Raw genomic sequence first — 56,769 nt, 5'->3', positions numbered from 1 at the left:
GCGGCCCGCGGCGACTGGGTCGCGGTGATGGACGCCGACGACCTGATCAGCCCCGATCGGCTGGAGCGCTTGCTGGCCCGCGCCGGCGCGGACGCAGCGCGGATCGTCGCCGACAACCAGGAACTGTTCTGGGAGGACCCGCCGAAGCGCAGCCTTTACCTGACGGCCGAGGCCGTGCCCGCACCGGCATGGATCGACCTGCGCGACTTCATCGCCTGCGAGGCGGGCGGCGTGAAGCTGCCGCCGCTGGGCTACCTCAAGCCGCTGATCGATCGTGCGCTGATCGAGGCGGCCGGCCTGCGTTACGACCCACGCCTGCCCATCGGCGAGGACTACGACTTCCTGGCGCGGTTGCTGGCCGGGGGGGAACGGCTGCGCCTCGATCCGGCGGCGATGTACCAGTATCGAAGGCACGCCGGTTCGATCTCGCATCGCGCGCCGCAGGAGGCGCTGACTGCGCTGCTGGCCGCAGACGACCGGTTCCGCGCCGACCATGCACAACTCTCGGCGTCTGTGGTGCGCGCGCTGACTGCGCGCCGCGCATCCTTGGCTACGCTGCTCGCCTGGGAGCGGTTCGCCGCGCATCTGAAGCGCCGTGAGGTCGGGGCGGCGCTGGCGGTGCTGGCGGGCCGCCCGGCGTTGATGTCGAAATTCGCCGAACCGCTGGCGGCGCGGTTGAGCCGGTTGCGGGCGCGCGCCTAGCCGACGAGGCCACGCAAGCGATCGAGCCGGCGCATCGCCCTGGCCGGCATGGTCGACATCGGTCCGAGCGGCAGCGCCTCGGCCATCCGGCAGACCAGATATTCGGCCGCCCGGAACAGGGTGGCGGCGGACGGCAGGCCGACATAGCCCTCGGCGATGGAGCGGCGGACATTGGAGAAGCTCTCCTTGAACCGGTAAGCCCCCGGACCCAGGTCGATCTCGCGGTAGCCGGCCTCCGGCGCCCATCGCAGCATCTCGTCGAGCAGCACCAGGCCGGGCGAATAGCGGCCGAAGTCCGGGTGGTGACTGATCATCCACGAGTGCAGCACGTCCCGCCCATGCAGCGCGTACTGCGCCGCCACCAGCCGGCCGCCGGCGTGCAAGGTGAACAACGCCCCGCCGAAGTCTGCGCCATCGGCGGCGAAGGTGGCCTCCATCAGCTCCTGGGCCCATGGGGTCTGGAACAGGTCCGTCTGGTGCGTGGCCACCAGCTGCGCCCGCTTCCAGTCGAACAGCTGTTCGAAGGCGGCCCGATCGACGGAGCGGGCTGCAAACACCACCTCGCCATGCTCGCGCTGCAGCTTGCGGCGCTTCTTGGCGCAGTCCTGCAGGATGTCGGTGCCCGCCGCGCGGCGCTCGGCGGCGAACGCCGGATAGCCCGCCGCCACATCGATGACCCAGGAGTCCTCCCGCAGGCGATGATGGCGGGCGAAGGCGGTCTGCGCGCCGAGCGCATTGTGCAGATCCAGCCGTGAGACGCCGAGCGCGGCGACGATGCGGCGGGCGTCCACCGCCAGGTCCGGCGCCGCCACCAGGCCCTGGTAGTCGCAGAACGGGCTGCCCACCGGCATGGCGGTGGAGCGTGTGACGCGCACCGGCAGGAACCCGACCGCCTCGTCCCCGCGCCGCAGCACTGCGATGCGAGCGCCGCGCCGGTCCGGCCCGTCGATCGAGGCCATGGTCAGCACCCACTGGGGCGACAGGAACGGGCTCGCGAGTTCCGGATAGGCGCTCTGCAGGTCGCGCCACGCCGCGAGGTCGGCGGAGGAAAGCTCGTGCGGTGCGACGATATCGATGCGCGTCACCGCGCCGGTCGCGCGCTCAAGCCGCATGTGGCGCCTCGACGCGCTCGAGCCAGCTCTCGCGCCAATAGAGCGGATTGCTGCGCGGGCAGTTCTTGACGCAGATGCCCTGGCAGACGAGGTCGCGCAGCGCGACGGTGTGGGTCAGCGGCGACATCACGCCGGTCTCTTCCTGGATGATCCGATCGACCAGGAACTCGACCTGGAACACCCCGCCGGCGTAGCGCTTCATCTCGGGTTCGAACGCGAGGCCGAGGTTTTTGCCGTTGGCGTCGAGGGTCGCCTGGATCTGTTCGACGGGTTTGATCCGCACCCATTCGCCGGCTTGCAGGTTCAGTCGGCCACGGCGCCGTTCGGTGCCGGGACCCTTGACCGCGTCGATCTCGTCCATGCCCAGCTTGCGGCGCGCCAGGTTCAGCAGCGTGCGCGAAACCACGTTGGCCAACCGCGGCGGCGTGATCTCGCCCCGGCGCAGGTCGGTGGCCAAATGGCCCAGGCTCCACTTGGACATCGAGGCGGTGGCCTCGCCCAGCGCGGTGGACTGGCAGACATAGAGTTCGCCGTCGCGGGTCTTCAACTCGCCAGGCCAGTGCTGTTCGGGCCCGGCGACCGGCGTCGGCGCGTCCGCGTGGACTGGCCTGAGCCAGGCTTCCTTCCAGAACATCATGCAGCGGCGTGCACATCCGTCGTGCGCCGCGCCGTCGCAGCGTGCGCCTTCCAGCAGCACCGTCCCGCCCATCCGCCGCAGGCCCAGGCCCTCGACGCAGGTCTTCTCGGCGTGGCGATGGATGCGCAGGCGCATGCCGCAGAACCGCGCCATCTCCGGCATGAACGGCAGGCCGTCCAAGCGGCCGTCGGCGTCGAGCGTGGCGGCGATCTCGGCGGCGCTGAGCACTACGACCCATTGACCGCGATGGTCATGGCCACCCTCCGCGACGGGCCTGGTTCCTATTGCGGCATCGTCCATGGCTACGCCCCCGCGTCCCAAACTGCTTCGACGGCGCCCCGTCTCTTCCGTCGGAGCAAATATCGCGCCGCTGACATGTGGCGACCAAGCAGGCCGCCTAGGCAAGCGCAGGTCGCCCAACAGGCGAAATCCCCGGCCTGGGATTTCGCCTGTTGCTCGGGATTCAGGCGGGTCGGGGCCGCCCGGGTTCGCCCAGGCCACATTCCAGCGCAGCGCGGTCCCATTGCCCGGCGTCGGCCGCGGCGGCGTAGGTGCTTTCCAGAAACGCCATCAGCGCGGCGTTTGGGTCGGCGGCGGTGCGCACCGCTTCGTAGGGCAGGATGAACTCGCTCAGGCCGATGTCGTATCGCGTTGCGGCCGGCGACGTCTTGGCTGTGCGAAAGCCGCTCGGCTCGGGATAGGCGTAGGCATAGAAGGCCGCTTCCTGGCCAGGCCCGCCGGGCCAGAACCCGGCGCTGCTGACTTCGTGGGAATAGGCCTCGCGCGCCACCGCGTCCGGCAGGTTCGGCACGCCGCCAGGGTGCGGCGGAGCCTTGCGTCCGGAGAACCGCGTCGCCGCGAGGTCGAAGCTGCCCCAGAAGAAGTGCACGGGGCTGGCCTTGCCGAGGAAGCCGGTGCGGAAGTGCTTCAGCACGCGGTCGGCCTGCAGCAACACGCGGTGGAAACGACGCGCCTGATCGGCGTCGAAGGCGCGGGCCGCATGGTCCTGGGCGAACGGCGTCGCTTCAGGAAGCTCGTTGGGCGCGCCGTGGATGGCGACCGGCGTTCCGAGCGCGTCGAGCGCCTCCATCACCTGCGCGTAGAAGGCCGCCACCGACCGAGGCCGCAGAGCCACGTCCGTCTGCGAGAACTCGGTGCGGATCCGTAGCACGGCGTCGACGAAATCGAACTCCAGGTCGAGCGCGCGGGCGCCGTGCGGGACCAGCCCCGTCGAGAGGCCGCGGGCGGTGACGTAGAGCGGCGTCTGCCACGAATGGTTCAGCCACGGCGAGCGGGCGAGCCTGACCTTGCCGACGATCTGACTCCACAGGTGAAGCGTGGTGCAGGTCTCCCGCCATTCGGCGTAGGGCAGGGGCGGCCAGGCGTCGTGCGCGGTCGGTTCGGTCATGCGGCCTCCTGATGCGCCGTTCGGCGCGATTTCAACCTGCCTGGCGAGGCCTCGCCCGGCGCATGGCCATCCGCACGAGGACGCCCACCACAGGCCAGCAATCCGCCGGCCACCACCGCCGACTGGCCCTCCACCGCCGCGCTTAGGAAGACGCCGAGCGCTCCGTACTGTGAGATCAGGTGATCCATCAGCCTCGGGGTCGCATAGCATATGCGACGACGCGCGAGCCCTTCTCACGTCATCGCGACGTCCCCACAAATCGCTTTCTTCGTTTGCCTTCAATCAGGCGTAGCCAAAGGCGGCTGAGGCGCTAGATTGCCGCCACATCCACAAAGATCCCGGGCCTGTACCGGGGCCGACCCTTCAGGAGGACTTCACATGGCGGAACAATCTGCTGCGCCCGCGCGCGGCCTGACCGACGAAAACATCATCAATATCCCGGGCTTGGCGAGCCGGTGGGTCCGCCTGCCGGACGGTCGCAGGGCCCACTACGTCACCGCTGGCGACAGCGGTCCCGCGGTCGTGCTGCTGCATGGCGGCATCGAGGGCTCTTCCGGCACCGCCGGCTGGCGCTTCATGGCCCCGGTGCTGGCCGCCGCGGGTTTCCGCGTCTACTGCCCCGACCGCCCGGGCTACGGCCTGTCGGACACCAGCAGCGAGCGCTACCTGCCGCACGATCAAAAGGCTCAGGTGGACTTCCTCAACATGTTCGTCGACGCCCTGTGCCTCGACAAGTTCCACCTCAGCGGCAATTCGGCCGGCTGCATGATCAGCTGCGACTATGTGGTCACGCACCCCGAGAAGGTGTTGAGCGTGATGTTCATCGCTGGCTTCCTGGGCGACATCTGCGACGTGCCGCGCATCCCGCCGGCGCAGGGCAAGTTCACGCCCAACCCGGGCTATGTGATGAAGCCCTGGGACGGCACGCCGGAAGGCATGCAGCACCTGATGGACGGCATCATCTACGCCAAGGGCGCGGTGTGGCCTGAGCTGGTGCAGATGCGCACGCTCGCGGGCAACAATCAGCGCGCGGCGCTCAAGGCCGCCGGCCGGACCTGGAACCCCTTCGGCGAAGTCGATCCGAACATGGCCCAGATCTTCTCGACCAAGGGCCGCCTCGACAAGCTGACGATCCCGATGATCTATCTCTACGGCATGCAGGACGTGCTGCTGCCGGTCGAGAACGGCTTCGCCCAGGAAGACGCGGTGCCCAACATCCAGTTCTTCTATCCGGAACAGACGGGACACCAGGGCCAGACCGACCGCCCCGAGACCTTCAACAAGGTCGCGGTGGAATTCTTCAAGACCGGCAAGGTGAGCTGGCCGCTCGCGGTCGAAGCCGGCGTGTCGCTGCGCCGTCCGATCGACCCGCGCTATGTCCAGGAACCCAAGGGCGGCTTCCCGAAGCCCAACCCCGGCGCCTACACCGACCTGAAGACCCTTGAGCAGGGCCTGAAGGTGCTGGAGTCCGTGCCCGCCTAGGCACGGCGTCGCGATAGACGAGACAGAGCCCGGCGCCTCATCGGCGTCGGGCTTTTTCGTGCAGGCTCAATTGCGGAGCACAGGAGCCGGACGCTGGGCCAGTGCGTGGGCCGCCGCCAGCAGCCCGCCGATCGCCGTGACACTGGCCGACCCGGCAAGGAGCGCCACCACGCCTGTCCAGTCGACGCTCCAGCTCGCCTTGAACACCTGGGTGACCACGGGCCAGGCGGCCGCCGCGCCCAGCGCCACACCGGCCGCGCCGGCCACTGCGCCCACCAGGCCGTATTCGACCAGATAGGCGCTGAGCACCTGGGCGCGGGACCCGCCGAGGATCTTCAAGGTGGCGGCCTCCCAGGCGCGGGCCCGCGCGCCGGCGGCGATCGCGCCGGCCAGCACCAGCAGGCCGGCCAGGATCGCCACCCCCGCCGCCGCGCGGATCGCCAGGGCGACGCGGCCGAACAGTTCGGCCGCCGACTGCAACTGTTCGCGCACGCTGATCACATTCACCTGAGGAAAGTCGCGGCCCAGCGCGCCGGTGACCGCCGCCTCCTGGGCGGGCGTCGCCTTGGCGATGGCGATGTTGCGCGGATTGGCGCCGGCGATCGCGCCTGTGTTCAGCGTCACCGCGAAGTTGGAGCCGAAGCCGCCCCACTCGATGCGGCGCAGCACGGCGATCCGCGCGTCGATCTCGCGGCCCAGCACCGCGACAGTGATCTGGTCGCCGACCTTCAGGCCCGCGCCCTTGGCGGCGTCCTGCTCCAGGGCCACAAGCGGAGGCCCGGCATAGCCCTGCGGCCACCAGCGGCCCTGGCTCACGCCGCCTTGCTCGGGCGCGCCGTCCAGGGTCGACATGGTCAGGTCGTTGTCGAACGCCCAGCGCTCGCCCTGGGCGATGCGCTTCAGGTCCACCGGGGCGCCGTTGAGCCGCACGATGCGCCCAGTGATCATCGGCGCACGCAGATAGCGGTCGGGGCCGGGGCGATCCAGGTTGGCGGCGATCGTCGCGTCGAAGGCGGCGGCCTGGGCGCCGGGGATCTCGGTGAACACCAGGGCCGGCGCGGTGCGCGGGGCGATCTCGGTGACTTCGGCCAGCAGGCTCGATTGGATCAGCACGACGGCGGCCAGCAGGGCGACGCCCAGGCCAATGGCGGGCGAGGCGGTGCGCGCCGCCGAGCCTGGTCCGGCGAGGTTGGCGAGCCCCAGGCGCACGGGCCCACGCGCAGCCCGGCGCAGTCGCCCGGCGCTCCACGCCGCGCCGAGCCCCAGCGCCCAGAGCAGGGCGAAAGCCGCCGCCGCCCCGCCGATCAGTCCAGCGGCGGCCATGCGCGTCGGCGCGGTGATCACCGCGAGGCCCGCGAGACCCAATGCTGCGAGCGCCGCGCCGATGGTCTCGGGCCCGAGCTTCAGCCGGCCGCTCAATTCACGGCGGAACAGCGCCGATGGCGGCGTCAATCGCGCCCGGGCCAGCGGCGCCAGCGAAAACGCGGCGGCGGCCAGCACCCCGAACACCGCCGCCTTGACCAGGGGTTCTGGATAGACCGCGAACAGGGCCGGCACGGGCAAGTCTCCAGCCAGCGCGCCGATGGCGAAGGGGGCCGCCGCGCCGATCGCCAGCCCGATGGCGATGCCGAGCATGGCCAGCACGCCGATCTGGATCAGGTAGATATTGCGGATCAGCGCGCCCTCGCCGCCTAGCGCCTTGAGCGTCGCAATCGAGGGTTTGCGTCCTTCGAGGTAGGCGGACACCGCGCCCGCCACGCCAAGGCCGCCTGCCGCCAGCGAAGCCAGGCCGATGAAGCCCAGGAAGTACTCCAGCCGGTCGATCAGCCTCCCGGCGCCGGCCGCCGCCTGCGAACGGTCGCGGGCCTCGAAGGTCGCCTTGGGCAGGGTTTTGCGGACCGCGGCGATGACAGCCTTGGGATCGGCGCTTGCCGGCAAGGCGACGCGCACCGCCTCGCCGAACAGACCGCCCGGCGCCAGCTGGCCGGCCTTTTCGACAGCCTCGACGCGGGTGAGCACGCGAGGCCCGAGCGCGAAGCCTCGTCCCAGTCGGTCGGGCTCTGAAACCAGGACGGCGCGGATCACGAAGGTCGCCGGGCCGACGCTGAACCGGTCGCCGGTCCTCAGCCCCATGCGCTCCAGCAGCGCCGGCTCCGCAGCCGCCCCGAACGCCCCGTCCTTCGAAAGCAGCGCGGCGGCGAGATCGGGCGCGCCCTGCAGCTCCACGCGCCCGAGCAGGGGGTAACCCGCGCCGACGCCGCGCAGGTCGATCAGCCGCCGTGCGCCCGAGGCGGTCTCGGCCATGGCGTTGGCGCGCACGGCGTAGGCGGTCGGGCCCAGGCGGTCGAAGGCGGCGCGTTCGCGCGGGCTGAACCGGCGCTGCTGGACGCTGAACACCACGTCGCCGCCGAGGATCTCCCGAGACTGGCTGGCGAGGCCCTGACGGAACGCCTCGGCGGTGGAGCCGGCGGCGGCGATCGCCGCCACGCCGAGGGCCAGGCACGCGAGGAAGATGCGGAAGCCCGCGACGCCGGACCGCAGCTCGCGCCAGGCGAAACGCAGGGCAAGGCTCACTCGGCGGCCCTCGCGAGCGACATGTCGATACGGCCGGCCTGCATGCGCACGGTGCGGTCGGCGCGCGCCGCCAGCCGCTCGTCATGGGTCACCAGCACCAGCGCCGCGCCCGCCTCGCGCACCAGGTCGAACAGCAGGTCGGCGACCATGGCGCCGTTCTCGCTGTCCAGGTTGCCGGTGGGTTCGTCGGCGAACAGCAGGACAGGACGGACGGCCAACGCCCGGGCCAGCGCCACGCGCTGCTGCTCCCCGCCGGAAAGCTGATGCGGATAGTGGCCGAGGCGAGCGCCCAGGCCCAGACGCTCCATCCAGAGCCGCGCCTCGCCGCCCGCGCCGCGCCGTCGGGCCAGCTCCAGCGGAGCCGCGACATTCTCCTCGGCGGTCATGTTGGGCAGCAGGTGAAAGCTCTGGAACACCAGCGCAGCGCGGCCGCGCCGAAGCCGGGCGCGGCCGTCCTCGTCGAGGCGCGCCAGATCCGTGTCGAACAGCAGGACGCGCCCGCCGCTCGGCGTCTCCAATCCCGCGGCCACTGAGATCAGCGAGGACTTGCCCGAGCCCGACGGCCCGACCACCGCCAAGGCCTCGCCCGCTGCCACGGTGAGGTCGACGCCGCGAAGGATCGCCACAGGTCCGGCGCTGGACGGCAGGGTCAGGGTCACGTCCTGGAGAACCAGGGGGGCGGCGGCCATTCGACGACTCCGGTCGCGGCGTATGATTGAGACGGCGGGGGTGCGCCCTATATAGGTCGCCGACCCCATGAACGCATCCGAACCTCATTTCGCCCGCCGCGCCGTCCTGATCGGAGCCGCGGCGGCTTTGCTCGCCGCCTGCGGACCAGCGGGAAAGAGCGAGCCTGTGGACGCCGCGGCCGCGCCGTCGCCACCTGTCGCGCCCGCCGCGCCGGTGGTGACCGTGTTGGGAGATTCGATCACCGCCGGCTATGGCCTGGCCGCGGCCGACGCCCTGCCGGCTCAGCTCGAGGCGGCGTTGGCCGGCGAGGGGGTCAACGTTCAGGTGCGTGGTGCCGGCGTCTCGGGAGACACCACGGCGGGCGGGCTGGCGCGGGTCGACTTCAGCGTCCAGGACGACAGCGCGGTCTGCGTCGTGGCGCTGGGCGGCAACGACATGCTGCAGGGTGTCGCGCCGTCGCAGGTGCGCGCCAACCTCGACGCCATCGTCGGCAAGCTGCAGGCCCGCGGCGTCGGCGTGGTGTTGGCCGGCATGCGGGCGCCCCCGCAGTACGGTGGCTACGCAGCCGACTTCGATAAGGTGTTCGTGGAGGTGGCGAAGACCCGCAAGATCGCCCTGTATCCCTTCCTGCTGGACGGCGTGGCGCTGGACCATCGCTTCAACCAGGACGACGGCATCCATCCGAACCCGCAGGGCGTGCGGTTGATCGCCGAGCGGCTCGCTCCCGTGGTCGCCGAGGCCCTGCGCAAGGCGCGGCCTTGACCCAAGAACCCGACGTGGTGTCCGAGGCGGACGCCAGGCGAGCGCGGGACTTCGCCCGCATGCGCGCCGTCGCCACGGGCCTGCTGGGCTTGATGGCCGTGGTGTTCGTCGCCGCCAGCCTGGCGCGCGTGCGCTGGCCACACCTGGCCCCGGCGCTGGGCTATGTGCGCGCCTTCGCCGAAGCCGGCATGGTCGGCGCCTGCGCCGACTGGTTCGCGGTGACCGCCCTGTTCCGCCGCCCGTTCGGCCTGCCGATCCCGCACACCGGCATCATCCCGCGCAACAAGGCCCGCATCGGCGAGGCCCTGGGCGGGTTCATCGCCGACAACTTTCTCACCGAGCGGGTGCTGGAGGAGAAGCTGCGCCAGCTCGAGGTCGCCCGCTGGGGCGGCGACTGGCTGGCTCGACCCGCCAACGCCCGACGCCTGGCCCGCCGGCTGGCGGCGATCCTGCCGCAGGTGATCGCGGCCTTGCCGCCGGGGGCTTTGCGAGAGGTCGCAAGTTCCGCTGCGTTTGCTGCGGCCCGCACCACGCCTGCCGGACCGCTGGCGTCGCGGGCGCTGGCGGCGATATGGAACGATGGTCGCGCCCAGGTGATGCTGGACCTGGGCATCGAGCGCCTCGGCGGTTACCTGGCCGAACATCAGGAGACGATCCGCGCCAAGGTTTCCCAGCACTCGTATCGGTGGCTGCCCAAGTGGGTGGACCGGATGATCGCCGACAAGGTCACCGACGGCCTGCTGCAGATGCTGCAGGAGATGCACGACCCCGATCACCCTTGGCGCCTGGAGCTGCGCGACATCATCGAGCGCTACATCGCGCGCCTGGCGTCCGATCCCGAACTGCAGGCCCGCGCCGAAGCGTTCAAGATGCGGATGCTGGCCGACCCAGGCCTGCGAGCCCAGGCCGACGAGCTGTGGACAGGGCTTGAAGGGAAGCTCGCCGAAGAGCTGGCCGCCGACGCGCGCGGCGTCGCCGACCGGCTGGAGCGCGCCCTTCTGGCGCTGGGCGCGTGGCTGGCCGGCGACCTGGCGGCCCAGGCGCGGCTGAACGAGTGGGCGCGACTGCTGGTGCGTCGTGGCATCGCGCCCCGTCGCCGCGAGATCGGCATGTTCGTGGCCCAGGTGGTGGCGAGCTGGGACGCCCGCAGCATCGTCGACAAGCTGGAGCTGCAGGTCGGCAAGGACCTGCAGTACATCCGTGTCAACGGCACTCTCGTGGGCGGTCTTGTCGGCCTGGCGATCTACGCGACAGCGCGCGCCTTCGGTCTCGACTGAAGCCGATCAGGGCAGCGTCAGGCGGAAGATCGCCGCCTCGCCCGCCAGCACGCCCCCGATTGTCGCCTCGCCTGGCCGCGCCGTGTCCGTCGCCTCGACGAACACGTGCGATCCCGCATCCAGCATGACCGGCGCGGACGCATGACCCTGTGGCGACAGGATGAAGACCATGCCGCTGACGCTCATCTGCGCATCCTTCATCAGGTCCCAGCCGTTGCTGACGTCGCGGCGTTGGAAGTCGACGACGCTGTGCTTGTTGGCGGCGACCACGACCGCTCCGCCCGGCGTCGTTCCCATGGCGCGGACCTCCGACGACCCCATCGAGATGTCCTGAAACATCGTCTCGACAGACATGGCCGCGTCGAGCGTCGCGATGGCGGCCTGGGCCTCGGTCGTGCAGGACGCCGTGAACGATCCGCCCAGCAGCGCGCCGCCGGCCCGCGGCGTAACGGCGGCCACCACCCAGCCGGGCATGACCTTCGAGGCCAGCAAGGCGCCGTTGGCCGGGTCGCGCAACTCCACCCAGGTGATCGGCGGGGTCAGGCAGATCGGGGAATCGAAGTCGTCCTCGCCTGCGGATGGCGGTGGTTCGCCGCGCGGGAAGCGCTCCGTGTAGGTGACCAGCAAACCGGCCTTCACCGGCGTCAAGGTGACCTGATCGAGACTCGCCGCCTGCGGTGCGACAGCGAACAACGGGCGTGGGGCGCCTTCGCCCGCGATGGCGAACACCCGCAGCTTCGGGCCCGTCGCCACCGGGTCGCCACGGAGGTTCAGGTCCACCACGGCGAACAGGGCGCGATCCTGGCTCAGCCGGGTTCCCACCGCCAAGCGTGTGTCCATTCCTGCCGGCGCGTCTCCACTCCAGCGTTCCCTCACCCGGCCCGAACCCGCGTCTAGTCGCTCGACGATGGGGACGTAGCGTCCCTCGGCGCCAAGCGTCTGGCCGCCCGCCAGTACGATCGATCCGAGCTGCGTCAGGAACCGCGCGGCCTGGACGTCGGCGACGTCTTGCCGCCAGATCTGGGCGCCCGAATCCTCGACCATCCGGGTCGCCGAGCCCCGCGCTTTCGCCGTCGGTGCGGTCATGAAGCGCACGGCCAGCCGGTCGCCGGCGCGGGCCAGCGCCGTCACCTCTCCGCCGCCTCGGGACAGCACCTCGACCGAGGTGCGGCCCGCCGGGGCCACATGTTCCGCGCCGGAATCGCCAAGCACGATGAACGGCGCCCAGAACCGCGGATGCAGCCAAGCCTTGCCCGGTGGATTGGCGAGGAACGCGCGTTGGGCCATGACCAACGCCACGGCGGGGTCCTGGTCGGGCGCCGCCTGCAAGCGCGCGAACACTGCGGCGACCACCTGCTTGCTGGTCTCGGAGTCGACGGGCCACAGGGTCGCCAGGGTGGACGGGACGCCGGCGATGGCGAAGGCCGTGGCCAGCGCCGGCAACTCGGCGGCCATTAGCGACAGGTCGAAGTTGGCGGTGTTGCAGGCTGAGAGCGCCACGAAGCGCGCGGCCAGGTTCAGGTCGGCGATTTCCGAGGCGGTCAGCAGGCCGTCGTCGAGCGCGTCGCTGGCCGAAACCGGCGTCAGCGCCAGCGCGGGCTCGGGCAGGCCGGGCAGCTCATCGCGCAACAGGCCGTGGGTGGCGAACGACAGGTATCGGTAGGATCCAATCAGCTGCCCGCGCACGCCGCCCTCGGTCGCGGCGTCGCCCAGCAGCAGCCTGGGGTCTCGAAAGCCCTTCGCCGAGCGCTCGAGCTCGTCGCGGGTCTCCGGCAAAGGCGCGAGCGCGGCAAGGCCTGGGCCGCTCCGCGCGCCGCGAGCGACCACGCCGGCGCGGTTCTCGCCGCTGGCCGTGACGCCGGTAAGCAGCGGGTCGCCGACGCCCAGGAACTCCATCCCGGCGCCGGGACGGAGCGCCTGGGTGCGCGCCGCGATCACCGCGCTGGCCGAACCGGCGAAGGTCACCGCGTGGTCGCGCACCAGCCACGGCGCGGCGGCGAGGTCGTAGCCGCCAGCGATCTTCGGCGGCGCGTGCTCCAGCAGCACCGACAGCGGCAACGAGGTCAGAGAAGCGTGCGGCAGCCACAGGATGCGGTCGCCGGCGCGCAGGCATCCGTCGAAGGGGCGGATCAACGCATCGTACAGGCGCCGCGACGCCTCGACCGGGAACTGAGCGTCCAGCGCCTCGGACGGGGCGTGGTCCGCAGTCAACGCGGCCTGCACAAGGCGGGCGTCGAGGGCGATCTTCTGCGCGTCGGTCGCCATGGTGCGGCGCATGATCGTGTTGCGGCGGATGCACATGTAGGCCGCGCCGCCGAGCGTCGGCGCCAACACCAGCGCCGCTTCATCCGGCCTGAGCGTCGCCTGAAAGCGCTTCAGCGGCGCCAGGTTGGTCCCGGATGTGGCGATCCCCTGCTTGGACAGCTCGGCGGCCGCCTGGTCGATGCGGTCGCTGAAGTCACGGAACAGGGCGCGCTTGGGGATGTCCCGGGTCAGCCACGCGCCGGTGGCTGCGGCGGGCGCGACCAGGCTCGCAACGCGCTGCAACTCCGCCCGCTCCAGTCGATCGCGCCGGGCGCGCAGGCGCAGCGCCTGGTGGATCGACCGCCTCTGCAGCTCGTTCTTCGCCTGGCCGAGGACGGTGAGCGCGTCGGCGTCGACGGACGCGCCGCGTCGTCCCTGAAGTTGCAGCAGGGCGAAGGCGACCTCGGGGTCAAGGCGCTCAACCTCGGCCAGGGACATTCCGATCAACAGGTCGTCGATGGCGTTGAGGTGACGCCAGGCGCCGAAGGGCGCAGGCGGCGCCTGCCTGGCGACCTCGACCATCAGCCGTCCGGCCTCGACCATCCCATCCTGCCGCGCGCGTCCGGCGGGTGAGGCGAGGGCGGCGCCGGCCACCCGATACACCTCCAGCCGGCGGCGCGCGCCGGGATCCATGGCGAAGGCTATGGGCGCGTTCAGCGCCTGGGCGGCGACCGGATCGTCCGTGCCATCGACCGCCGCAGCCAGCGCACGCGCGGCGAGATAGACCACCTCATGCAGGTTCGCCGGCGCACGTCCGGGCCGAGCGTAAAACGCTGCGGAGGGGTGGGCGGCCAGCGCCCTGTGGGCGCATTCTCCTTGCCGGCGGGCGGCGCAGGCGACGGCGACCAGGACCGTTGCGTCGCTGAGCATGTCATCGCGCGCGCGTGGGTCGAGTTCGATCCGCCCGAGCGTCACGAACGCCGCGTCCGCGGCGCGACCGGCGGCTTGCAGGTCTCCGCGCTGCTCCAGCAACTGGGCTTCGATCAGCTTGAAGCGCGCGGCCTCCACGCTCAGCGGCGGCAGAGACCGGGTGATCATCTCGCGGGTCGCCGCGTGGATCCCATAGGCCCGGTCGACGTCGCCGATCGCCAGCAGCCGAGCGATGCTCTCGGAGAGCGCGCGGGCGACGACGAAGGGGTCCGCTTGCGGATTGGTCAGAGACGCGGTGAGCGACAGGACCTTGTCGAGGCGACGCCCGGCCTCCAGCGGCCTGCCCTGGGAGATCAGGATGTCGGCGGCCAGCAGCTGGCGGCGGATGTAGAGGTCGGCGTTGGACGCGTTCTCGTGCGACCAGGCGCCGCCGTCGAGAATCTTCGCGACGACCGCGGGCGAGCCGCCGGAGAACCGCGCATAGCTCAGATAGTAGTCGGCGTAGCGCAGGCCTTCGCGCTGCTGGATCGCATTGCCGGTGACCGCGGTGGTCGTGGCTTGGGCGTATTTCGGCGCGTAGTCCTGCACGCAGTCCAAGGCGAAGCTCTGGATGCAGATGTCCAGAAGGGCGCCGATGTCGTCGAGCTGACGTTTCGATTCGCGCCCCGGAACGGCGATGCGCGCCTCCAGCATCGAACGCGCCGCCTGACCCTTGCCCTGGAAGTACAGCGCCCAGGGAGACGCCATCGCGTCCTGCGCCAATGCAACCCCAGGCAGAACCAGACTTGCGGCCAGGGCGAAGGCCGCTAGGCTTGGCCGTAGGGACACTTTTCGAGGACGAAAAGCCATGGGGCGGCTCCAGCGCACAGCGGCGGTGTTGGTTTTGATAGCTTCACCATCATACGCATCGGCGGCGTCGCCGGAAGCTTGGCTGGGCGCCGCGCCGCCCTCGGTCGAGGGGGCGGCGAAGTCTGGGAACACCACCCTGCCGCGCATCCGACGCGGGCCTTCCGCCGCACGCCTGGGCGCGACGCTGGCGAGACTGCAGCCGGATGCGCGCTCCACCACGCGCGGGGGCGCGGAGGTGCGCGTCTATCAGGAGGCGTCCCCTTCCGTGGTCCTGGTGATCACCGACGAGTCGCTGGGCTCCGGCGCGTTGATCAGCGCCGACGGCAAGATCATCACCAACCTGCATGTGGTGGGCGATGCGGAGGAGGTCGGCGTGATCTTCAAGCCCAAGACCGAGGGCGACAAGGTCGGCGACGCCGACGTGCGAACCGCCAAGGTGATCCGCCGCGACGCGGTCACCGACTTGGCCCTGCTGAAGGTCGCCGAAGTGCCGGCCGGCGTGAAGCCGCTGGTGGTCGGCGGCGCGGCCGACGTCCAGATCGGCTCCGACGTCCACGCCATCGGCCACCCGACGGGCCAGACCTGGACCTACACCCGCGGCATCGTCAGCCAGATCCGCAAGGACGAGACCTGGTCAGTCGAGGACAAGATCGAACACCGGGCGACGCTGATCCAGACCCAGACGCCGATCAATCCTGGCAACTCCGGCGGACCGCTGCTGGACGACAAGCTGGAGATCATCGGCATCAACAGCTTCGTCAGCGACGGCGAGGGCCTGAACTTCGCGGTGTCGGGCGACGACGTGAAGGTCTTCCTGACGCGGACGAGCGATCGGCTGTCTGCGCCGGTCGCCGTGGATCCGAACTGCAAGATGACCGTCCTGCTCAGCGAGCGGACCACCGACCCCGCGGGAGTCAAGGAGCTGGTCGACCAGGACTGCGACGGCGACAGTGACTTCGTCTTCCTGCTGCCCGACAACAAGCGCGATCCGATGATGGCGCTGTTCGACACCGACGCCGACGGCAAGGTCGACAAGGTTGTCGTCGATGAGAACGGCGACGGGAAGCTGGACTACGCCCTGCTGGACACTGACGGAGACGGCAAGCCAGACATGCGCGGCGCCATCCGCAAGGGCGAGAGCGAGCCCTCGCGATACGAGAAAATCGAGGACTAAGCTCGCCTACGCCGCCGCGCGCGGCATACGGTTCCAGGCGTCCAGTGCGGCCACCTTGTAGGCCTCGGCCAGCGTCGGATAGTTGAAGGTGTTCTCCACGAAGTAGTCGAGCCCGCCGTTCAGGTTCACCACCGCCTGGCCGATGTGGATCAGCTCGGTCGCGCCTTCGCCGACGATGTGGACGCCCAGCAGCCGGCGGGTGTCGCGGGCGAAGATCATCTTCATGAAGCCGGTGGAGATGCCCATGATGTGCCCGCGCGAGGTCTCGCGGAACCGCGCCACGCCGCACTCGTAGGAGATCGCCTCGGCGCGCACCTGTTCCTCGGTCATGCCGACGGTAGAGATCTCCGGCACCGAATAGATGCCATAGGGGAAGAACTCCGGCGGGGCGTGGGCCGGCTCGCCGAACGCGTGGCAGGCGGCGATGCGGCCCTGCTCCATGGAGGTCGAAGCGAGGCTCGGGAAGCCGACGATGTCGCCGGCCGCGTAGATGTGCGGGACATCAGTCTGGAACGTCGCCTTGTCGGCGACCAGCCGGCCGCGGGCGTCGCATTCAAGTCCGCAGGCCTCGAGGCCGAGATCGCCCACAGCGCCCTCGCGGCCCGCCGAGAACAGCACCATGTCGGCGCGTAGCTCGCGCCCGTCGTCCAGCGCCACCAGGCAGTTCTGCGGGCCGTCGGCCACCGCCGAGACGACCTTGCAGCCCAGCCGCATGACCACGCCGCGGTCGCGCAGGTCGTGGACGAACTCCTCGGCCAGCTCCCGATCCAGGAACGGCAGGAGGTTCGGATTGGGCTCGACCATCGTCACCTTGACGTCCAGCGCGCTGAAGATGCTGGCGTACTCCACGCCGACGACGCTGGCGCCGACCACCACCAGCTGGCGGGGGATGCGCTGCAGGCCGAGGATCTCGTCGCTGTCGAGGATGCTCTCGCCGTCGAAGCCGATGTGCGCGGGCCGGTAGGGCCGTGTGCCGACCGCGATCAGGAAGCGTCGCCCAGCGTAGGTCTCGCTGACGCCTTCGCCCGTCACGGTGATGGTGTGCGGGCCGACGAAGCGCGCGGCGCCGCGCACGGTCTCGACATTGTTGCGGGCGAACTGATGCTCCAGCACCTCGACCTCGTGATCGAGGGTCATATGCAAGCGTTTGCGCAGGTCGTCGGCGCTGATGTTCTGGCGCGCCCGGTAGGCGCGACCATAGAAGCCGCGCTCGCGCCAGCCCGACAGGTTGAGCACCGTCTCGCGCAGGGTCTTGCTGGGGATGGTGCCGGTGTGCACCGAGACGCCGCCGACCCTGCGACCGCGCTCCACCACCAGCACCCGCTTGTTGAACTTGGCGGCCTGGATCGCCGCGCGGCGCCCGGCCGGACCGCTGCCGATCACGATCAGATCGTACGGCTCGCCGGAGATTTGCGGTTGCGTCACGGCTGGCGCCTCGTGGTGGACTTGCGACTAAGGCAGCCTAGGCGACACGCCCTAAGATTTTGCGACGCACAACATCGTTCGGCAGGGAGCCGGTGGATTGCGAGCCCAGTGTGATCCGTCGCATGATATCTCGGCGCCGAACGCCTCGGCCGCACGCTTGTCCCCACCTCGAAGGACCGACCGATGGCCGAGAGCCTCTACGACATCCCCCTGACCAGCATCGACGGCGCGCCCACCAAGCTCGGCGACCACGCCGGCAAGGTGCTGCTGGTGGTCAACGTCGCGTCGAAGTGCGGCCTGTCCCCTCAGTACGGCGCGCTGCAGGCGCTCTATGCGGCCAAGCGCGACGAAGGCCTCGTAGTGCTGGGGTTTCCCGCCAACAACTTCCGCGACCAGGAGCCGGGGACGGAGAACGAGATCGCCGAGTTCTGCAGCACCACCTACGGCGTCGACTTCCCCATGTTCGAAAAGATCTCGGTCGCCGGATCCGACAAGCACCCGCTGTACAAGGCGTTGACCGTGGCCGCCCCGGTGACCCAGCGCGACGCTGGAATGCGCAAGCGGCTGGAGGGCTTCGGAATCGAGACCGGCCCTCCCGGGGAGGTGCTCTGGAACTTCGAGAAGTTCGTGGTCGGCCGCGACGGCGCCGTGGTGGCCCGCTTCTCGCCTGATGTGACCCCCGACGACGCCGAGCTCGCTGCGACCCTCGACAAGGCGCTCGCCGCGCCGGCATGAGCTTCACCGAGCCGTACATGACCGAGGAACGGCGGATGATCCGCGCCAGCGCGCGCGCATTCACCGAGCGCGAGGTCACGCCGATCGCCAACCGGCTGGACCCCATTCAGGGGGACATTCCGCTCGAGCTGATCGAGAAGATCGCCGAGGCCGGCTACTTCGGCATCCTGATCCCGGAGGAATACGGCGGCCTTGGCCTGGGCGTGTTCGAGTACTGCCTGATCGCCGAGGAACTGGCGCGCGGCTGGATGAGCGTCGCCAGCCTGCTCGCCCGCGGCAACAGCATGCCCGGCACCCACCTGATGAGCGAAGCGCAGCGACAGGAGATCTTGCCTCAGGTTGCGAGCGGTCGGCTGCTGGGCGCGCTGGCGATGTCGGAGCCCGACACCGGCTCGGACCTCTCTGGCATCAAGTGCAAGGCGGTGCTGGACGGCGACGAATGGGTCATCACCGGCCAGAAGTACTGGTGCACCTTCGCCGACGGCGCCGACTATCTGGTGGTGGTGGCGCGCACCGAGCCGGACATGGCGCTGCGCCACCGCGGCCTCAGCGCATTCCGGGTCGACAAACCGCGCGGCGAGCTGCCGAACGGCGTCTCTGGCTCGCCGATCCCCAAGATCGGCTACTTCGGCTGGAAGACCTGGGACCTTTCGTTCGACGGTTGCCGCATCCCTGAGGACGCGCTGATCGGCAAGCGCGGCGAGGGCTTCTACGTCATCAGCAAATGGCTGGAGTCTGCGCGCGCCCACACCGCCGCCCGTGCTTTGGGCCTGGCGTCAGCCGCGCTGGACGAGGCGACCGCCTATGCGCAGACCCGCGTCCAGTTCGAGCGCCCGATCTCGGAGTTCCAGGCGATCCGCTTCAAGATCGCCCAGATGGCCACCGAGATCGCCGCCGCCCGACACCTGACCCAGCATCTGTGCGTGACCCTGGACCAGGGCGTGCGCAGCGACATGGAGGCCGGCATGGCCAAGCTATTCGCCACCGAGATGGCCGAGCGGGTGACCAGCGAGGCGATGCAGATCCTGGGCGGCGCCGGCTACACGACTCTGTTTGCGGTGTCGCGGCACTGGCGCGACGCCCGCCTGACCAAGATCTTCGAAGGCACTTCGGAGATCCAGTTGCGGATCATCTCCGACAACATCCTGGGCAAGGAGAAGGGCCGGTGAGCGCGCGGCCGGACCGGCTGCGGCGCTGTCAGCTTTCCGTCCCCGGCAGCAACGCGCGGATGATGGAGAAGGCCGCGGGCCTGGACGTGGACCATGTGTTCCTCGACCTGGAGGACGCGGTCGCGCCAGCGGAGAAGGCGGCGGCCCGCAGCAAGGTGGTGCATGCGCTGAACACCCTCGACTGGGGCCGCAAGACCCGTTGCGTGCGGGTCAACGACATTACCTCGCCCTGGGTGCTGGACGACGTGCTGGCGGTGTTCGAGGGCGCCGGCGACAACCTCGACACCCTGATGCTGCCGAAGATCCGCACCGCCGCCGACATGGCCTTCTTCGACCTGCTGCTGACCCATCTTGAGTCGAGGGCTGGGCGAACCAGGCGCATCGGGCTGGAGATCCTCATCGAGGAGGTCGAGGGCATGCACAACCTCGACGCCATCGTTGCCGCAACCGATCGGCTCGAGGCGATCGTGCTGGGCATGGTCGACTATTCGGCGTCGCAGAACATGGACCCGCTGGGCGCGGTGGGGCGCAGCGCCTATCCAGGCGACCTTTGGCACTACGCGCGCAACCGGATGATCGTCGCCGCCCGCGCCAACGGCCTGGACATGGTCGACGGACCGTTCTCGGACATCGGCAATCGGGAAACTTTCGAGGAGGAATGCCGCCGCGCCCTGGCGCTGGGCTGCGTCGGCAAATGGGCGCTGCATCCCGATCAGGTGGAAGTCGCGCAACGCTGCTTCTCTCCCGACCCTGCGGCGGTCGAACGCTCGCGGCGCATGCAGTCGGCCTACGACGAGGCGCTGAAGGCCGGCGTCGGCGCCATCCGCTTCGAAGGCGAGATGGTCGACGTCGCCACTGTGCGCACCGCACGGCGCGTCACCGACGCGGCCGACCGGATCGCCCGGCTGGCGGGTTAGCGCGCCTCATCCCGACGCCGGCAGGGTCACCGTGGCGCGCAGGCCGTTCTCGCCGTTCGACAGGGTGATGTCGCCGCCGTGCGCCCGCGCCGTGGAGCGCGCGATCGCCAGGCTCAGGCCGATGCCGCCGGTGTCCAGATTGCGCGAGGCGTCGGCGCGGTAGAACGGCTGGAACACCCGCTCCAGGTCTTCCTCCGACAGTCCCTCGCCGCGGTCGGACACGACCACCACGGCGTTGTCGCCCTCGCGGCCGACATCGATGCGCGCCTGAGCGCCGTAGCGCACGGCGTTCTCCACCAGGTTGACGAACAACCGCTGCAGGGCGGCTGCGTCGCCGTCGACCATCACCGGACGCCCGCTGGCGATCTCCACGTCGGCGCCGACCATGGCCGCATCGTCGACGACGCATTCGACCACCGACAGCAGGTCGAGCGGCTCGTGCCGCTGGGGTTCGCCTTCGTTGCGGATGAAGGCCAGCACGCCGCCGATCATGTGCTCCATCTGGGCGACGTCGGACAGCACCTGGGCGCGCAGGTCGCCCGGCGCGGACTCGACCCTGAAGCGGATGCGCGCCAGCGGCGTGCGCAGGTCATGCGAGATCGCGCCAACCATCGCCGTGCGGTCGTCGATGTAGCGCTTGAGCCTCGCCTGCATGCCATTGAACGCCTCGGCCGCCACGCCGATCTCGGCGGGGCCGGTCAGGGTCATCTGCGGTCCCTGCGGATTGCGTCCGAGCTGCTCGGCGGCCTGTGAGAAGCGCTTCAGCGGGGCGGTGATCCGGCGCGCGAACAGGTAGGCCGAGAGGCCCACCACCGCCAGGCTCGCCAGCAGCCACATCAGCCCGCGCTTCTGCCACTCGGTCGGGAACGGCTCGGGACTGGATCGCACTACCGTCCAGCCGCCGCCGGGGCGCTGCACCGCGGCGATGAAGTCTCCGAAGATCGGCGCCTCGCCGCCCATGCGCATGCCGCGCATGGCCCGCGGAGGCCGCATGTGCCCGTCGGGTGGCGGGCCGAACATCCTGTGCGGATCAGGGGGGCGTCCGAAGCGGCCCACCTCGAACGGCGCGCGCGTACTCAGGCGCACCTCACCGCGCGGCCGTCCCAGTGCGAGGGCCAGGGCTCCTGCGCCAGGCCTGGCGCCGCGTCCGTGGGCGAATTCCTCCGGCAAGGCGGCACTCTCGCTGCGGACCATCGGGCGGCCGTAGCGCGCCGACAGCGACCCGCCCTCCAGCGCTGCGGCGACCTCGTCCACCCGGTACATCGGCGGATGCGGAGGCGGCGTCAGCAGGATGACGGCGAAGCTGACAAGGTGCGCGATGACCAGCACCGCGATCAACAGGCCGGTCAGTTGCAGGCCGATCGGCGCGCCCAGCCGGCCGGGCCGGCCGTTGATCATCCGCGGGTGACCTTGGCGTCGAACATGTAGCCGGCGCCGCGCACGGTCTTGATGATCTCTTCGTCGGCGCAGGCATGGAGCTTGCGGCGCAGCCGGCTGATCTGCACGTCCACCGCGCGGTCGAACACATCGACCTCGTGGCCGCGGGCGATGTCCAGCAACTGGTCCCGCGACAGGATGCGCTGTGGGTGCTCGAGGAAAGCGCTGAGCAGCGAATACTCGCCGGAGGTCAGCAGGATGGCCGCGCCGTTCGGGGCGCGGAGCTGGCGGCGCTGGGCGTCGACCACGAAGCCCTGGAACTGGTAGGCCTTGCCGCGCTTGGGCGCGCCGCCGCGCACCTCGTCCAGTCGCCGGAACACCGCGCGCACCCGGGCCAGCAGCTCCCGTGGGCTGCAGGGCTTGGCGAGATAGTCGTCGGCGCCCAGCTCCAGGCCCAGCACGCGGTCAACCTCCTCGCCCATGGCGCTGAGCATGATGATCGCCGGCCCACCTTCGGACGATAACCGCCGGCAGATCGACAACCCGTCTTCTCCGGGCAGCATCAGGTCGAGGATCACCAGGTCGATCGGCGAGGCGCTCAGCACCTGCTCCATGGCGCGCGCGTCCGCTGCGGCGTGGAGTTGATAGCCATAGTCCCCCAGGTAGCTGGCGATCTGCTCGCGCAACTGGTTGTCGTCGTCGACCACCAGGATGTGGCGCGCGGGGAGCACCGGCGGGGCGGGGATCATGGAGACTCCTCTGTCGAGGAACTGTGGCGCGGTCATAGCGACTTCGCCAAATTCTCCTTGCGCGGCGGCGATGCTCATCGTGGCGGGTCGCCGTGGCTCATGTGGCCGCCGTCCGGGCCACCCATCATCGCGCGCCCGCCATGCATGCCGCCGCCCATGCCGCCTTCTGGGCCGTGCAGGCGCATCAGCGCGTCGAACACCTGCTTCTGATCAGCGCTGAGCGTGGCGTAGAACGTGGTCAAGGCGCGGCGCGCACCTTCGGCCCGCTGACTGCGCTCCGCGTCACGTTTGCCCATGCGGTCGATCCGTTCCGGCGTCGTCAACGGCCCGGGCTCGCCCATTCGCCGGCGCATATCCATCCGTTCGCCCGGCGTCGGGCGGTCGTGGGCGGCCATCAGCGGGGACAGCGCAGCTTCTTGGTCGGGGCGCAGGCGAAGGACGGTCTTCAGGTCCTGGGCGCGTTGACGTTCGCGCGCGTCGTGCATCGCCTGCATGGCGGCGGGCGTGCGGTCGGGCCGGGGCTCGTCCTGCGCCTGGGCGGAGACGGCGCCGAGCGCGAGCGCGATGGTGAGCGGCGCGATGGTCAGAAGGTAGCGGCGGGACATGAAGGCTCCTGTCTGTTTTGCGGCCTTCAATCTCGCATGCGACCTGTCCAGCAGAATGTCGGGCGGTGAGACGCTGAAGACACCAACCTGAAACAGGCCGTGGGGATCAGCGCCGCCAGCCGGCGCGTCCAGGCCTCGGGCCAGATCCGCCGGCGGGCATGTCGTCGTAGCACCTCGCGGCGCGAGCGAAGCCGGGTCCAGGTCCCGGGGCCACCCGCCAGCCGGCGCGATCGGGTGCGCAGCTCCGATCCTGTGACGAGGTCACTGCATCGCCGGAGCCGAACGACAGGCCCAGGGCCTGGATGCGCCGTGATCCGAAGCGCCCGTCGAAGCTGGACTTCTCGATCGCCACACTCAGCAGGCTGCTCTCGCGGACCGGGAAGTCGGTGCGTGCGTACAGGCTGCGATAGCCGTTCGAGCCGACGCCGAGGCTGACCTCCCCGTGCAGCTTGCGCGGCGTGGCCGACGAGACCGCGCCCGGAGTCTTGTCCTGCGGCAAGATGAGGGCGGGTGATGACCTCAAGTAGGCGTCGATCTGATCGGAGACGCTGGAGGGCGCGACGCTGGCGGGGATCGAGGGCACGTCGTCGGCGAGCGCTGGACCGGACGCCAGGGCGGCGGCGAGGCTCAGCGCCAGGGCGATGCGGGGTCCCATGGGCGATCTCCTTCGCGCGCAGACCGCGCCGCGATTGAGGCCGCTGTGTTGCGGTTCGGAATCATCGTCGTCACAAGCGATACAGAGGCGATACCGCAGCGCCCTAGTTGGGCCGCAACAGGCCTCCATCCATGGCGTCGCGCCGCAGCCGAGGGTCTCCCCACCGCCCTCCGTCCCGCTGCGTCGCCGCGGCCGCACAGGTTCACCGCGTCCCGCGCCACGGCTGGCTCAGGTCGCGGAGGGTTTGCGGGTCTCGCGCAGGATGACGTAGAGACCGCTGGCCATCACCACGAGACCGCCGATCACCGTGGTGACACGCGGCAGCTCGTTCCACACGAGGAAGCCCAGCAGGCCGTTCCAAAGCAGGGTCGCGTAGTCGAACGGAGCGACGATCGCCGCCGGCGCCAGGCGATAGGCCTGGGTCAGCAGCAACTGCCCGATACCGCCCGCTACCCCCATCAGCACCAAGTAGAGCAAGGTCAGCCTGTCCGGCGTGGTCCAGACGAACGGCAGGGCGACCAGGCCGACGAGCGTGGCGGCCACGGTGAAATAGAAGGCGATGGTCGGGCCTGACTCCGTGCTGCCGAGCTGACGGATCGCCAGCATGGCGCCGGCCGAGCCGGCCACTTGGAGAAGAGCCAGCGCGACGCCGATGCTGGCCATGTGGACTGGATCGGGGCGCACCAGAATCAGCATGCCGCAGAAGCCGACGATGACCGCGCCCCACTGATGCCCGCTGACCTTCTCGCGCAGCACCGGCGCGGAGAGTGCGGTGACCAGCAGCGGCGTGCAGAACATGATCGCCGTGAACTCGGTCAGCGGCAGCATGCCCATGGCGGCGAAGCCGCAGACCATGCCCGTGACGCCCAAGATCGAGCGGATCGCATGGGAGCCGGGCCTGGAGGTGCGCAGCATGCCGAACCCGCCGCTCGACAGGATGGTGATGACGATCGGGATGAAGGCGAAGGCGTTGCGGAAGAACACGATCTCGAAAGTGTTCACGCCGCGCTCGGCGCACAGCTTGACCAGCACGGCCATGAAGCCGAAGGCGACCACCGCGGCCAGCCGGAAGGTGATCCCAAGACCGATCCTGCGCACCGGTGCGCCCGCCATGCCGATCCCCCCTGCAGGCGCTCGTCGCCTCCGGCGCCTTCCTTGCGCCGCGCCAGGGATATGAAGGCCCCGGGCCGCGCCGCGGTGGCTTGTTACACAGGTGACGGCGAAGCGCGAGGCGCCGGCTATGCGGCGCCCTTGACGACGTTACGACGGATGCGGGCCGATCCGTCGTCGGCCAGATCGATCCGGGTGGAGGTCAGCCGCCAGCGGGCCAGCGATGGCGGCGTTGACGCGGTCGATGCCGGCGCAGGCGGCGTCGCCGCGTGGCGATCACGCTGTCGCGCGACTGCGCCGCCCGCGTATAAGCTGGACGGCAAAGACAAGAAACGACGGGGCGGGACACCGATGTACAAGGCCAAGGAGTGGCTACTGCTTGGCCTGATCTTTTCAGGCGCGCTGATCGGCTACATGGATCGCGCGGTGTTCGGCGTGCTGGCGCCGATGATCCAGCAAGACCTGGATCTGGACCCCGCCGAGCTGGGCCTGGCGCTCAGCTTCTTCTCCATTGGGTATACGCTGTTCACCGTCGTCGGCGGGTGGCTGACGGACCGCTTCGGACCCCGGCGCGTGCTGGGCGTGGCGATGCTGATCTGGTCGGTGTTCTGTGCGCTGACCGGTGCGGTCAACAGCTTGCTCGCCCTGCTAGGCGTGCGGTTCGTGTTCGGCGTCGGCGAGGCGCCGTTCACGCCGGCCACCAGCAAAATGACCTACTCCTGGTTCGGCTCGAGGCGCTACGCAGGCGCCTACGGCTTGGCGAGCGCCGGCCAGCCGCTGGGCGGAGCGGTCGCCGGGCCGATTGTCGGCGTCATCGCGGTCGCCGCCGGTTGGCGCGCGGCCTTTGTCGCAGTCGGCGCCATCGGTCTGGTGTGGCTGGTCGCCTGGATGCTGCTGGCCCGCGACCGTCCGCAGGAACCCGAAGTCGACGCCGACGCCCCGCCGGCGCCGGTCGCGCGCAGCACCATCAACCCCGGCCAGACATTGTGGGGATCCATCGCCCACCCGGCGGTGGTGGCCAGCGCCGCCGGCTTCTTCGCCTACGGCTACCTGCTGTATTTCTTCCTGTCCTGGTTCCCCAGCTACCTGTCCAAAAGCCTGCATATGGACCTGGCGCACATGAGCCTGGCGACCGCCGCGCCGTGGGGCGCCGGCGCCCTGGGACTTGTGGCGGGCGGCTACTTGTCCGACATGCTCTCGCGGCTGCTGAAGAACGAGATCCTGGCCCGCAAGCTGATGATCGTCGGCGGCCTGGCCGTCGCCGCGGTCTGCGTGGCGCTGGCGCCGCAGTTCCGCACGCCGTTCTCGGCCCTGACGCTGATGGGGGCGGCGATCTTCTTCATGTACCTGACCGCCGCCAGCTACACCGCGCTTGCGGTGGCGACGACGCCTGAGCGCCACATCGGCTCGGTCGCCGGCTATCTGGTGTTCGTGGCCAACGTCGCCGGCATCTCCGCGCCGATCATCACCGGGGTGATCATCAAATCGACCGGCGACTTCAACGCCGCCTTCCTGCTGGCCGGCGCGATCGTGGTCAGCGGCGCGGTGGCGGTAGCCCTGCTGGCCTCGTTCCCCGGCCGCAGGCGTGCCGTCGCCGCGGTCCCGCCGACCGGCGTTTGATTGCCGCTCGGCAGGTGCGGCGCTAAGCTTCAGCAAAGGCCGGCGAACGCCCGGCCAAGACAGGGGGACGTCGACCATGGGCCGAGCCATGATCTGGGCGCTTGCGGGCCTTGCGGCCACGACGGCTTCGTTCGCGCCCGCGCTCAACCGCGGCGACCACGCGATCGCCGCCGATGCGGCCGCAGCCTGTTCGGCGCTGGCGCAGCCAGGGCGGTTCCCCAAGACCAAGGTTCTGGAGGCGGCCCTCAAATCGGCGGGCGAGTCGCAGGCCTTCTGCGAGGTGGTTGGCGAGGTCTCGCCGGTTGCGGGTTCGAAGATCGGCGTGGTGTTCCGCATGCCCGAGCGCTGGAACGGCAAGGTGATCGGCATCGGCGGCGGCGGGAAGGCCGGCAATGTGCGCCTCGAAGGCGACTCTGGCGCGATCAGCTATCTCGCCCGCGGCTACGCGACGCTGCAGACCGACGCCGGACATCCGAGTGCCGATTCTCGCGACAACACCTGGGCCGCGCTGCCGAACGGCGAGGCGAACGTCCAGGCTTTGGAGGACTTCGCCTACCGCGCCGTCCACTGGACGGCGGTGGTCGGCAAGCAGGTGGCGGCCGCCCACTACGGTCGCGCGCCCGAGCATGCTTATTTCCAGGGGTGTTCGACCGGCGGACGCCAGGCGCTCGCCTCGGTGCAGCGCTACCCCGAGGACTATGAGGGCGTCATCGCCGGGGCGCCGGCCTTCGCCAACCGACCCTTGGCCAGCATGATCATGGCCGGCCGCGCCTTCGCCGATCCCGCGTCGAAGCCCTCGAAGGCGCAGATCTCGTTGATCAACGACTCGGTGCTGGCGGCGTGCGATGCGAACGACGGCCTGAAGGACGGCCTGGTCACCGAACCGCTGAAGTGCGCCTGGGACCCCAAGGTGCTGGCCTGCAAGCCCGGCCGGTCCGGCGACGCCTGCCTGACCCCCGCCCAGGTGGCGGGCGTGCGCACGGTCTATCAGGATCATCACGCGGCGGACGGCACGTTGGTGACCTTCGGGCTGCCCAAGGGATCGGAGCTGAGTTCCTACGACTTCTTCGTCACGCCGACGCGCGACATCCAGTATGTCTGGGGCATGCACCACCAGGCGGCCGGCCTGGAGCGCGACGCCGACCTCGACCTCTCCAAGAACGATCCGGTGGCCAACTACGCCGGCGAGCGGAACGCCCTCTCCAACGTGCTGATCTACAGCGAGAACCCGGACATCTCGCCGTTCATGCGCCGCGGCGGCAAGCTGCTGATGTGGACCGGGACCTACGACCAGCTGATTCCGGCGCGTTCGACCTACGACTACTTCGAGGCGATGCGCCGGGTGACCGACGTGCAACTCAAGGCGGGCGCCAGCAAGATCGAGGTGGCGGATCGCACGCGGCTGTTCACCGCCGTGGGCGTCTCCCACTGCGGCGGCGGCGCGGGTCCGGGGCGGTTCGATGCGTTGTCGGCGCTCGAGGCCTGGGTCGAGAGGGGCGAGGCGCCCTCACAGCTCGTCGCCAGCGATCCGGAGGGCGCTGCGCCACGTCGCTCGCGCCCGATGTGCCAGTACCCGGCTCTGCCGCGCTACAAGGGCGGCGACCCCAATAGCGCGGCGAGCTTCACGTGCGGCTAGCCGGCTAGCCGGCTAGCGGTCGGCGTCGACCGCGCGCCACGGGTGGGTCAATGCGTCGAGCTTGGCCTTGAGGTCGGCGGACAAAGACGCCGGTCTCGGCCGCGGCCAGGCTGTCGGCGAGCTGCTCGGGCCGGCTCGCGCCGATGATCGCCGAGGTGATCGCCGGGTGGGACAGCACCCAGGCCACCGCCATCGTCGTCATGCTCATCCCAGCCTCGGCGGCGGCCGTCGGATTGCACGGGCGCAGTTCGCCGCGCGCGGTCGCCTGACCCAGGAATTCGGCTAGCCGCGTGTGGTCCATCAGGGGTTGGCCAGGCCTATCTGCTGGCGACGATCGACACCTTCCGTCTCTCCGGATGGCTCAGCGTGCTGCTGATCCCGGCCATCCGGCTGACCCGCAAGGCGTTTAGCGGCGGCGCGCCGGCAGCCGCCGACTAGGCTCTCGTTAACCATAAACTCGCATGGTCGCCGCTTACGACTGTGCGAGGAGGCCCAGTTGACGGAAGACCATGCCCACTGCGTCGCCAGGCGCCTTGCCGAGGCGATCGGCGCGGCGACGATCGAATCGCGCCCAAGCGAGAACTTCTACATCGAGGACGCGTTCCCGCCGGAGGTGTTCCAGGAGATCCTCGCCCGCCTGCCGGCCGACGAGGCGCTTGACGACATCCGCCATCCCGACGCCGTCGCGCCGGACGGCCGCGTCACCCGCAAGCTGCTGGACTTCACCGAACAGTCGTTGGAGCGGCTGGATGCGGCCGACCGGGAGTTCTGGCGAGGCCTGACCCAGGCGCTGACCTCTCAGACCCTGCTGAACGCGCTGGCCGCCAAGTTCCGCGTCACCCTGGAGACGCAATACGGCGCCGACCGCCCGGCGATGACCGCGGTGCCGCTGCTCTACCGCGACCTGCCGGGCTACCGCATCGGCGTGCATCCGGACGCGGCGACCAAGATCGCCACTCTGCAGTTCTACCTGCCGGCCGACGACAGCCAGGTCCACCTGGGCACCACGTTCCACGAGCGTACGCCGGACGGCTTCCAGGAGCTGAAGACCAATCCGTTCAAGCCTAATTCGGCCTACGGATTCGTGCGCACCGACGAGAGTTGGCACAGCGTCAAGGAGCTCGGACCCGACGAGGCGATCCGTAACTCGCTGGCGCTGACCGTCTACCACCGCGGCCTCCAGTACAGCTCGGCGATGTAGCCATGATCGACGTCGATGTGGCGAGCGCCCTGGGCCTGGGCGATGTGGGCGTCACCTCGACCCCGGCGGGCCCGATCTTCTTCGCGCGGCAGGGCAGCGGCTGGCGCTACGACACCCTGCTCACCAAGGAGCCGGAGACCATCGAGTGGATCGACGGCTTCGAGCCCGGCGAGACGCTGTGGGACATCGGCGCCAACGTCGGCGTCTATTCGCTGTATGCGGCCAAGCGGGGGTTACGGGTCCTGGCCTTCGAGCCGCACTTCGCCAACTACTTCCACCTGTGCGCAAACATCATGCTCAACGGCCTGCAGGACCAGATCACCGCCTATTGCCTGGCCTTCGCGCAAGAGCCGGCGGCCAGCACCATCAACCTCGCCGACGTCAGCTTCGGCCACTCCATGTCCAGCTTCGGCAGCGACCTGGATTTCCGCGGGCGACCCTATGAGGTGGCCTTTCGGCAGGGGATGATCGGCTATGACATAGACGGCTTCTGCCGCGACCTCGGCGTCGCCGTCCCCGACCATGTGAAGATCGATGTCGACGGCATCGAGCTCGATATCGTGCGCGGCGGCCGGGTGGTGCTGGCGGACACGCGCGTCAAGTCGGTGTCCATCGAGCTGATCGAGACCGACGCGGCCCAGGTCTCCGGCGTCGACGAGGTGCTGGGCGCCGCGGGGCTGACCTTCATCCACAAGAAGCAGAACCCGGAGTTCCGCGACACGCCCACCGGCGACGTGCTGAACTTCCTGTACCGGCGCGGCTAGAATCCCACGCCGGCGAGGCGGCGGTTCTCCTGCTCCAGGTCCTTGGCCCAACTGGCGAGGCCGAAGCGTCGTGTGTCGATCTGGCGGGCGAACAGGCCCGGGCTGCGGCGCCACAGCGGCAGGTTGGCCAGCGCGCTGGCGCACTGCGAGCCCATGTCGATCACCTCGGCCAGCTCCTGCAGCCCGAAGGGCAGGGGGCTGGCTGCGTCGCCGATGACCTCGGTTGTGGGGGCTCGGGCGGCCTCCAGGGCTTCGCGCACGCCAGCCTCGAAACAGGCGCGCGCGGCGCCTTCGTCTCCGGCGGTCAGGTGCAGTCGGCCTTCGAAGAAGCTGGCGGCCACGGTCTTCGTGGCCAGCAACGGCGAGAACGCGCGCCAGTCGAGCTCGGCGGCCTTGCGGTACCAGGCGATGGCGCCGGCATGGTCGCCCGTGAGCTCCATCAGCTTGCCGGCCAGGAAGGCGTGGGAGATGCGCCAGCGCGCGGTGTGCGCGTCGCCGCCGTTGTCGCCTGCGGCCTCGTAACTTTCGATCAGCCCGATGACGTTCGGCACGTCGTCCAGGCTGCGACCCTCGAGGACGCGATAGCCCAGCACGGTGATCGCTCCGCCGCGATCAGGGGAGTCGGCGCGGGCGTTCTCGGCGATCATCAGCGCCAGGCGGAACAGCTTGTCGTCGTCGCGCAGCCGTTCGCCCATCTGGATCAGCGTGCGGTAGAGATACGGGTTGTCGTAGGAGCCGGCGAAATCCACCACGGTGGGCAGGCTCGCGCCGTCGGCGGCGAACTGCGGATGGCGGAAGCCGGCGATCTGCGCCTCGTCGGCGGCGAAGGGGTTGGCGGAGACCACCGCCAGCAGCCACTCGGTATCGTCGTTGGCTTCCATCGGCCACTGGCGCAGCAGGCGCGGAGATTCCGGCAGCTTGAAGCCGCCCGGCGCCGACTGCACGTACTTGGACTCCAGGATGAAGTGCTGGCCGAGGCCCTGTGCAAGCTTGTCCCAGTCGAAGACGTGCAGGTGGTGGGGGTTGGGGTCCTCGCCGGTCTCGTCCATCCAGCGGTCGGGCACCGAACAGACGACGCGGCCGTCAGGCTTCAGCACCCGGCGGAAGGCGGCCAGCGCACCCTCCCAGTCCGGCACGTGCTCCAGGGTCTCCATCGACACGATCAGATCGATGGAGCTGTCGGCCACGCCCTCCAGCACGGCCACGTCGCCAGCGGCGTAGCGCAGGCCGGGCCCGCCGTAGTTGGCCTGCGCGTACTCGGCGGTCTCCGGATCCAGGTCCATGCCCAGGAAGTCCGCGCCGCGGGACAAGGCGGCCAGCACAGCGGCGCCGTATCCCAGGCCGCAGGCGCAATCCAACACCCTGTCGCCGGGCCGCACGTACTCCGCCGCCAGCGAATAGCGCACGACATGGGCGTCGGCGCGCGAGCCGGACTCTCGCAGCATGTCCATGTGCAGGCCGCGGTCCTTCTGCAGGTCCTCCACCGACCAGCGTGCCGCGGCGGCCGCGGGAATCCGCTGGTAGAAGTTGACGATCCCATAGGCCGTGTCGTTCAGGCCTTCGTACTCGTGGGTCAGCAGGCCGGCGGGGTGGCGGCGCCAGCCCGCCGCGAACAGCACCTGGTCGCCCTCCCAGCGGTTCACCTCCAGGCAACGCAGGACCAGGGTGTCGGCGCTCTTGAAGCCCGACAGGACGCGCAGGATCGGCGCGATCGGGCTGACGCCTGCGAGGTCGAGGATGATCACGTCGAACGCCTCGCCCACCGCGTCCTCGGCGCGGCGCGCGCGACAGCCGTTCAGCGCCAGTTCGCGGACCAGGGCGTCGTCCTCGGATGCGCCGACATGGACCATTGAGCCGGCCCCGATGCGCTCGACGATGGCCTTGGCGAACTGGATGCTCATACGCGGCTCCGCAAGGGGGGCTTCGGATCGTCGGACCCTCGCGCGCGCGGAGAAATTTAGCGTTAACGGAAACCAAATGCCCAGCGCCTAGGACCAGAGCCAAGGTCCATCGCCCTGCTCGAAAGGCGCACCCTCATGACCGAACGGTCGATCACCCCCGATCGCCTGGCCAGCGCCCTCGACGCCGCGCCCGCCGGCCTGAAGGTGCTGTCGCTGGACTGCTTCGACACCCTGATCTGGCGCAATACGCATGCGCCGCGCGACGTGTTCGCCGAGTTGTTCTCAGACACCGCCGGCGTCTACCACCGCATGTGGAGCGAGGAGGCCGCGCGCGAGCGCGCCATGGTCCGCCACGAACGCTCCGAGATCACCATCGCCGAAATCTACGACGGGTTGCTGGAAGACGCCGACCCTGCCGAGCGCGCAGACGCGATCGCGCGCGAACTGGCGGCCGAGGCCCGCCACACCTTCGCCTTCGCCCCCACCGTGGCGCTGATGCGCGCGGCGAAAGCGCGCGGCATGAAGGTTGTGGTGGTCAGCGACATCTACCTCAGCCGCGACCATCTGGAAGCGCTGATCCGCTCGGCCGCCGGCGACGAGGTGTTGGGCCTGATCGACCGGATCTTCTGTTCCAGCGAGTACGGCGTGACCAAGTCGACGGGCCTGTTCCGCGATGTGCTGCGCGAGTTGGCTGTTCCCGCCGGCGCCGTGCTGCACCTGGGCGACAATCGCGTGGCCGACTACGAAGCGCCGATCGCCACGGGCGTCAAGGCGATCCACCTGGAGCAGTTCGACGAGGCGACCACGCAGCGCCTGCGGCTGGAGGCTGCGGTCCGCGCGATCATCGAGCCGGCCGGCATGGCCGCCCAGGCGATCCGCCAGCCGCATCGCGCCCAGATCGCCATGGTCGGCGCCGACGTCTCACCGGCGCCACGCTTCGGCTACGCGACCCTGGGCCCCATACTCCACGGCTTCGCCCGCTGGGTGAAGGACGAGGCGAAGGCGCTTCGTCAGCATACGGACGGCCGGGTCCGCCTGGTGTTCCTGCTGCGCGACGGCCACCTGCCGCGCCGGGTCTATGAGGCGATCGCCGACGCTGACGGTCCGGCTGTCTCGTCGCTGGAACTCAGCCGGTTCACCGCCACGGCGGCGGCGATGACCGAAGCGGAGAAGATCCGCCGCTTCGTTGAGAGCGAACTGACCATCACCCGCCAGGATGTCATCGCCCGCCAACTCCTGTTCGACCGCGACGAGGTTAAGCGCCTGGTGCGCGACGCCGGCGGATCGTCCGCCGCATTCGCCGAGGCCGTGCTCGCGCCCAAGTCGATCGAACGGATCGTCGCCCGATCGACCGCGTTCGCCGCGCGGCTGATCAAGTACGTCGCCAAGGAGACCGGAGCGCGGGCCGGCGACACCCTGGCGCTGGTCGACCTGGGCTACAACGGCACCGCCCAAAACCAGATCGCGCCGCTGTTCGAGACCGCGCTCAAGGTCAAGGTCGCCGGCCTCTATCTGCTGCTGCGCGCCCAGGAGCGTACCCGCCACGACAAGCGCGGCTTCATCGGTCCGGACCACTACGACTTCACGACGCTGTCGGGCCTCAGCACCAACGTCTCGGTGCTGGAGCAGCTCTGCACCGTGGCGCAAGGCTCGGTCGTCGACTACACGGCCGACGGCAAGTCCGTCCGGGCCAAGGTCAGCGTCAAGGGCCGCCAGAGCGCGGTGCGCGAGGCGATCGGCGAGGCCTGCGTCGACTATGCGCGCAGCTACGGTCAGGCGTTTGTCCGACCGCCGGCTTCCGACGACGCCGACGCCAGCCGCCAGGCCGCCGCGGCCGCCATGGCCCGCCTGATGTTCCTGCCGACCAAGGATGAGATCGATGTGCTCAAGGACTTCGAGCACGACGTGAACCTCGGCACCGAGGACATGCTGAAGCTGTTCGACGCCGACCGCGGGGCCGAGGGCCTGCGCCAGAGCGGGCTCTACTACCTGAAGAACGCCGACCGGATGTACCTGCCGGCCGAGATCCGCGACGAAGGCCTGCCCCTCAGCCTGGCGCTGCTCACCCAGCGGCGGTTCGGGCTTCAGCTCCGCTACGCCGATTTCCTGCACAAGCCGACGATGATCCCGATCATGGTCGCCGGCGGCGGTTCGGTGGAGCTGACCCAGGTCGAGGCCTACGCCACCCACGACGGCTACTTCCGCGCCACCGCGCCGGTGGGCGACTGCCGCTTCGCGATCGGACTGCAGTTCGGCAAGCTCTATGCATTCGTGCAGATCGAGGCGGTGTCCTTCGCGCCGCTGCAGGACCTGGAGGCCAAGGTGGGTCACGCCCTGGCGCCGCCCATCCCAGCCCAGCGCCTGTACGAAGGCATGAGCGAGGCCGCGCCCGGCCTGTTCCGCTGCGACGACGAGAACGCCTTCATGATGGTCCCGCCGCCGGCCCGCGCCGACGACCGGCCGATGGTGCTGAACGTGATCTTCCGTCCGATCGCTGAACGGGCGCCCTCAGCCGGTCAGGTCGTCGCGGCCTGAACCGACCGAAGGCAAAGCTGCGAGATTGCATGCAGACCCGCATTTTTTGGGCGCGCGCCTGCCCGCCTCTCGTATAGAACGCAGCCGCCTGCCCTAGCGGCAGGCGGGACGTTCCGGGGCGGGCGAAGGGCCGGTTCAAGGATTCCAGCGTCCTGACCTCAAGCCGAAGATCATCACTTGCGCGCCATCAAACGCCTGCTCGTCGCCAACCGGTCGGAAATCGCCATCCGCGTGTTCCGCGCCGCCGCGGAAATGGGGATCGCCACGATCGCGATCTATGCCGAGCAGGACAAACTGTCGCTACATCGGTTCAAGGCTGACGAGGCCTATCTGATCGGCGCCGGGATGGGACCGATCGAGGCCTATCTGTCGATAGACGAGGTGATCCGCGTCGCGCTCGAGGCCAAGGCCGACGCGATCCATCCTGGTTACGGGTTCCTTTCGGAGAGCCCCGAATTCGCCGAGGCCTGCGCCGCCGCCGGCATCGCCTTCATCGGCCCCAGCCCCGCCACCATGCGAGCCCTCGGCGACAAGGTGGCGGCGCGCAACCTGGCGATCTCCGCCGGCGCGCCAGTGATGCCGGCGACCACGCCGCTGCCGAACGACCCGGCGGAGATCAAGCGGATGGCGCAGGTGGTCGGCTATCCGGTGATGCTGAAGGCCTCGTGGGGCGGCGGCGGGCGCGGCATGCGCCCCATCGAGGCCGAAAGCCAACTGCTCGACGCCGTCGCCTCTGCCAGGCGCGAGGCCAAGGCGGCGTTCGGCAAGGACGAGGTCTACCTGGAGAAGCTAGTCCAGCGGGCGCGGCACGTGGAAGTGCAACTGCTCGGCGACAACCACGGGAACCTGTTCCACCTGTTCGAGCGCGACTGCTCGATCCAGCGCCGCCACCAGAAGATCATCGAGCGCGCGCCGGCCCCCTATCTGGACGAGGCGCAGCGTGCGGAGCTGTGCGAGGCGGCCCTGATGATCGGCCGCGCCGCCAACTACGTGGGCGCGGGCACCGTCGAGTTCCTGATGGATGTGGACACCGGCGCCTTCTATTTCATCGAGGTCAATCCGCGCATCCAGGTGGAGCACACCGTCACCGAGACGGTCACCGGCATCGACATCGTCAAGGCGCAGATCCGCATCACCGAGGGTGGGCGCCTGGGCGTCGCCGAGGAGACCGGCGTGCCGCCGCAGGCCGAGCTGCGGCTCAGCGGTCACGCGCTGCAGTGCCGGATCACCACCGAGGACCCGGAGAACAACTTCATCCCCGACTACGGCCGGATCAGCGCCTATCGCGGCGCGTTCGGCTTCGGCATCCGCGTTGATGGCGGCACCGCCTATTCGGGCGCCGTGGTCACCCGCTTCTACGATCCGCTGCTGGAGAAGGTCACCGCATGGGCGCCGACGCCGGCCGAGGTGATCGCGCGGATGGACCGGGCGCTGCGCGAATACCGGATCCGCGGGGTGGCGACCAACCTCGCCTTCGTCGAGGCCGTGCTGGCGCATCCGAAGTTTCAGTCGAACGCCTACACCACCCGCTTCATCGACGAGACGCCGGAGCTGTTTCGCCGCAGCGCCCGACGCGACCGGGCGACCAAGCTGCTGCGCTACGTCGCCGACGTCAGCGTCAATGGCCAGCCCGAGGTCCGCAACCGTCCCAGGCCCTCGCCCCAGGCCCGCAAGTCCGTGGCGCCGGTGTTCGCACCGGCTGCACCGGCCGACAGCGCGCGAAAGCGCCTGGAACGTCTTGGCCCCAAGGGTTTTGCCGACTGGATGTTGGCTCACGACCGGCCGCTGGTCACCGACACCACCATGCGCGACGCCCACCAGTCGCTGCTGGCCACGCGGTTCCGCACCATCGACATCGCCCGCGCCGCGCGGGCCTACGCCGACGGCCTGCCGGAGCTGATGTCCCTGGAATGCTGGGGCGGGGCGACCTTCGACGTCGCCATGCGCTTCCTGCTGGAGGACCCGTGGGAGCGACTGGCGATGCTGCGCGAACGCACGCCGCACGCCCTGATGCAGATGCTGCTGCGCGGCGCCAACGGCGTCGGCTACGCCAACTATCCCGACAACGTGGTGCGCTTCTTCATCCGCCAGGCGGCGGACGCCGGCGTCGACCTGTTTCGGGTGTTCGACTGCTTCAACTGGGTCGAGAACATGCGCGTCGCCATCGATGCGGTGGCCGAGGCCGGCAGAATAGCCGAGGGCGCGATCTGCTACACCGGCGACATCCTCGATCCGTCGCGGCACAAGTACTCGCTGGCCTACTACGTGGGCGTGGCCAAGCAGTTGGAGGCCGCCGGCTGCCACGTGCTGGCGATCAAGGACATGGCCGGGTTGCTGAAGCCCGCGGCGGCCAAGGTGCTGATCACCGAGCTGAAGCAGCAGGTCGGCCTGCCGATCCACCTGCACACCCACGACACCTCCGGCATAGCCGGGGCGACGATCCTGGCCGCGGTGGACGCCGGCGTCGACGCCTTCGACGCGGCGATGGACGCGATGTCCGGAACCACCTCGCAACCCTGCCTGGGCTCGATCGTCGAGGCGCTGCGCGGGACCCCTCGCGATACTGGCCTCGATCCCGAGGCGATCCGTTCGATCAGCTTCTACTGGGAAGCGGTGCGCGGCCAGTACGCGGCGTTCGAGAGCGACCTGAAGTCCGGCGCCTCGGAGGTCTATCTGCACGAACTGCCAGGCGGCCAGTTCACCAACCTGCGCGAACAGGCCAGAGGCCTCGGTCTGGACTCCCGATGGCATGACGTGGCCCGCGCCTATCGTGCGGCCAACGACATGTTCGGCGACATCGTCAAGGTGACGCCATCGTCGAAGGTCGTCGGCGACATGGCGCTGATGATGGTCTCGCAAGGGCTGACGCCGAGCGACGTGCTGGACCCCGCGCGCGACGTGGCCTTCCCGCAGTCGGTGGTGGAGATGCTGCGCGGCGATCTGGGCCAGCCTCCCGGCGGGTGGCCCGCCGACCTGCAAAAGAAGGCGTTGAAGGGCGCCGAGGCCTATACCGCGCGTCCGGGCTCGCTGATCCCGCACGCCGACCTGGAGGCGGTGCGCACCGCCGTCAGCGCCCGCGTCGGCCGTCAGATCGACGACAAGGGCCTGGCCTCGTCACTGATGTATCCCAAGGTGTTCGAGGACTACTGCGCCAGCGACCGCGCCTATGGGCCGGTGTCGCGGTTGCCGACGCCGACCTTCTTCTACGGCATGAGCGTTGGCGAGGAGATCGCCGTGGAGCTGGAACGCGGCAAGCGGCTGGTGGTCACCTTGCGCGCGATCGGCGAGGCGGACGACGACGACGGCCTGGTCTCGGTGTTCTTCGAGCTCAACGGCCAGCCGCGGGTGGTCAAGGTTCCCGACCGTTCCGTCACCGGCAAGACCGCCGTTCGGCCCAAGGCCGACGACGAGGACGAAGGCCACGTGGCCGCCCCGATGCCGGGCGTGGTCTCCTCGATCAGCGTGCAGGAGGGCCAGACGGTGGCGCGCGGCGATCCGCTGTTGTCGATCGAGGCGATGAAGATGGAGACCCAACTCTACGCCCAGGTCTCCGGCATGGTCGCCAAGCTGCACGTGACCCCGGGCGCCGCGATCGACGCCAAGGACCTGCTGATCGAACTGGTCGTCGCCGACGAGCCGGTCCTGGAGACGGTGGACTAGACCGGCTCCGAGCCCATAGGATTCAAGCCGCCAATCAGGAGATGCCTATGAGCGATCTCGAACGACGTCAGCTGGGCCGGACCGGCCTCTCGGTCACCGTGCTGGGCTTCGGCGCCATGGACCTGGGCGGGCCGCCCGCCGCCAACGAGATCACCGACGACGAGGCGGGCGCGGTCCTGAACGCGGTGCTCGACGCAGGCATCAACTTCATCGACACGGCGGTCTGCTACGGCGTCAGCGAAGAGCGCATCGGCAAGGCGATCTCCGGGCGGCGCGACGAGTTCGTGCTGGCCACCAAGTGCGGCTGCACGCCGGGCGCCGGCATGGGCGGGCCGCACGTCCACACCCAGGAGAACATCCGCGCCGGCGTCGAGCACAGCCTGCGCACCATGAAGACCGACCATCTGGACGTGGCGCAGTTCCATCGCAGCCTGACCCGCAAGGGTTGGGAGGAGGACGGCGCGCTGGAGGAGCTGCTGGCGCTGAAGCAGGAGGGGAAGGTCCGCTACATCGGCATCTCGGGCACGCTGCCGGAGCTCGCCGAGCAGGTCGATGCGGGCGTGTTCGACGTCTTCCAGATCCCGTATTCCGCATTGCAGCGCGAGCACGAAGCGATCATCGCCAGGGCGTCTGCGGCCGGAGCGGGCATCATCATCCGCGGCGCCGTGGCGCGCGGCGCGCCCGACAACTGGGACAAGCGTTACTACATGCTGAGCCGCGACGAGATGACCGGGCGCTGGGAGCAGGCCAAGCTCGACGAGCTGATGGACGGCATGGGCCGCATCGAGTTTATGACCCGCTTCGCTCTCGCCTCGCCCGATCTCGACACCACGATCATCGGCACCAAGAGCCTCGACCACCTGCGCAGCAACGTCGAGGCCGCGCGCAAGGGGCCGCTGCCCGCCGACGTCGTCGCCGAAGCCAAGCGGCGGCTGGACGCCACGGCGTCGCGGCCGTCCTAGGGGCGGGTTGGTCTCGCGCCCAAGGGGTGTAGGCGAGTCTTCAGTGATGGAGCGAGTGCATGCACAGCTGCGCCGCGCCGCGGAATCGCCATGACGCTACGCCGCCCGCATCGTAGAAGCGGATGACGCCTGCGCGGCGCATTGGGGAACCACGATGGCCGAGACCGGCGCCACGTCCGATCTATCGCCGGTCGGCGCCGTGGGGCTTACGCCCATGCAGCGTCTGCGCAACATCCTGGGCGGATCGGCGGGCAACTTCGTCGAGTGGTTCGACTGGTTCGCCTATGTCTCCTTCGCCATTTATTTCTCGTCGGCGATCTTTCCGGGCGACGACCAGACCACCCGGCTGCTGAAGACCTATCTGCCGTTCGCCCTGGGCTTCGTGGCGCGGCCGCTCGGCGCCTATCTGATGGGCGTCTATGCCGACAAGGCCGGGCGCAAGGCGGCGCTGACCTTGTCGGTGTCGCTGATGTGCGCGGGTTCGCTGATGATCGCGCTGATCCCAACCAGCGGCCAGATCGGCCTGCTCGCGCCGCTGCTGCTGACCGTCGCGCGGATCGCCCAAGGCCTGTCGGTTGGCGGCGAGTACGGCGCCTCGGCCACCTACGTCAGCGAGATGTCGAGCCGCAAGCATCGCGGGTTCTGGTCGGGCTTCCTCTATGTGACGCTGATCGCAGGCCAGCTCGCCGCCGTGCTGCTGCTGGTGATCCTGCAGCAACTGCTCACCGAGGCGCAGCTCCAGGCCTGGGGCTGGCGCATCCCGTTCGTCATCGGCGCGATGTTCGCCGTGGTGGTGTTTTGGATCCGCATGCGCATGCATGAGACCCCGGCGTTCGCCACGGCCGGTGAACATGAGTCCCGCGGCAAGTCGATGATGCTGTTCACGCACTATCCGCGCGAGACGGCGATGATCTTCGTGCTCACCGCCGGCGGCGGCGCGGCCTTCTACTTCTTCACGACCTACATGAAGGACTTCCTGGTCAATAGCGCGGCGGGGCCGACGGGCGACGGCTTCGGCAAGGAGGCTGCAGCCCTGATCACCACCGCCCTGCTGGTCTGCTTCATGGCCATGCAGCCGCTGGTCGGCTGGCTGTCGGACCAGGTGGGCCGCAGGCCGATCCTGATCGCCAGCTTCGGCCTGGGCGCGCTGATGACCTATCCGATCAGCATGGCGATCATGGCGGCGACAACTGCGAGCCAGGCGTTCCTGCTGTGCCTGCCGCCGCTGGTCGCGCTGACCGGCTACACCGCGATCAGCGCGATCATCAAGGCGGAGCTGTTCCCCGCGCATCTGCGCGCCTCAGGCGTCGCGGTGCCCTACGCGCTGGCTCAGGCGCTGTTCGGCGGCAACGTCGGCACGACGGCGCTGTCGCTGAAGAAGGCCGGGCACGAGCCGGTGATGTTCTGGATCATCGCCGGCCTGCTGGCCGCGGGCCTGGTGGTGGCGATGCTGATGCGTGACACCCGCCGCCACAGCCTCATCCTCGAAGATTGAGCTAGGCGATCAGCGCCTGCGGCTCGGCGTCATCGGGCCTCTCCAGCGCGTCCAGCGCCGCATAGAGCTTGTTCAGGATCAGATCGAAAGACCCCGTATCCCACGCCTCGACCGCCTCGCGGCCGTTCTCGACGATCACCGCGGTGAGGCCCAGCGACTGCAGCACAGTCTTCAGCACCAGTTGGTTCGTCGGATTATCCTCGGCCGCGAGAATGCGCAGCGACCCGGCCGGCGTGGCGGCGAGCGCTGCGCCGCCCCGACCGGCGAGGGGGTCAAGCCGCGGGAGAATACGGGGCGCGGGCCGACAGATTCAGGCGACGCTCTGGCTGGTTCTTGGCTCGGCCGTCACTGCGTCGCCCGCGTTGATCGCGTCCTGGATCGCGGACAGCAGGAGGGCGGCGTTGATCGGCTTGGCGACGAAGCCGTTCATGCCCGCGGCGAGGTAGCCCTCGATCTGATGGGTCATGGCGTTGGCCGAGAGCGCCAGGATCGGTGTCTGCGGACCAACGCGCGCCGCTTCGATCGCCCGCATCGCCTGGGCGGCCTCGACGCCGTCCATCTCCGGCATCTGGATGTCCATCAGCACCACATCGAAGGCGCCCGCATTGAACGCGGCGACGGCTTCACGCCCGTCGGCGGCGAGCGTCAACTCGACGCCCAAAGGCTCCAGCAGGGCCTGGAGCAGCATCTGATTGGTGGTGTTGTCGTCGGCCGCGAGGATCCGCACTGCGAGGTGTTCGGGCTCGGCAAGTCCATCCTTGCGCGCCATCGAGGCCACAGCCGCCGATCCGCGGACGAGCGGCAGGGTAAGGGTGAAGGTCGAGCCGACGCCCTCCGTGCTGCTCACCGTGAGCGCCCCACCCATCATCTCCACGAGTTCGCGACAGATCGAAAGACCCAGGCCCGTGCCGCCGAAACGGCGCGTCACCGAGGCGTCGGCCTGGACGAACTTGCTGAACAACCGCGGCATGGAGTCCTTGGTTATGCCGAGGCCGGTGTCGCTGATGGTCAATTGCAGGCCGCCTGGCGAGCAGGCGACTTCCACGCGGACACTGCCATGGTCGGTGAACTTGACGGCGTTGGAGGCGAGATTGCCGAGGACCTGGCGAATGCGCACCGCATCGCCACGCCAGACCCCCAGCGCCGAAGGCTCGATCGCGATGTCGAACGCGACGTCCTTGCGGGCGGCGAGGCCCGCGAACGGGCGACAGACGGCGTTGATCGTCTCCTCGAGGTCGAAATCGCCGGTCTCCAGCTCCATGCGGCCGGCCTCGATCTTCGACAGGTCGAGGATGTCGTTGAGCACGGCCAGCAGCGTCTCGCCGGAATCGCGGACGATCTTCAGCCGCTCGGCGTGCGGCGAACCCAGGTCGCTACGCTCCAGAACCTGGACCATTCCCAGCACTCCGTTCAGCGGCGTGCGGATCTCGTGGCTCATGTTGGCGAGGAATTCGCTCTTGGCGCGGTTAGCGTCCTGCGCCGCGTCGCGGGCGCGCACCAGATCGGCGATCGCCTGCGAGAGGCTGGCTTCGTTTGCGTCGAGGCGCAAGACAATGGAGCGAACGCGAAACGCTAGCGCCGTGGCGGCGGCCAGCAGCGCCAGGAAGCCCATGACGATCGCCGGCGCCGCGGAGCGCAGCACCTCGAGGCCCGGTCGATGCGCCTGCCAGGTGATGCTGCCGACGGAATGGCCGCTGATGTCGACGATCGGCAGCATGTCCTTGCCGGCCTGTCCCTGTGGCTGGATTGAGGCTTCCTGGACGCGGAGTTCCTGCTTCAGCGCGGACAGGAACTGGCCGTCCATGCGCTGGGCCGAGACCACGATGACGGCGGGGCCCGGGCGGCGCGGCGCGCTCCACACCTCGGGCGTCACGGTGGATGCGGCGACAAGGTAGTAGCGCCCGCTCGACTTCAAGACGCCTCGCGCTGTCGTGGCGAGGCCCGGATCGGTAGGGCGGCGGTCATGGCTGGGAGGGCGCTCCATCCGCTCGACGGCTCGCATCCCGGCTAGCATCGGGCGGACGTCATGCTCGAACTGGCGCATCGCCGCGGGCGCCGTGCGCCGGCCTTCTTCAAAGGCGTAGAAGGGCCGGTCGGCGCTGTCGAACACCATGGTGCGGTCATGATCGCGGTTGTTGGCGAAGTAGGTGCCGATCTCGGCGTCCGCCCACTCCAGATCGCCGCCCGGCGAGAGCTTGGCGTAGGCCTGGTCCCAGACGCTCGCCGTGGTGATGTCGCTGGCCAGCCGCTCTTCCAGGCGCTCGAGCGTGCGCTGGACGAGGAAGCGTTCCTCCTGGGACTGCAGACGGTCCACGGCCGTGGAGGCGAGCGCCAGCATGGCGGCGCTCCCCAACAGCACGATGAACACCACAATCGCGCCCAGGCCGAGCAGCCGTCGCACATCGCGACGGCTCGCGCTGGGGCTTTCACTTATAGAGGTAAAACTTCGCACGCGACGACCCTAGGTGGATCGGCGTTAAAAGTGCGCCAACGCATGGACTGCGGGCGATCAGTCGCAGGATGGATAGCGGGGTGGCGTCGCAACGCGCTCTGCGCCTCAGGAAGACAGTGTGCGGCCGCCGTCGCTGACGATGGTCTGGCCGACCACATAGCCCGACAGCGGAGAGGCCAGGAACAGGACGACGCCGGCGATCTCCTTGATCTCGCCCAGCCGCCTGATCGGGATGCCCTTGAGGCGTTCGGCCAGGCGCTCGGGATCGGCGACCGTCACCTCGGTCATCTTGGTCGCGACCAGGCCCGGCGCAACGCCGTTCACCCGGATGCCCTGGCCCGCCCACGCATCGGCGAGGGTGGCGGTGAGGTGGATCGCGCCGGCTTTCGATGCGGCGTAGGCCGGGTTGCCGCGGGTGGTGCGGATGCCGCCGGCGGACGACACGGTGATCAGGCTGCCCTTGGCTTTGGCCAGCATGGGCTGGAACTTCACCGCGCAGGCCATGAGGCTGTTCAGGTTGACCTCAACCACACGTCGGAAGGTCTCCATCTGGAACTCCGCGCGGCGATACTCCACGACGCCCTGGCACAGCACGAGGATGTCGAGGGTGTCGAACGCCGGGGTCCAGGATTCCACCGCCGAGGTGTCGGACACGTTGAGCTGGCTGTAGTTCAGGCCCGCCAGGTCAGATCCCGAGGCGGCGTCATACTGGTCCGCCGAGGCGCGCGTTCCGGTGACGTGGACAACGGCGCCTCTGTCCAGGAAGGCGTGAGCGATGCCGTTGCCGATGCCGCTCGAACCGCCGACCACCAGAGCGCGCTTGCCGCTGAAATCCAGATCCTTCACCGAAATCCCCTTTGACCGGTTGGGGCCTTGCGGCCGCACCATGGCCCGGCCTTCGATCAGTCGGGGGAGACGGTCAACTGCAAATGCAACAGCGCCACGCCGCGGTTGGGGGAGGAGACCTACAGGGACGCGCTCTGACGTTCCGGCAGTTCGTCGGTGATCACCGTGAAGCCGGCCAGGAAGGCCGTGCCGAAGGCGGTGGAGATCGCCGCATCCGTGGCGTCGCGCCCTCGGGCCATCAGCACGCGGCCGATGCGCGGCGTGTTGTGGCGGGCGTCGCAGGTGCGCCAGGCGCCATCCAGATAGACCTCGAACCAGGCGCTAAAATCCATCGGCGCCGGCGAGATCGGCACCCCGATGTCGCCGAGATAGCCGGTGCAGTAGCGGGCGGGGATGTTCATGCACCGGCACAGGGTGATCGCCAGGTGGGCGAAGTCGCGGCAGACGCCGAACTGCTCCTCATGGGCCTCCAGGGCGGTCTTGGTCGCACGGGCGTGCTCGTAGCCGAAGGTGATGTGGCGGTGCACATAGTCGAGGATCGCCTGCACCCGCGCCGACCCCGGCGCGACGCCGCCGAACAGCGTCCAGGCGAGGTTCGAGAGCTGATCGGTCTCACAATAGCGGCTGCCGAGAAGATAGAGAATCACGTCGTCCGGCAGGTCTTCGACCGGCAATTGGCCGGCTTCGGGCAGCGGCGCATCGTAGGCGCCGCTGTCGCGGATCACGAACCGGTTGCGCAGGACGATGCGCCCGGCTGGGGCCAGGATGCGGCTGACAAAATTGCCGAACAGGTCGTGGTACTGGCTGACCGACACCATGGGGTCGGTGACCATGACATCCGGCGTCTCGAGGTCTCCGACGCGCGAAGGATGCACGCTGAGCTGCAGCAGCATCGGCGTTGGCGCCGGGCAGTCGAAGGTGATCTCGTATCCAGCGCTTATCCGCATGATCTTCCCCCTTCGCTGGTCATGCTGGGGCAAGGCGGAAATGCGAAACAGGTTGCACAGCGACCGCCACTCTGTAGTCGGAGGCGGCCGGCGCGCGTGCAGCTGCGGCGTTCACAGGCCTCGCTGGCCGGTTTCCAGGCGCCGGCGCGCCAGTCGGAGTTCACACCCTGGATGTCTTCGAAGCCGCTCCTGACGCCCAACGATCCCGCTCCCGCCCTGGTGTTGAACCCAGGGGCCGCATCTCCATTCCTGCTGGTCGGCGACCATGCGGGACGGGCGGTGCCGCGCGGTCTCAACGACTTGGGCGTGTCGGCGGCGGATATGGAGCGGCACATCGCCTGGGACCTTGGCGTCGCCGAACTCGGCGTGCGTCTTTCGGCGGCGCTCGGTGCTTGCTTCCTCAGCCAACGCTACTCGCGGCTGGTCATCGATTCCAACCGGGACCCGGCGCGGACCGATGCGATCCCGTCGGTCAGCGACGAGACCGTGATCCCGGGCAACGCCGATCTGACGCCTGAGGCCGCGCAGGCGCGCGAGCGGGCGATCCACGCGCCTTACCAGGCCGCCATCGCCCATGAACTTGACGATCGCGCGCGCAAGGGCCTGCCGACGGTGCTGGTTGCGCTGCACAGCTTCACGCCGCGAATGGCTGGATTCGACCGCCCCTGGCGCTACGGCGTGCTGCACCGTGGAGACTCGGCGTTCTCCTCCGCGGTGCTCGCGCTGCTGGTCGAGGCGCACGGCGACGCGGTCGGTGACAACCTGCCGTACCGAATGGACGAGGTGGACTACACCATCCCGTTTCACGCCGATGCGCGCGGGCTCGACTACCTGGAGCTGGAGGTCCGCCAGGACCTGCTGGCGGGCGCCGCGGGCCTCCAAGCGGTGACGGATATGGTGGCCGCGCTGCTGCCCAGGGCCTTGCAGCGGACGGGCGCCGCATCGCGCGCCTGATCGATCACAGCAAGGTGCCCAACCCCACCGGCGAACGCATGCCGCCGGCCCGCATCGCGGCGACCAGCTCGTCTTCCGGGATCACGTCGACCTCGACCTTCAGGGTCTGTTCGCCGGGCGCCAGGATGATGCCGTCGATCGGCGCCACGTCCGAATAGTCGCGGCCGCGCGCCAGGACGATGTGGTCGTTCTGCGCGAGGATTCCGTTGGTCGGATCGAAGCCCACCCAGCCCAGGCCTTCGCCGCACCAAACCGCCGCCCAGGCGTGCGTTGCGTCGGCGCCCTCCAGGCGAGCCTGTCCGGGCGGCGGGATCGTGCGCAGGTAGCCGCTGACGTAGGCGGCCGGCAGACCCAGGCCCTTCAGGCCGCTGATCATGATGTGCGCGAAGTCCTGGCACACGCCGCGGCGGGCCTTGAACGCCTCCTGCGCCAGAGTGGAGACCGTCGTCGCCTTCGAATCATAGGTGAAGTCCGCGTACATCCGGGTCATCAGCTCGCCGGCGGCCTCCATGATCGGGCGGCCCTCGGCGAAACTCGGCCGCGCATATTCGGTGATCTCAGCGGCGATCGGCGTGCGGCGGGTCGGATAGAGGTAGGCCGCCGGTCCATCGGGGCCGAGGTCGGCGTCGCGCACGCTGCGCTTGCGCACCTCGTCCCACGACGGACTGGGGGTCGTGAGCTGCAGGCTGGGCGCATGAACGTCGATGCGCGACCGGGCCTCGATGACCAGCGCCAGGTGAGGCTCCTCGATCACCGCCGTCAGCGTGTGCTCGCCGAACGCGCCGGTGCGCTCGATGATGTTCGACGGCCTCGGCGTCACCGCCAGCGAGCTCTCCAGCACGGTCTGGGCCGGCGACGACTGCGGCGTCAGTCGCAGCACGCAGCGCGCGAAAGACACCGCGGATTCGTAAGTGTAGGTCGTGCGATGGCGCAGGTTGTAGATCACGCCAGCCCGGCAAGCTTTGCGGTCGGCACCGCATTGGCGCCGCGCAGGAAGAAGCGCTCGCCGATGGCGTCGGAAAGCCGCATCAGCGCCAACTCGAAGGCGATCATCTTATCGGTGTTGATGCGGGCGGCGGTCTCGGTCTCCACCTGGGCTGCCAGGTTCAGCAACACCCGGTCCGGCTCCTCGAGCATGCCGTCGTCCTGCAACGCCGGGAGGATGTCGAGATGCTGCTTCAAGGTCTCCACCTGGAAGGCGAGCGAACGGGTGTTGAACGGATCCAGCACCACCATGTCACGCACCGGCGCCAGCGCCAGACCGATCAGATAGCGCGCCCGATAGGTGATCTGGCTGTCGGCCAGGTCGAGCAAGAGGTCGAGGTCGTCGATGGTCGCCTCTTCATGCGCCAGGGCGCGGGTGAAGCGGCAGGTGTTCACCCCACGCTCGATGCGCCGGCCCATGTCCAGGAAGCGCCAACCGGCGACGCGGTTCATGTTCTCCTGCGCGAGACCCGAAAGCGCGGCCAGGATCTGCAGGGCGTTTTCCACCTGCTGCAGCACCTCGGCCTCGGACAGCAGTTCATGGGCGCCTTCGACCAGGCTGGCCTCGAGGTTGATCAGCAGGGTCCAGAAGTCGGCCGACAGCCGTTCGCGCATGCTGGCCGCGGTGCGCCGGGCGGAGCGCACGAGGCTGACCACCGAACCGTAGGCCTTGTCGTCGTGCAGGGTGTCTCGCCCGGCGTCGATCGCCCGGCGGCCCAGGGCCTTCTCATCCAGCGCGCCCCACTCGATCAGCAGTGTCTGCAGGATGGCCAGCGTCTCGCCGGCGCTGTGGGTGGCGGATTCCGAGTCCATCAGGCTGGTGCACAGGCTGCGGACCAGGCGCAGCGTCGCCTCGGCGCGCTCGATGTAGCGGCCCAGCCAGAACAGGTTGTCGGCCGCGCGGCTGGGCAGATGGCCGAGGATGCGGCGCACCTTCACGTCCTCGGTGCTGGCCATCAAGGTGACGCGCTCGACGGGACGATCGGAGATCACCCACACGTCGTTGGTCCGCGCGTCCTCGCCCATGGAGATGGCGCGCACGTCCGGGTGGTCGGAGGTTCGGCAGAAACCGCCGGGCATCACCTTCATGCCGTCCGGCGTCATCGCGGCGTAGACCCTCAGCACGAACGGCGCAGGCTCCAGCCTGCCGTCGCGCAGCACCGGCGTGGTCGACAGGCGCACCACCTCCTGGCCGACATAGTCGCCGGGGCGGTCGTTGAGACGGGCCAGGAACTCGGCCTTCTCGGCGGCCGACATGCTGGCGACCAGCCTGGGCTTGGCCATGGCGGCCAGCGTGCCCGGCACGTTGAACGCCGGTGCGATCGCCATGTTGTCGAGATTGCGCTCGACCAGCGCACGCTCCACCGGCTGGCCGCACCACCACGTGGCGACATTGGGCATCTTCAGCTCTTCGCCCAGCAGGCGGCGGCAGAGCTTGGGCAGGAAGCCTAGCAGCGCCTTGGACTCCAGCACCCCGGAGCCCGGGATATTCAACACGGCCACGCCGCCCGAACGGATCGCCTCCAGCAGGCCGGGCACGCCCAGGTGCGAGGCGCTGTTCAACTCCAACGGGTCGATGAAGTCGGCGTCGACACGGCGCAGGATCACGTCCGCACGCTTGAGGCCGGCGATGGTGCGCACGTACACGCGGCCGTCGCGCACGACCAGGTCGTCGCCCTCGACCAGCAGGAAACCAAGATAGCGGGCGAGGTGGGCCTGTTCGAAATAGGTTTCGCTGAACGGGCCAGGGGTCAGCAGGCAGATGCGCGGATCGTCGCGCTCGGCGGTGGCCGCCAGACCCTTGCGCAGTCCGTCGAAGAACGGCGCCAGACGCTGCACGTTCATCGCGTTGTAGAGGTTTGGATAGGCGCGCGAGAGCACCAGCCGGCTCTCCAGCGCGTAGCCGGCGCCTGAAGGCGCCTGGGTGCGGTCGTCCAGCACCCACCAGCGGCCGTCCGGTCCGCGGCCGAGGTCGGCGGCGTAGAGTTGCAGGAAGCGACCGCCGGGCGGCTTCACCCCGCGCATGGCGCGCACGAAATCGGCGCTGCCGGTCAGGGCGGCGGCCGGCAGCGCGCCTTCCGCGACCAGCGCGCCCTCGCCGTAGAAATCCTGCAGCAGCGCCTCGATGAGGTTGGCCCGCTGCTCGACGCCCTCCGCGATCTGCGCCCACTCGCCCTGGCTGAGGATCAGCGGCATCGGGCTGAGCGGCCAGCTGCGCTCGTTCTCCTCGCCGTAGATGCGATAGGTCACGCCGGTGTCGCGGATATGCCGCGTCGCCAGGCTGAAGCGGTTCTCGAACTCGGCCTGCGGATACTCGGCGAACTCGCCCAGGAAGCTCAACCAATAGTCGCGCGGCCGCCCGGTACGGTCGAACAGCTCGTCCGGGACGCCGGGCAGGGGTTTGTAGTTCCGCAGCCAGCTCGACAATCGGTCGGCGGCGGCGGGCTTCAGGTCCTCCCGGCGGCGGACCGCGATGGGCGCGTCAGTGGCCAAGGGGCATCCTCAAATCAAGCGTCATTGGAAACTCCACGGTCGGTTGCGGACGCGGCGGCGACACCACGCCCGGACTATGCCCCTGCTCCTCGAAGCGGGCTTTGCGACGGGCCTGGGCTTCGTAGGAGTTCACCGGGAAGGTCTCGTAGTTGCGCCCGCCCGGATGGCTGACGTGGTAGACGCAGCCGCCGATCGAGCGGTTGTTCCCGCGGTCGATGATATCGAAGGTGAGCGGCGCGTCGACCGGCAAGGTGGGGTGCAGGCCATTGGCGAGCTTCCACGCCTTGTAGCGGACGCCGGCCACCGCCTCCATCGAGATCCCGGTCGGCGTCATCGGCAGGGCCCGGCCGTTACAGGTGATCGTGTAGCGGTCAGGGTTAAACCCGCGCGCGGTGATCTGCAGCCGCTCCACCGACGAATCGGCGAACCGCACCGTCGCCGAATTGGAGCTTTCCTGACCCAGCACGTACCAGGGCTCCAGCGCATGGCGCACCTCCAGCGTCACGCCGCCATATTGCACCTGGCCATGGATCGGGAAGCGGAACGCCCGCTGGGCCTCGTACCATTGGGAATCGAAGGCGTAGCCCGCGCGGTTCAGATCGGCGAGCACGTCCATGAAGTCGCCCCACACGAAGTGCGGCAGCATGAATCGGTCGTGCAGGGCGGTGCCCCAGCGGACCAGCGAGCCGGTCTGTGGTTCGCGCCAGAACCAGGCGACGAGCGCGCGGATCAACAGTTGCTGGGCCAGGCTCATGCGCGCGTCCGGCGGCATCTCGAAGCCGCGGAATTCCAGCAGCCCCAGGCGTCCGGCGGGGCCGTCGGGCGAATAGAGCTTGTCGACGCAGATCTCGGTGCGGTGGGTGTTGCCGCTGACGTCGACCAGCAGGTTGCGCAGCAGCCGGTCCACCAGCCACGGCGCCGGCGGCTTTTCATCCGGCCCGGGGATCATCGAGAGCGCGATGTCGAGTTCATACAGCGCGTCGTGGCGCGCCTCGTCGATGCGTGGCGCCTGGCTGGTGGGACCGACGAACAGCCCGGAGAACAGGTACGACAGCGAAGGGTGGCGCTGCCAGTAGAGCAGCAGGCTCTTCAGCACGTCCGGCCGGCGCAGGAACGGCGAGTTCTCGGGACTGGAGCCGCCGACCACCACGTGCGCGCCGCCGCCGGTGCCGGCGTGGCGCCCGTCGGTCATGAACTTGTCGGCGCCCAGGCGGCAGGCGACGGCGTCCTCGTAGACGCCGGTGGTTATCTCGACGGCCTCGCGCCAGGTGGCGGCCGGGTGGACGTTGACCTCTATGACCCCGGGGTCGGGCGTGACCTTCAGCACCGCCATGCGCAGGTCGTCGGGCGGGGGGTAACCCTCGATGCGGATCGGCAGGCCGTCGGCGGCGACGTCCAGATGGGCGACGAGCTCCAGGTAGTCCTCCAACCGCGCCACCGGCGGCATGAACACATAGAGCCAGCCGTCACGCGGCTCGATCGACAGCGCGGTGCGCACGATCGGCGTCTTGCGCGGCTTGGGCTGACGCACCGCCGGCCCGAACGTCTGGTAGATCACGTCCAGGTTCGGCAAGGGCCCGCGCACCTCGTAGGGGTCCACCGGCGTGATGTGCGGGTAGTCCTTGGGCTTTACCTCCGGCAGGGAGTCCAGCGGCAGGCGCAGGCCGACCGGGGAATCGCCCGCGATCAGGAACAGCCGCTCGCGCTTGAACCGCCAAGCCTCGCTGACCCAACCTTCGCCCTCCGACTTGGTCATGGCGCGCCTGAGCGGCAGCACGTAGCCCACCGCCTTGGATAGCCCGCCTTCCATCGCCTTGCGCAGCCGCAAACGGCTCGCGGCGTCGTCGAGCGCCGCATCGTCCAGCACGACGTCCTCGGGAAGGTCGGCTTCGGCCTTGATGGCGTTCAACGGGTCTTCACGGGCCGGCAGCACGTTGGCGGGATCCAGACCCAGCCTCCCGGCCAGGCGCTGGATCAGGGTCGAGGCGTCGGCGATATTGGCCAGCGGCGTCGGCGGCGCGTCAGCTGGCGCGATCTCGCCCCGCCACACGGGCTGGCCGTCGCGCCGCCAGAACAGGCCCAGCGCCCAGCGAGGCAGGGGCTCGCCCGGATACCACTTGCCCTGACCATAGTGCAGCATGCCGCCCTTGCCGAAGCGGGTCTTCAGCCGTTGCAGCAGTTGGGCGGCGATCACCGGTTTCGTCGGGCCCGACGCGTCGGTGTTCCACTCGGCGGCCTCGAAGTCGTCGATCGACACGAAGGTCGGCTCGCCGCCCATGGTCAGGCGCACATCCTGATCGAGCAGGTCCTTTTCCACCCGCTCGCCGACCGCCTTGAGCTCGGCCCAGGCGGCGTCCTCGAACGGTCGGGTGATGCGGATCGGATCCACCAGGCGCGTCAGCGTCATCTCGAAGTCGAACGTGGTCTCGGCCGGTTCGACGCCGCCGGTGATCGCCGCCGCCGAGCGGTAGTGCGGGGAGGCGGCGAGCGGCAGATGGCCCTCACCGCACAGCAGGCCGGAGGTGACGTCGAAGCCGATCCAGCCCGCGCCCGGCAGGTAGATCTCGGCCCATGCGTGCAGGTCGGTGAAGTCGGTGCGCGTGCCCAACGGCCCCTCGATCGGGTCGATGTCGGCCTTGAGCTGGACCAGGTAGCCAGACACGAAACGCGCCGCGAGGCCCAGCTTTCTGGCCACCTGAACCAGCAGCCAGGCGCTGTCGCGGCATGAGCCCGAGGCCAGCGCCAGGGTTTCGTCCGGAGTCTGCACGCCGGGCTCAAGGCGCACCAGGTAGCGCACCTCGCGGGCGAGCTGGGCGTTCAGGCCGACCAGGAAGTCCACGGTGCGTGCGCCGTCGATGGGCAGGCTGGCGACCAGGGCGTCGAGCCTGGGCCCGTCCTCAGCGACTTCGCGATAGGGGGTCAGGTCGGCGGCGAGATCGTCGGTGTAGCGGAACGGCAGCACCTCGGCGTAGGGCTCGACGAAGAAGTCGAACGGATTGACCACGGTCATGTCGGCGGTCAGGTCGACGGTGACGCTGAACTCCCGCGTCCGTTCGGGGAACACGTGCGGGGCGAGGGAGTTGGCGTGGGGGTCGGGCTGCGGGTGGTGGTTGTGGTTGGCGGGCGTGATCTTCAGCGAATAGCTGGCGATCCGCGTGCGGCAGTGGGGAGCCGGACGCAGGCGCACGATTTGCGGGCCGAGCTCCACCGGACGATCGTAGCGGTAGCGGGTGGCGTGGTGCAGGCCGATGAGCGCCGACAGGACGATCTCCTTCTGGGAAGCTGCGAGTGCGCCCACCGTAACGCGGACCGCACGGATAGGGGCCGCAAAACAGGTCCTTGACCGAAACTGCCCATCTTAAGGGCGGGTCTGACGCGCGCAGAGCGTGACGGCGCCGCTTCCCATCTCGTTTCAGGCTTTCGAGGCGCCGCCGCCCATCGGGCCTGTTCCGGGTGGCCCCGGCGAGTTTCGGAGGCTATGGGAGGCGACCTTGGGTAAAGGGGCGGCACATGATGGTCGGACACTGCGGAGCGGGACGCTGAAGCGTCCCTTCGGTTCCGGGCTGAGCGGCAACACGCGCGGGGCCCTGTGGATGCTGGGCGCGTCGCTGACGTTCACCATCATGACGTCGCTGATCAAGTTACTGGGCGATGACTACCCAGCCCCGCTGCAAGCCTTCTATCGGCAGGCGGCCGGCCTGCTGATCCTCACGCCGTTCATACTGCGGCGCGGCGTCAGCGTGTTCTACACAACCCGGCCATTGATGGTGCTGTCACGCTCGGTGATGGCCGTTTCCGGCATTACGCTCACGTTCTACGCCTTCCAGAAGATGCCGCTGGCGGAGGCCAATGCGCTGTCCTTCACCCGCAGCCTTTGGGTCACGATCCTGGCCGCGGTGGTGATGCGCGAACACGTCGGCCCGCTGCGCATCGGCGCGGTGACCGTGGGCTTCGCCGGCGTGCTGGTGATGCTGGCGCACAGCATGGGGGGCGAGAATGCGGTCGGCTTGCCCGCGCTGGCGATGCTGGCGGCCGCGTTCCTGCTGGCGTTCAGCGTCGCGGGTATGAAGATTCTCACCCAGGACCACAGCCCGATGGTGGTGTTGGTCTGGGCAGCTGTGCTGGGCGCGGTGTTCGCCATCCCAGGTGCGGTGCTGACCTGGCGTTGGCCGACCTGGCCGGACCTCGCGCTGCTGTTGCTCATGGGCGTGATCGGGACGATGAACCAGGCGCTGTTCATCCGAGGACTGCAGGTCGGCGACGCGGCCGCCATGGCCCCCATCGACTACACGCGGCTGGTGTTCGCCGCCCTCGTGGGTTTCATGTTTTTCAACGAGCTGCCGGACGCCTGGACAATCGTCGGTGCGGCGATCATCGTCGCCTCAACCCTGTTCATCACGCTGTGGGAACACCACGTCTCGAAGCGGGCGGCGGCGGCGCAAGTCGCTCAGGGAACGGAATAATATGCGTTGGAGGAGAACAAACATGCAGGTTTCCAAACCTGAACAGGGGTGGTGATGCGCGACGTGAAATACCTGTTGATCGGGGGCGGCCTGGCCTCGATCCGAGCCGCGCAACAGATCCGCACAGTCGATACCGACGGCTCGATCCTGATCGCCTGCGACGAGCCGGCGCCCCCGTATGACCGGCCACCGCTGTCGAAGGAATATCTGCAGGGCGTCAAGACGATCGACGAGATTTCGCTAGGCGACACAGAGCAGCTAGCGGGCCTGAAGGTCGAGTGCGCCCTGTCCCAGGAGGTCACCGCGATCGACCCCAAGGCCAGGACCGCGACCTTGGCCGGCGGTGAGCAGATCCGCTACGAGAAGGCGTTGATCGCCACCGGCGGTCGCCCCGTGAAGCTCGACCTGCCGGGTTCGAGCCTGGCGGGCATCCATTATCTGCGCACCGCGGCGGACGCCGACGCCATCGCGGCGGCGGCTCAGCCCGGCCGTAAGGCGATCATCATCGGCGGCGGCTTCATCGGCCTGGAAGTGGCCGCGACCTTGCGCAAGCGCGACGTCGACGTGACGGTGATCGAGGCCCTGCCGCGCATTTGGGAACGACTCGGCAACCGGGACCTCGCCGATTATGTGTCAGGGTATTGCACGGCCAAGGGCGTCAAATTCCGCTACTCGACGCTCGTCAGCGAGTTCCGGGGCGAGGACCGCGTCGATGCGGTGATCACCAACACCGGCGACGTGCTCGAATGCGATCTGGTCTGCATCGGCGTCGGCATCCGTCCAAACGTCGAACTGGCGTTGGCCGCGGGGCTGGAGGTCAACGACGGGATCATCGTCGACGAGAACATGCGCACCTCCGACCCGCACATCTACGCCGCCGGAGACGTGACAAACTACTTCGACGCCCTGTTCAATCGCCGCCGTCGCGCGGAGCATTGGGGCCACGCCGAGCAAAGCGGCCGGGTCGCGGGCCTCAACATGGCCGGGGGCGCGGAGGTCTACGAGCTGTTGGCCTATGTGTGGTCGGACATCTTCGACATCCACCTGGAGTTCGCCGGCGACGAGCACGACCACGACGCGCAGGTGCGTCGTGGCGAGCTCGCGGACAACTCGTTCATGATCATGTACCTGAAGGAGGGTCGGGTGACCGCGTTCTTCGCGATCAACACCCCTGCACGCGAATATTCGATCGTGCGGCGGATGATCATGAAGAAGACCGACCTTACAGGGCGCGAGGCGCAACTCGCCGATCCGGCGGTCGGCCTGCGCAGCCTCCTCTAGCGGGCTATTCGACCCAGACAAAAGGCGCCCCCGGTGACGGGGGCGCCTTTCTTCATTCCAGCGATGCGGCGCCTGTCAGGCGGGATCGGGACCGGCGGCGGAGACCACGCCCTGCTTGAGGGCGGCTTCGCTGAGCTTGATCTCGATGTCGTCGCCGACGATCCGCAGGTCGAACATCGGGATGTCGGCGGTGGCCAGCAGGGTCAGAGCCTTGCCGGTGCGCACGTCCCAGCGCCCGGCATGCCAAGGGCATTCGACGATACAGCCTTCCAGGAAGCCTTCGCCGATCGGGCCGGCGGCGTGGGGGCAGACGTTGCCGAACGCATAGAAATTGCCTTCCGCATTGGCGATCACCACCAGGTCGTGGAAGACGATCTTCATGTCCTCCTCGCCGATCTCCGAGGTCTTGGCGACCTTGATGAAGTCGGTCGGCAGGCTGGAGACCGACACCTTGCCGTCGTCACGCTTGTCGACGTTGTCGATCCACTCCTGGGGATCCTCGCCGAAGTATTTGGCGAGACGCTTGGACGTGTTCTCGTTCGGAATGGCCGTGCCGGCGATGAAGGTGTTCAGACGCGAACGCTCCAGGGCGAGCTGCCGGGCGACGGTGTCGACCGTCACCCCCTTCTCAGCCATGGCTTTCGTCAGTCTGTCAGTTAGCCAGCTCATAGGCCTCCCCTGGTGGATTGAGGTTACTCAGGTCGCGCGGACCCTACTGTCGTCGGTGGTGTCTAGGATACCGATTAGCCTGCACTTAACAGAAGCGCAAAAGCCTGTCGCCCCGCCTTGCCTAGGCGGGAGCGTTCAGGGCTCAGCGGTTCAGCGCGCGCCCGCCAGCTGCAGGGAAGCGCTCCAGGCCGGCGGATTGATCTCCGCATAGCGCTGCAGGGTGGCGGCGTCCGAGAGCTCACGGATGATCTCGGCGTCGGTCTTGACGTTGCCGGTGTAGGTGTCGGCGGTCTGCATGGCCAGCAGCACGGCCGCGTCCAGGTAGCTGTAGGCCGGCATCAGGTCGCTGGGCTTTACTTCGCTGTTCAGCAACACCCCCGGGGTGTCGACGAAACCGAACGGGCGCAGGCTGTTCACCGCCACGCCGTCGGCCTTCAGCTCATCGGCCAGTCCGACGGTCAGCGTCTCCATCGCCGCCTTGGTCGCCTCCAGCGGCGAGCCGCGGGTGCGGGAGCGTCCTGAGACGTTGATGATGTTGCCGAAGCGCTTGGCCTGCATGGCCGGCAGGACGGCGCGGATCACGTGGAAGGCCGCCAGCACGTTGACCTGCAGCATCTGGTCGAAAAGGCGCAGCGGTATGCCGGCGACGCCTTCGCCTTCCGCCATCACATAGGCGGCGTTGTTGAGCAGCACGTCGATGCGGCCCCAGCGATCGAGCACCTGGTCGACCATGCTCTCCACGGCCGCTTCGTCGGTGACGTCGCAGACGATCGCCAAGGCCTGACCGCCGGTGAACTCCTCGATCGCCTCGGCCGTCTGGAAGACGGTGCCGGGCAGGCGCATCGGGTTCTCCTTGGCGTTACGCCCCACCACGACCACCTTGGCCCCCTCGGCGGCGTACATCATGGCGCAGTGCTGACCGAGCCCTCGGCTGGCTCCGGTGACGATGGCGACCTTGCCGGCCAGTCTTGGCGCGCGCTGCATCCGATGGAAATCCTGACGTCGATCTGAACTGGGCTTCGCTCACGTCTGCGCCGGCGCGTGCAAGTCGCGCCGGCGCATCGCGATCGGGGTGTCTTAGACGATGAAGCTGACCTTGCCGTGCGGGCGCAGGGCCTCGAGGTCGAGGATGGCGCGACGCTCGGCGATCTTGAACGAGCCGTTCCGCGGCAGCAGCTTGTAGGTGTACTCGCCGATGTACGGGTCGATGTTCTGGAAGCGCATGCGGTAGACCACGAAGTTGGCCTTGACGATCAGCATGTCGTCTTCCCAGCCCTTGATCCGCACGTTGCTGATCATGTGGCGGGTGCGCGACTGCGGGTT

43 protein-coding genes are annotated in these 56,769 nt (G+C 69.2%); 19 read left to right on the top strand and 24 right to left on the bottom strand.

The features are described from left to right. On the top strand, positions 1-702 hold a 702-nt coding region (locus Q8M88_RS07570; protein WP_305595989.1), incomplete at its 5' end, for a glycosyltransferase. On the opposite strand, the gene Q8M88_RS07565 is transcribed toward Q8M88_RS07570, so the two are convergent. From Q8M88_RS07565 to Q8M88_RS07555, 3 genes are all read right to left on the bottom strand, one after another. Next, entirely contained in the window at positions 699-1,814 is a 1,116-nt protein-coding gene (locus Q8M88_RS07565; RefSeq protein ID WP_305595987.1) for a GNAT family N-acetyltransferase, read from the bottom strand. The genes Q8M88_RS07570 and Q8M88_RS07565 overlap by 4 nt on opposite strands. Continuing rightward, on the bottom strand, positions 1,804-2,751 hold the full coding sequence (locus Q8M88_RS07560) for a hypothetical protein (protein WP_305595985.1): 948 nt from the start codon (positions 2,749-2,751) through the stop codon (positions 1,804-1,806). Before Q8M88_RS07560 ends, Q8M88_RS07565 begins: the two co-directional genes overlap by 11 nt. 163 nt (positions 2,752-2,914) lie before the next feature. After that, positions 2,915-3,859: a DUF5996 family protein gene (locus tag Q8M88_RS07555; protein WP_305595983.1), complete on the bottom strand. Its 945-nt coding sequence runs from the start codon at positions 3,857-3,859 to the stop codon at positions 2,915-2,917. Between the two features lie 378 nt (positions 3,860-4,237). On the opposite strand from Q8M88_RS07555, the gene Q8M88_RS07550 reads away from it, so the two are divergent. Next, positions 4,238-5,341, top strand: a complete 1,104-nt coding sequence (locus Q8M88_RS07550; RefSeq protein ID WP_305595981.1) for an alpha/beta fold hydrolase — start codon at positions 4,238-4,240, stop codon at positions 5,339-5,341. Between the two features lie 66 nt (positions 5,342-5,407). On the opposite strand, the gene Q8M88_RS07545 is transcribed toward Q8M88_RS07550, so the two are convergent. Together Q8M88_RS07545 and Q8M88_RS07540 are read right to left on the bottom strand one after the other, a co-directional pair. Continuing rightward, positions 5,408-7,915, bottom strand: a complete 2,508-nt coding sequence (locus Q8M88_RS07545; protein ID WP_305595979.1) for an ABC transporter permease — start codon at positions 7,913-7,915, stop codon at positions 5,408-5,410. Next, positions 7,912-8,604, bottom strand: coding sequence for an ABC transporter ATP-binding protein (locus Q8M88_RS07540; RefSeq protein WP_305595977.1), 693 nt, complete (start codon positions 8,602-8,604; stop codon positions 7,912-7,914). The genes Q8M88_RS07545 and Q8M88_RS07540 overlap by 4 nt, the downstream gene beginning before the upstream one ends. A gap of 67 nt (positions 8,605-8,671) precedes the next feature. On the opposite strand from Q8M88_RS07540, the gene Q8M88_RS07535 reads away from it, so the two are divergent. Together Q8M88_RS07535 and Q8M88_RS07530 are read left to right on the top strand one after the other, a co-directional pair. Beyond that, positions 8,672-9,367, top strand: coding sequence for an arylesterase (locus tag Q8M88_RS07535; RefSeq protein ID WP_305595975.1), 696 nt, complete (start codon positions 8,672-8,674; stop codon positions 9,365-9,367). After that, positions 9,364-10,644 carry a DUF445 domain-containing protein gene (locus Q8M88_RS07530; RefSeq protein ID WP_305595973.1) on the top strand — a complete coding sequence of 427 codons (1,281 nt, stop codon included), beginning with the start codon at positions 9,364-9,366 and terminating at the stop codon, positions 10,642-10,644. Before Q8M88_RS07535 ends, Q8M88_RS07530 begins: the two co-directional genes overlap by 4 nt. 6 nt (positions 10,645-10,650) lie before the next feature. On the opposite strand, the gene Q8M88_RS07525 is transcribed toward Q8M88_RS07530, so the two are convergent. Next, on the bottom strand, positions 10,651-14,565 hold the full coding sequence (locus Q8M88_RS07525) for a CHAT domain-containing protein (RefSeq protein WP_305595971.1): 3,915 nt from the start codon (positions 14,563-14,565) through the stop codon (positions 10,651-10,653). A gap of 100 nt (positions 14,566-14,665) precedes the next feature. On the opposite strand from Q8M88_RS07525, the gene Q8M88_RS07520 reads away from it, so the two are divergent. Next, the gene (locus Q8M88_RS07520; RefSeq protein ID WP_305595969.1) at positions 14,666-15,841 is read left to right on the top strand and encodes a S1C family serine protease; all 1,176 of its coding nucleotides are present in this window, start codon (positions 14,666-14,668) and stop codon (positions 15,839-15,841) included. Positions 15,842-15,847: 6 nt separating this feature from the next. On the opposite strand, the gene sthA is transcribed toward Q8M88_RS07520, so the two are convergent. Beyond that, complete coding sequence (gene sthA / locus Q8M88_RS07515; RefSeq protein ID WP_305595967.1) at positions 15,848-17,266, bottom strand: Si-specific NAD(P)(+) transhydrogenase; 1,419 nt, start codon at positions 17,264-17,266, stop codon at positions 15,848-15,850. 183 nt (positions 17,267-17,449) lie between these two features. On the opposite strand from sthA, the gene Q8M88_RS07510 reads away from it, so the two are divergent. From Q8M88_RS07510 to Q8M88_RS07500, 3 genes are read left to right on the top strand one after another with little or no spacing between them, the layout of a single operon-like run. Further along, a complete protein-coding gene (locus Q8M88_RS07510; RefSeq protein WP_305595965.1) occupies positions 17,450-18,001 on the top strand; it encodes a glutathione peroxidase in 552 nt (183 codons plus the stop codon). Next, positions 17,998-19,170: an acyl-CoA dehydrogenase family protein gene (locus Q8M88_RS07505; RefSeq protein WP_305595963.1), complete on the top strand. Its 1,173-nt coding sequence runs from the start codon at positions 17,998-18,000 to the stop codon at positions 19,168-19,170. The genes Q8M88_RS07510 and Q8M88_RS07505 overlap by 4 nt, the downstream gene beginning before the upstream one ends. Then, entirely contained in the window at positions 19,167-20,087 is a 921-nt protein-coding gene (locus Q8M88_RS07500) for a CoA ester lyase (RefSeq protein WP_305595961.1), read from the top strand. The genes Q8M88_RS07505 and Q8M88_RS07500 overlap by 4 nt, the downstream gene beginning before the upstream one ends. A 6-nt stretch (positions 20,088-20,093) precedes the next feature. Here Q8M88_RS07500 and Q8M88_RS07495 read toward each other — a convergent pair whose 3' ends face one another. The 5 genes from Q8M88_RS07495 to Q8M88_RS07475 form a co-directional block, all read right to left on the bottom strand. Further along, positions 20,094-21,485 (bottom strand): HAMP domain-containing sensor histidine kinase, encoded by a 1,392-nt coding sequence (locus Q8M88_RS07495; protein ID WP_305595959.1) that lies wholly within the window; start codon positions 21,483-21,485, stop codon positions 20,094-20,096. Continuing rightward, positions 21,482-22,213: a response regulator gene (locus tag Q8M88_RS07490; RefSeq protein WP_305595957.1), complete on the bottom strand. Its 732-nt coding sequence runs from the start codon at positions 22,211-22,213 to the stop codon at positions 21,482-21,484. Before Q8M88_RS07490 ends, Q8M88_RS07495 begins: the two co-directional genes overlap by 4 nt. A gap of 74 nt (positions 22,214-22,287) precedes the next feature. Next, a complete protein-coding gene (locus Q8M88_RS07485) occupies positions 22,288-22,818 on the bottom strand; it encodes a Spy/CpxP family protein refolding chaperone (protein WP_305595955.1) in 531 nt (176 codons plus the stop codon). A gap of 106 nt (positions 22,819-22,924) precedes the next feature. Then, on the bottom strand, positions 22,925-23,473 hold the full coding sequence (locus Q8M88_RS07480) for a hypothetical protein (protein WP_305595953.1): 549 nt from the start codon (positions 23,471-23,473) through the stop codon (positions 22,925-22,927). A 228-nt stretch (positions 23,474-23,701) separates the two neighbouring features. Further along, positions 23,702-24,586 (bottom strand): DMT family transporter, encoded by an 885-nt coding sequence (locus tag Q8M88_RS07475; RefSeq protein ID WP_305595951.1) that lies wholly within the window; start codon positions 24,584-24,586, stop codon positions 23,702-23,704. Positions 24,587-24,934: 348 nt separating this feature from the next. On the opposite strand from Q8M88_RS07475, the gene Q8M88_RS07470 reads away from it, so the two are divergent. Both Q8M88_RS07470 and Q8M88_RS07465 read left to right on the top strand, forming a co-directional pair. Then, entirely contained in the window at positions 24,935-26,203 is a 1,269-nt protein-coding gene (locus Q8M88_RS07470; protein WP_305595949.1) for an MFS transporter, read from the top strand. Between the two features lie 76 nt (positions 26,204-26,279). Next, the gene (locus Q8M88_RS07465; protein ID WP_305595947.1) at positions 26,280-27,839 is read left to right on the top strand and encodes a tannase/feruloyl esterase family alpha/beta hydrolase; all 1,560 of its coding nucleotides are present in this window, start codon (positions 26,280-26,282) and stop codon (positions 27,837-27,839) included. A 4-nt stretch (positions 27,840-27,843) separates the two neighbouring features. Here Q8M88_RS07465 and Q8M88_RS07460 read toward each other — a convergent pair whose 3' ends face one another. Further along, positions 27,844-28,140, bottom strand: coding sequence for an aldo/keto reductase (locus tag Q8M88_RS07460; RefSeq protein ID WP_305595945.1), 297 nt, complete (start codon positions 28,138-28,140; stop codon positions 27,844-27,846). Between the two features lie 195 nt (positions 28,141-28,335). Between Q8M88_RS07460 and Q8M88_RS07455 the strand changes: the two genes are divergently transcribed. Then, positions 28,336-29,040, top strand: a complete 705-nt coding sequence (locus tag Q8M88_RS07455) for a hypothetical protein (protein ID WP_305595943.1) — start codon at positions 28,336-28,338, stop codon at positions 29,038-29,040. 2 nt (positions 29,041-29,042) lie between these two features. Then, a complete protein-coding gene (locus Q8M88_RS07450) occupies positions 29,043-29,804 on the top strand; it encodes an FkbM family methyltransferase (protein WP_305595941.1) in 762 nt (253 codons plus the stop codon). Here the strand turns inward: Q8M88_RS07450 and Q8M88_RS07445 are convergent. Beyond that, positions 29,801-31,705, bottom strand: a complete 1,905-nt coding sequence (locus Q8M88_RS07445; protein WP_305595939.1) for a bifunctional 2-polyprenyl-6-hydroxyphenol methylase/3-demethylubiquinol 3-O-methyltransferase UbiG — start codon at positions 31,703-31,705, stop codon at positions 29,801-29,803. The two genes, Q8M88_RS07450 and Q8M88_RS07445, sit on opposite strands and share 4 nt — an antisense overlap. Positions 31,706-31,840: 135 nt before the next feature. Between Q8M88_RS07445 and Q8M88_RS07440 the strand changes: the two genes are divergently transcribed. The 4 genes from Q8M88_RS07440 (at position 31,841) to Q8M88_RS07425 (ending at position 40,357) form a co-directional block, all read left to right on the top strand. Then, on the top strand, positions 31,841-34,240 hold the full coding sequence (locus tag Q8M88_RS07440) for an HAD family hydrolase (protein ID WP_305595937.1): 2,400 nt from the start codon (positions 31,841-31,843) through the stop codon (positions 34,238-34,240). Positions 34,241-34,417: 177 nt separating this feature from the next. Then, the gene (gene pyc, locus Q8M88_RS07435) at positions 34,418-37,900 is read left to right on the top strand and encodes a pyruvate carboxylase (RefSeq protein WP_305595933.1); all 3,483 of its coding nucleotides are present in this window, start codon (positions 34,418-34,420) and stop codon (positions 37,898-37,900) included. 47 nt (positions 37,901-37,947) lie between these two features. Beyond that, positions 37,948-38,862 carry an aldo/keto reductase gene (locus Q8M88_RS07430; protein ID WP_305595929.1) on the top strand — a complete coding sequence of 305 codons (915 nt, stop codon included), beginning with the start codon at positions 37,948-37,950 and terminating at the stop codon, positions 38,860-38,862. A gap of 154 nt (positions 38,863-39,016) precedes the next feature. Beyond that, the gene (locus Q8M88_RS07425; protein WP_305595927.1) at positions 39,017-40,357 is read left to right on the top strand and encodes an MFS transporter; all 1,341 of its coding nucleotides are present in this window, start codon (positions 39,017-39,019) and stop codon (positions 40,355-40,357) included. 1 nt (position 40,358) lies between these two features. On the opposite strand, the gene Q8M88_RS07420 is transcribed toward Q8M88_RS07425, so the two are convergent. The 4 genes from Q8M88_RS07420 to Q8M88_RS07405 form a co-directional block, all read right to left on the bottom strand. Continuing rightward, the gene (locus tag Q8M88_RS07420) at positions 40,359-40,535 is read right to left on the bottom strand and encodes a hypothetical protein (RefSeq protein WP_305595925.1); all 177 of its coding nucleotides are present in this window, start codon (positions 40,533-40,535) and stop codon (positions 40,359-40,361) included. Between the two features lie 132 nt (positions 40,536-40,667). Then, positions 40,668-42,758, bottom strand: a complete 2,091-nt coding sequence (locus Q8M88_RS07415) for an ATP-binding protein (protein WP_305595923.1) — start codon at positions 42,756-42,758, stop codon at positions 40,668-40,670. A gap of 156 nt (positions 42,759-42,914) precedes the next feature. Continuing rightward, entirely contained in the window at positions 42,915-43,697 is a 783-nt protein-coding gene (locus Q8M88_RS07410; RefSeq protein WP_305595921.1) for an SDR family NAD(P)-dependent oxidoreductase, read from the bottom strand. A gap of 77 nt (positions 43,698-43,774) precedes the next feature. After that, positions 43,775-44,602: a transglutaminase family protein gene (locus Q8M88_RS07405; RefSeq protein WP_305595919.1), complete on the bottom strand. Its 828-nt coding sequence runs from the start codon at positions 44,600-44,602 to the stop codon at positions 43,775-43,777. 96 nt (positions 44,603-44,698) lie between these two features. Between Q8M88_RS07405 and Q8M88_RS07400 the strand changes: the two genes are divergently transcribed. Beyond that, positions 44,699-45,556, top strand: a complete 858-nt coding sequence (locus tag Q8M88_RS07400; protein ID WP_305595917.1) for an N-formylglutamate amidohydrolase — start codon at positions 44,699-44,701, stop codon at positions 45,554-45,556. A 4-nt stretch (positions 45,557-45,560) separates the two neighbouring features. Here the strand turns inward: Q8M88_RS07400 and Q8M88_RS07395 are convergent, their stop codons facing one another. The 3 genes from Q8M88_RS07395 to Q8M88_RS07385 are packed head-to-tail and all read right to left on the bottom strand — an operon-like array spanning position 45,561 to position 52,331. Then, a complete protein-coding gene (locus Q8M88_RS07395) occupies positions 45,561-46,502 on the bottom strand; it encodes a transglutaminase family protein (RefSeq protein WP_305595915.1) in 942 nt (313 codons plus the stop codon). Beyond that, complete coding sequence (locus Q8M88_RS07390; protein ID WP_305595913.1) at positions 46,499-49,033, bottom strand: circularly permuted type 2 ATP-grasp protein; 2,535 nt, start codon at positions 49,031-49,033, stop codon at positions 46,499-46,501. Before Q8M88_RS07390 ends, Q8M88_RS07395 begins: the two co-directional genes overlap by 4 nt. Next, positions 49,023-52,331: a DUF2126 domain-containing protein gene (locus Q8M88_RS07385; RefSeq protein WP_305595911.1), complete on the bottom strand. Its 3,309-nt coding sequence runs from the start codon at positions 52,329-52,331 to the stop codon at positions 49,023-49,025. Before Q8M88_RS07385 ends, Q8M88_RS07390 begins: the two co-directional genes overlap by 11 nt. Positions 52,332-52,419: 88 nt before the next feature. Between Q8M88_RS07385 and Q8M88_RS07380 the strand changes: the two genes are divergently transcribed. Together Q8M88_RS07380 and Q8M88_RS07375 are read left to right on the top strand one after the other, a co-directional pair. Beyond that, the gene (locus tag Q8M88_RS07380) at positions 52,420-53,496 is read left to right on the top strand and encodes a DMT family transporter (RefSeq protein WP_371132647.1); all 1,077 of its coding nucleotides are present in this window, start codon (positions 52,420-52,422) and stop codon (positions 53,494-53,496) included. 54 nt (positions 53,497-53,550) lie between these two features. Beyond that, entirely contained in the window at positions 53,551-54,777 is a 1,227-nt protein-coding gene (locus tag Q8M88_RS07375; RefSeq protein ID WP_305595909.1) for an NAD(P)/FAD-dependent oxidoreductase, read from the top strand. 75 nt (positions 54,778-54,852) lie between these two features. On the opposite strand, the gene Q8M88_RS07370 is transcribed toward Q8M88_RS07375, so the two are convergent. The 3 genes from Q8M88_RS07370 to Q8M88_RS07360 form a co-directional block, all read right to left on the bottom strand. Continuing rightward, positions 54,853-55,413, bottom strand: coding sequence for a Rieske 2Fe-2S domain-containing protein (locus tag Q8M88_RS07370; protein ID WP_305595907.1), 561 nt, complete (start codon positions 55,411-55,413; stop codon positions 54,853-54,855). Positions 55,414-55,596: 183 nt separating this feature from the next. Then, complete coding sequence (locus Q8M88_RS07365; protein WP_305595905.1) at positions 55,597-56,430, bottom strand: SDR family NAD(P)-dependent oxidoreductase; 834 nt, start codon at positions 56,428-56,430, stop codon at positions 55,597-55,599. Between the two features lie 93 nt (positions 56,431-56,523). After that, positions 56,524-56,769 (bottom strand): aromatic-ring-hydroxylating dioxygenase subunit beta (locus tag Q8M88_RS07360; protein WP_305595903.1); only part of this gene is annotated, 246 nt, incomplete at its 5' end.

The sequence above is a fragment of the Phenylobacterium sp. genome (assembly GCF_030693805.1).
Taxonomy (GTDB): Bacteria; Pseudomonadota; Alphaproteobacteria; order Caulobacterales; family Caulobacteraceae; genus Phenylobacterium.
This window is presented reverse-complemented; position numbering and strand designations above follow the sequence as displayed.

Bases quoted from the DNA above. Each gene is read 5' to 3' on its own strand.
- Q8M88_RS07375 (WP_305595909.1), top strand. From the start codon at position 53,551: ATGCGCGACGTGAAATACCTGTTGATCGGGGGCGGCCTGGCCTCGATC.
- Q8M88_RS07485 (WP_305595955.1), bottom strand. From the start codon at position 22,818: ATGTCCCGCCGCTACCTTCTGACCATCGCGCCGCTCACCATCGCGCTC.
- Q8M88_RS07510 (WP_305595965.1), top strand. From the start codon at position 17,450: ATGGCCGAGAGCCTCTACGACATCCCCCTGACCAGCATCGACGGCGCG.
- Q8M88_RS07560 (WP_305595985.1), bottom strand. From the start codon at position 2,751: ATGGACGATGCCGCAATAGGAACCAGGCCCGTCGCGGAGGGTGGCCAT.
- Q8M88_RS07480 (WP_305595953.1), bottom strand. From the start codon at position 23,473: ATGGGACCCCGCATCGCCCTGGCGCTGAGCCTCGCCGCCGCCCTGGCG.
- Q8M88_RS07550 (WP_305595981.1), top strand. From the start codon at position 4,238: ATGGCGGAACAATCTGCTGCGCCCGCGCGCGGCCTGACCGACGAAAAC.
- Q8M88_RS07440 (WP_305595937.1), top strand. From the start codon at position 31,841: ATGACCGAACGGTCGATCACCCCCGATCGCCTGGCCAGCGCCCTCGAC.
- Q8M88_RS07520 (WP_305595969.1), top strand. From the start codon at position 14,666: ATGGGGCGGCTCCAGCGCACAGCGGCGGTGTTGGTTTTGATAGCTTCA.
- Q8M88_RS07430 (WP_305595929.1), top strand. From the start codon at position 37,948: ATGAGCGATCTCGAACGACGTCAGCTGGGCCGGACCGGCCTCTCGGTC.
- Q8M88_RS07525 (WP_305595971.1), bottom strand. From the start codon at position 14,565: ATGGCGTCTCCCTGGGCGCTGTACTTCCAGGGCAAGGGTCAGGCGGCG.
- Q8M88_RS07540 (WP_305595977.1), bottom strand. From the start codon at position 8,604: ATGGCCGCCGCCCCCCTGGTTCTCCAGGACGTGACCCTGACCCTGCCG.
- Q8M88_RS07505 (WP_305595963.1), top strand. From the start codon at position 17,998: ATGAGCTTCACCGAGCCGTACATGACCGAGGAACGGCGGATGATCCGC.
- Q8M88_RS07495 (WP_305595959.1), bottom strand. From the start codon at position 21,485: ATGATCAACGGCCGGCCCGGCCGGCTGGGCGCGCCGATCGGCCTGCAA.
- Q8M88_RS07475 (WP_305595951.1), bottom strand. From the start codon at position 24,586: ATGGCGGGCGCACCGGTGCGCAGGATCGGTCTTGGGATCACCTTCCGG.
- Q8M88_RS07565 (WP_305595987.1), bottom strand. From the start codon at position 1,814: ATGCGGCTTGAGCGCGCGACCGGCGCGGTGACGCGCATCGATATCGTC.
- Q8M88_RS07470 (WP_305595949.1), top strand. From the start codon at position 24,935: ATGTACAAGGCCAAGGAGTGGCTACTGCTTGGCCTGATCTTTTCAGGC.
- Q8M88_RS07535 (WP_305595975.1), top strand. From the start codon at position 8,672: ATGAACGCATCCGAACCTCATTTCGCCCGCCGCGCCGTCCTGATCGGA.
- Q8M88_RS07410 (WP_305595921.1), bottom strand. From the start codon at position 43,697: ATGGTGCGGCCGCAAGGCCCCAACCGGTCAAAGGGGATTTCGGTGAAG.
- Q8M88_RS07425 (WP_305595927.1), top strand. From the start codon at position 39,017: ATGGCCGAGACCGGCGCCACGTCCGATCTATCGCCGGTCGGCGCCGTG.
- Q8M88_RS07555 (WP_305595983.1), bottom strand. From the start codon at position 3,859: ATGACCGAACCGACCGCGCACGACGCCTGGCCGCCCCTGCCCTACGCC.
- Q8M88_RS07465 (WP_305595947.1), top strand. From the start codon at position 26,280: ATGGGCCGAGCCATGATCTGGGCGCTTGCGGGCCTTGCGGCCACGACG.
- Q8M88_RS07460 (WP_305595945.1), bottom strand. From the start codon at position 28,140: ATGGACCACACGCGGCTAGCCGAATTCCTGGGTCAGGCGACCGCGCGC.
- Q8M88_RS07370 (WP_305595907.1), bottom strand. From the start codon at position 55,413: ATGGCTGAGAAGGGGGTGACGGTCGACACCGTCGCCCGGCAGCTCGCC.
- Q8M88_RS07445 (WP_305595939.1), bottom strand. From the start codon at position 31,705: ATGAGCATCCAGTTCGCCAAGGCCATCGTCGAGCGCATCGGGGCCGGC.
- Q8M88_RS07450 (WP_305595941.1), top strand. From the start codon at position 29,043: ATGATCGACGTCGATGTGGCGAGCGCCCTGGGCCTGGGCGATGTGGGC.
- Q8M88_RS07490 (WP_305595957.1), bottom strand. From the start codon at position 22,213: ATGATCCCCGCCCCGCCGGTGCTCCCCGCGCGCCACATCCTGGTGGTC.
- Q8M88_RS07405 (WP_305595919.1), bottom strand. From the start codon at position 44,602: ATGCGGATAAGCGCTGGATACGAGATCACCTTCGACTGCCCGGCGCCA.
- Q8M88_RS07365 (WP_305595905.1), bottom strand. From the start codon at position 56,430: ATGCAGCGCGCGCCAAGACTGGCCGGCAAGGTCGCCATCGTCACCGGA.